This is a genomic window from Bradyrhizobium sp. Rc3b (assembly GCF_900114915.1).
Classification (GTDB): Bacteria; Pseudomonadota; Alphaproteobacteria; order Rhizobiales; family Xanthobacteraceae; genus Bradyrhizobium.
Window position 1 is genome coordinate 513,160 of record NZ_FOUS01000001.1, and the last position, 56,692, is coordinate 569,851.

Consider the following 56,692-nt stretch of genomic DNA (forward strand, 5'->3'; position numbering starts at 1 on the left):
GAGTACATTCCGGAGAACTTCCTGCTCGCCTGCGATGACGGCCAGTGGTCGCTCAAAGGCCTGTTCGACTTCGGGGACGTGCTGGCGGGATGGCGCGATTACGACCTGCTCGGCCCCGGCGCGTTCATGGCGGCGGGCCGGCCGGGGAGGGTGAAGAGCCTGCTGGAAGGCTTCGGCTATGCGAAGCTCGACTACGCGCTCAAACGCCGGCTGATGGCCCTGATGCTGCTGCACCGCGCCAGCGACCTCAACAGCCACATCTGTATTGCGGGCTGGCAGGAGCAGGCGGACGATCTGGTCGAGCTGCAGGAGCTGATCTGGGCGGGGTGAGCGCGGGCCCCACCTCTCTCCATCATTCCGGGGCGCCGCAGAGCGGCGAGCCCGGAATCCATGGTCCTGCGCGTGCTGCCGCCCCGACGGATTCCGGGCTCGATGCTGCGCATCGTCCCGGAATGCCAGCTGTGCTCATTGGGCGGGCGCGGATCAAGTTAAGCTCATGAAATAGGCAAATCTGTATCTTTGTATGCAATTCCGGGAGATCGAGACGAAGGCCGCGGCGCGCCAAAATCGACATTTCCTAAGCGATGTCAGTTCATTAACTTGATCGTAACTGCTCGTTAAGCTCTGGCACAAACCTTGCGAATCCGGTTCCAACCAAAAACGTTGTGTTGGAGCGATTTCATGAAGCGCCGCGATTTCCTCAAGTCCGTTTCCGGATTGGCCGCCGGAGCGGCGCTTCCGGCGATGCCCCAGATGATCTCCTCAGCCTATGCCGACGCCCGTTCGGAGACGCTGCTGATCGTCTCGGAAGGCGGCCCCAACAATCTCGACATCCACGGCGTCGGCACCAACGTGCCCGGCTATGAGGTGTCCTGGAATTGCTACGACCGCCTGATCAGCCACGCGATGAAGAGCGGCCCGGGCGGCGTGCCCTATTACGACCGCGACAAGTTCAAGGGCGAGCTCGCCGAGGAGTTCAGGATCGACGACATGTCGGTCACCTTCAAGCTGAAGAAGAACGCCAAATTCCACGACGGTGCGCCCGTGACCGCCAGGGACGTGAAATGGTCGCTCGACCGCGCCGTCAGCGTCGGCGGCTTCCCGACCTTCCAGATGAGCGCGGGCTCGCTGACCAAGCCGGAGCAGTTCGTCGTGATCGACGACTACACCGTGCGTGTCGACTTCCTGAAAAAGGACAAGCTCACGATCCCCGACCTCGCCGTGATCGTGCCCTGCATCGTCAACTCCGAGCTGGTGAAGAAGAACGCCAGCGAGAAGGACCCCTGGGGTCTCGAGTTCACAAAACAGCAGACCGCGGGCTCCGGCGCCTACAAGGTGACGAAATGGACCGCGGGCACCGAAGTCATCATGGAGCGCAACGAGGATTGGGTCGGCGGCCCCTTGCCGAAGATCAAGCGCGTGATCTGGCGCATGGTGCCGCAGGCCGGAAACCGCCGCGCGCTGCTTGAGCGCGGTGACGCCGACATCTCCTACGAGCTGCCGAACAAGGACTTTCAGGAGATGAAGGCCAACGGCAAGCTCAACGTGGTGTCGCTGCCGTTCTCCAACGGCATTCAGTATATCGGCATGAACGTCACCAAGCCGCCCTTCGACAATCCGAAGGTGCGCCAGGCCGTGGCCTATGCGCTGCCCTATCAGAAGATCATGGACGCGGTGATGTTCGGCCTCGCCAACCCGATGTTCGGCGCACCTGCGGACAAGGCCACCGAAGTCGCCTGGCCGCAGCCGCACAAATACAACACCGACATGGACAAGGCGAAGGCGCTGCTCACCGAGGCCGGCTACGCAGGCGGCTTCGAGACCACGATCTCGTTCGACCTCAATTTTGCCGGCGTCAACGAGCCGCTCTGCGTGCTGGTGCAGGAGAGCCTTGCGCAGATCGGGATCAAGACCACCATCAACAAGGTGCCCGGCGCCAACTGGCGCACCGAATTGAACAAGAAGGAGATGCCGCTCTTCACCAACGTGTTCTCGGGCTGGCTCGATTACCCCGAATACTTCTTCTACTGGTGCTATCACGGCAACAATTCCGTCTTCAACACCATGAGCTACAAGTCGGCGGAGATGGACAGACTGATCGAAGGCGCCCGCACCGCCGCTGCGGCCGGCGATACCGCGACCTACGACAAGGACGTGAAGGGCTTCGTCGATCTCGCCTACACCGACATCCCGCGCATCCCGCTGTACCAGCCCTTCGTCAACGTCGCGATGCAGAAGAACATCAGCGGTTATCAGTATTGGTTCCACCGGCGGCTGGATTACCGCGCGTTGGTGAAGGGGTGAGGCGTGGGTGAGGTGAGCACGGCTCTCTCTTACCCTCTCCCCTTGTGGGAGAGGGTGGCTCGCCGCGTAGCGGCGAGACGGGTGAGGGGTAGCCACGAACGCCGACCTCGCTTGGGGCTACCCCTCACCCCAACCCTCTCCCACAAGGGGAGAGGGGGCGCAGCGGAGTGCGCGGCGCCATCTCATTCCAACATCAGGAGCACCCCATGCTGACCATGATCGGCAAGCGTCTGATGTTCGCGATTCCCTCGCTGATCGGCGTGGTCATCGTCACCTTCCTGCTGACGCGTGCGTTGCCGGGTGATCCCGCCGCTTATTTCGCCGGCCCCGCCGCGACCAAGGAAGCCGTCGAGCAGATCCGCAAGAAGCTCGGTCTCGACAAGCCGCTGATCGAGCAGTTCTTCCGCTACACCAACGATCTTGCCCACGGCGATTTCGGCAACTCGCTGACGACGGGACAGCCGGTCGCCGCCGAAATCCGCAACCGCCTGCCGGCCTCGGCTGAACTCACGCTGCTCGGCCTCATCGTCTCCGTCGTGATTGCAATTCCGCTCGGCGTCCTCGCGGCGACGCGGCCGGGATCGTGGGTCGATCATTTATGCCGCGTCACGACGACAGCCGGCGTCTCGCTGCCGGTGTTCTTCACTGGCCTCGTGCTGGTCTATGTCTTCTATTTCCGGCTCGGCTGGTCGCCGGCGCCGCTCGGGCGTCTCGACGTGTTCACCAGCGCGCCGCCGACGGTGACGGGCTTCTACCTGATCGACACCCTGATCGCGCGCAATCTCGAAGCGTTCCGCTCGGCGCTGAGCCAGCTCATCCTGCCCGCGACCACGCTTGCGATCTTCTCGCTGGCGCCGATCGCACGCATGACGCGCGCCTCGATGCTGGCGGTGCTGGCATCCGAATTCGTCCGCACCGCGCGCGCCAGCGGCCTGTCGCCGTCGACCGTCATCGTCACCTACGCCTTCCGCAACGCGATGCTACCCGTCATCACCACGCTCAGCATGGTGTTCTCGTTCCTGCTCGGCGCCAACGTGCTGGTCGAAAAAGTGTTCGCCTGGCCGGGCATCGGCTCCTATGCGGTGGAAGCGCTAATCTCGTCGGACTTCGCGCCGGTGCAGGGTTTTGTGCTCACCATGGCGGTCATGTACGTGCTGCTCAACCTCGTGATCGACATCTTGTACGGCGTGATCGATCCGCGCGTGCGGTTGGAAGGGTAGACCGTCATGATCTCGCCCAATACGAGCCACGCGAGCGGTCCGCTCCCTCTCCCGCTTGCGGGGGAGGGCTGGGGAGGGGGGTGTCTCCGCGGGCGAGAGCCCCCAAGAGGAGAGAGCCCTCACCCGCGCCTTTGGCGCGACCTCTCCCGCAAGCGGGAGAAGTGAAGCGCGCTCGCCGCTTGGCCGTTCGTCCCCACGCTCAGAAGCTCCAGGAGTAAAGCCATGAGCTCCGTTGCGCCTGCTGTTGAACCCGTCGGTCCCGCGCGCACCTCCGGCCTCGTCGCGGTGCTCGAACAGACCCGCTATGTCCTCAGCGAAAACAAGGTCACGGGCTTTGCCTTCGCATTGCTGATCCTGATCCTCGCCGCCGCGATCGTCGGCCCTTATCTCGTGCCCTACGATCCGCTCGCCTCCGACACCGCCGCGGCGCTGAAGCCGCCGTCGGCCGCGCACTGGTTCGGCACCGACCAGCTCGGCCGCGACATCTTCAGCCGCGTCATCGTCGCAACACGGCTCGATACCTTCATCGCGGTCGCCTCCGTCGTGCTGGTGTTCCTGATGGGCGGCCTCGCCGGCATCGCCGCGGGCTATTTCGGCGGCTGGACCGACCGCATCGTCGGCCGCATCGCCGACACCATCATGGCCTTTCCGCTGTTCGTGCTGGCCATGGGCATCGTCGCAGCGCTCGGCAACACCGTGCAGAACATCATCCTCGCCACCGCCATCGTGAACTTCCCGCTCTACGCCCGCGTCGCGCGCGCCGAAGCGAACGTGCGCCGCAACGCCGGCTTCGTGCAGGCCGCGCGCCTCTCCGGCAACGGCGAATTCCGCATCGTCCTGGTGCACATCCTGCCCAACATCATGCCGATCATGATCGTGCAGATGTCCTTGACCATGGGCTACGCCATCCTCAACGCCGCGGGCCTGTCCTTCATCGGCCTCGGCGTCCGCCCGCCGACCGCCGAATGGGGCATCATGGTCGCCGAGGGCGCCGGCTTCATGGTGTCAGGCGAATGGTGGATCGCGCTGTTCCCCGGCCTCGCGCTGATGATTGCCGTGTTCTGCTTCAATCTCCTCGGCGACGGCCTGCGCGACATCGTCGACCCCCAGCGGAGGACGTGATGATGGTTGGGGGCAGAGAGAAGATCGTGACGCTTGGGAGTGTGGTTGCCACGGCTCTCTCATCCCCTCCCCCCTTGTGGGGGAGGGGAAGGGAGGGGGGTAGCCACGAACTCCGACTTCGCTTGGAGCCACCCCTCTCCCCAACCCTCCCCCACAAGGGGGGAGGGAGCGAGAGGCCGGTGCCTGCCTCACGCGTAAATCTACGTCAAAAATTCCCCAACGAATCCAACCTCTTTCTACTGTGCATGGGGTTGTTTTCGCGTTTTTTGATCGGCAGGCTCGCATGACCGCCCAGCCGCTGCTCGATGTCCAGGACCTCACCGTCGAATTCACCACCCGCCGCGGCATCGTCAAGGCCGTACAGCACGTCAATATTTCCGTCGCCAAGGGCGAGACGCTCGCCATCGTCGGTGAATCAGGCTCCGGCAAGTCGGTGACGTCCTATGCGGTGATGCGCATCCTCGACCGCGCGGGGCGGATCGCCGAGGGCTCGGTGATGTTCTCCGGCATCGACGTCAAGGCCGCGACCGAAGACCAGATGCGCGATCTGCGCGGCCGCGAAGTCTCGATGATCTTCCAGAACCCGCGCGCGGCGCTGAATCCGATCCGAAAAGTCGGCGACCAGATCGAGGACGTCTTGCGCACCCACGTGCAGCAGGCCCAGGTCAAGGATCACGGCGAGAAGGCGATCGAGGCGCTGGAGCAGGTCAAGATCGCGCGCCCGCGCGAGCGCTACCATGCCTATCCATTCGAGCTGTCGGGCGGCATGTGCCAGCGCGTCGTCATCGCGCTCGCGCTCGCCTGCAATCCGCAGCTCCTGATCGCGGACGAGCCGACCACGGGCCTCGACGTCACCACGCAGAAGGCGGTGATGGATCTGATCGTGGAGCTGACCAAGCGCCGCGCGATGTCGACCATCCTGATCACCCACGATCTCGGCCTCGCCGCCGCCTATTGCGACCGCGTCGTGGTGATGGAGAAGGGCCGCGTGGTCGAGACCGCCAAGGCCGCCGACATTTTTGCGAACCCACAACACCCCTACACCAAGAAGCTGATGCGCGCGACGCCGCGGCTGGGTGTGTCGTTGCGTGATCTGCTGCCGGAAGAGGAGGGTGCTTCCTTCGCCTCTCCCCGCGTGCGGGGAGAGGCCGACGCGCACAGCGCGGCGGGTGAGGGGGACTCTCCCAGCACCGTGATCGCGGAAGCAGCCCCTCACCCCAACCCTCTCCCCGTGAAGGACGGGGAGAGGGAGCAGACCAGCGCAAGTGGCAAACCCCTCCTCCTCGTCGAAAAGCTCGTCAAGGAATACCCGCGCCAGGGTGCCACCGCGACGCTCGGAAAGCTGTTCGGCCGCAAGCCGCCGCTGGAGCCGGACGTGTTCCGCGCCGTCGACGGCATCAGCTTTTCGATCGGCCATGGCGAGAGCGTTGGCCTGGTCGGCGAGTCCGGCTGCGGCAAGTCGACCACGTCGATGATGGTGATGCGGCTTCTGGACCAGACCTCCGGCCTGATCCAGTTCGACGGCGAGGACATCGGCGCTATCCAGCCTGCGTCCTTCGCCCGGCTGCCGCAGCGCAGCCGCATCCAGATGGTGTTCCAGGATCCGACCGACAGCCTCAACCCGCGCTTCACCGCAGCGCGCGCCATCGCCGACCCGATCATGCAATTGGGCGACATCAGGGGCCGCGATGCGCTCCGCGCCCGCTGCGAGGAACTGGCGACCATGGTCGGCCTGCCGCACAACCTGCTGGATCGTTTCCCGCATCAATTGTCCGGCGGCCAGAAGGCCCGCGTCGGCATTGCCCGCGCCGTTGCGCTGCATCCAAAACTGGTCATCCTGGATGAGCCGACGGCGGCGCTGGACGTCTCGGTGCAGGCTGTCGTTCTGAACCTGCTTCAGGATCTCAAGGCGCGGCTAGGTATGAGCTATCTGTTCGTCTCGCATGATTTGAACGTAGTGCGCTTGCTGTGCGATCGTGTCATTGTGATGCGGACCGGTCGAATCGTCGAAGAGGGCTCTTCCGAAAAGGTCCTGAGCGATCCGCAGGACGACTACACCAAGGAGCTGCTGACGGCGATCCCGCATCCGCCGTTGCAGGTACACTAGAGCATGATCCGGAAAAGTGCGCGGCGGTTTTCCGAAAAGATCATGCTCAAATAACAACCTAGAGAGATAGTTTGGGAGCGTGATGGCCGAGCCGCTGGACGACTATATCGACGCCGTATCGAAAGCGCTGGCGCTGCCGGTCGAGGAGGCCTGGAGGCCGGCGGTGCGCGCCAACCTCGAAGTCTCGCTGCGGCTCGCCCGCCTGGTCGACGAATTCGCGTTGCCGGACGAGACCGAGCCGGCACCGATTTTCACGGCGTGATGCTGCCATGACCAGTATGCCAGAGATGACGGCCGCCGAAATCGCGAGTGCAGTCGCGGGCCGCAGGATGTCCGCGCTCGATGCCACGGAAGCCGCGCTGTCGCGCATCAAGCAGCACGACGGCATCCTCAATTCCTTCACCGACGTCACCGCCGAGCGCGCCCGCGCGAAAGCGCGTGCCATCGATGCCGACATCGCCGCCGGCAAGGAAGTCGGCCCGCTCGCCGGCGTGCCCTTCGCGGTGAAGAACTTGTTTGACGTCGCCGGACTTTCGACGCGCGCGGGCTCGAAGATCAACCGGGACCTCGCGCCCGCTAAACGCGACGCCACGCTGATCGAGCGCATGGAAGCGGCCGGCGGCGTGCTGGTCGGTGCCCTCAACATGGGCGAATACGCCTACGACTTCACCGGCGAGAACGTCCATGACGGTCCCTCGCGCAATCCGCATGACACCGCGCGAATGACCGGCGGCTCCTCCGGCGGCTCGGGCAGCGCGGTCGGCGGCGCGCTGGTGCCGATCGCGCTCGGCTCGGACACCAACGGCTCGATCCGCGTGCCGTCCTCGTTCTGCGGCATTTTTGGTTTGAAGCCGACCTATGGCCGGCTGTCGCGGGCGCGCTCGTTCCCGTTCGTCGCGAGCCTCGATCATCTCGGCCCGTTCGCGCGCTCGGCCGCCGATCTCGCGCTCGCCTATGACGCGATGCAGGGCCCGGACGCGGAGGACAGCGCCTGCACGACGCGCGGTCTGGAGCCGACGCTGCCGCTGATCGCCAACCCGGTCTCGGATCTGCGCATCGCCATCGCTGGCGGGTATTTCCAGAAGAACGTGTTTCCGGAAGCGGTCGAGGCCGTCAGCCGCGTTGCCAAGGCGCTTGGCGCAACCAAGGTGGTCGACGTTCCCGAAGCCGCGCGCGCCCGCGCGGCAGCCTATGTCATCACCACCACCGAGGGCGCTTCGCTGCATCTCGATCGCCTGCGCAAGCGGCCGAACGATTTCGATCCGGCCGTGCGCGACCGGCTGATCGCGGGCGCGATGGTGCCGGCGCCGATGGTCGATCGGGCGCAAAAATTCCGCCGCTGGTATCGCGCGCAGCTCGCCGAGATCTTCAAGACCGTCGACGTGCTGCTCGCGCCGGCGACGCCCTGCACCGCGCCAAAGCTCGGCCAGGTGAATTTCAACCTAGACGGCGTCGAGCTGCCGGTCCGCGCCAATATCGGCATCCACACCCAGCCGATCTCCTTCATCGGCCTGCCAGTGGTCGCCGTCCCGGTGCCGCTCGAGCCGCTGCCGATCGGCGTGCAGATCATCGCGGCGCCCTGGCGCGAGGACATTGCGCTCCGCGTCGCCTACGCCCTGGAAAAGATGGGCGTCGCCACAGCGCCCGCGCCGAGAGGATTCTGACATGGAGATCGATCTCCCCGAGGTGATCGCGGAAGTCAAAGCCGCGTTCGATCGCTATGAGCAGGCCCTCGTCAGCAACGATGTCGCCGTGCTCGGCGAGCTCTTCCGCAACGATCCCCGCACGCTGCGTTACGGCATCGGCGAGAATCTCTATGGTTATGAGGCGATCAGCGGTTTCCGCGCCGGCCGCTCGCCGGTCGGCCTGAACCGCCGCACCGCAAAGACCGTCATCTCCAGCTACGGCCGCGACACGGCCGTGGCCTCCACTTTGTTCTATCGCGACACCGCGCCCGGCAAGGTCGGCCGGCAGATGCAGACCTGGATTCGCTTCCCGGAGGGCTGGCGCGTCGTCGCTGCCCATGTCAGCATCATCGACGAGCCGAAAGAGACCTGACCGTATGACGCTTGAGGATCTTCCGCAGGGAGCACTGCCGGCCGAGCCGGTGGTGCCGCGCGTCGACCGCGCCTCGCCATCGGTGCTGAAGGTCACGCGCGCAGAGGAGTTGCGGCTGCAACTCGCCGACGAGATCGTGCGCGGCACCCTGGCCCCCGGTGCACCCTTGGACGAGACCGACATCGCGCGCCGCTTCAGCGTCTCGCGCACGCCGGTGCGCGAAGCCTTGCGTCAGCTCGTGGCCAGCGGCCTCGTCGAAGCGCGTGCCCATCGCGGCGCGGTGGTGGCGCAGCCCTCGATCGAGCGTCTGACGAGCATGTTCGAGGCGATGGCCGAGCTCGAGGCGTTGTGCGCCGGCCTCGCCGCCGAGCGCATGTCGGCGGCCGAGCGCAATGGCCTGGAGGCCATCCACGAGGAGCTGCGGGTGCTGAGCTACACCGGCAATCCCGATCGCTTTCACGAGGTCAACGAACGCTTCCACAACGCGATCTATGCCGGTTCCCAGAACGGCTACATCGCCGAGATCACGCTGGCGACGCGGGTGCGCGTGCAGCCGTTCCGCCGCGCCCAGTTCCGCAACCTCGGCCGTCTCGCCAAATCGCAAGCCGAGCACGACCGCGTCGTCGTCGCCATCATGCGCGGCGACAAGCAGGGCGCAGCCGCCGCGATGCGTGCGCATATCGAGCTGGTGCGCGGAGAGTACGAGATGTACGCGGTGTCGGTGTAGCGCCGCGCGATCGGTGCCGTAGGGTGGTCAAAGGCGCAAAGCGCCGTGCCCACGGTTTCTCAGGAAGGTCGGGATCGTGGGCACGCTTCGCTTTGCCCACCCTACGACCTACTTTGTCGCAGCTTCCTTCATATACGCGCGCCATCCCCCATACGCGGTGATGTCGCGCGCGTCGCCCAGCACTTCGGGCTCGACGAGAAACCCTTTCACGCTGCGACCATCGGCAAGGCGCACCGTGCCGATCGCCATCGGCGAGGGAATCGCATTGACGAACTTGCCGAACGCGGACGGCGACAGCGACCAGATCTCCAGCTCGATCGAAGCGCCCTTGCCGGCTTCCACGCGCAGCATGCCGGGCTTCGGCGGCGTGGTCTTGAGCGCGTAGAGCTTGTAGTCGGGCGCGGTTCTTGTCGCCTCGATCAGGTTTGCGTCCAGCGCCTTCAATTCGCCGTTGAGCACCATGCCGGACAGATGCGCACCGACCACGGCGATGGGGATCTCGTCGCCGCTGCTTGCCGGCAGCGGCGCGAGCGGCGCCTGCGCGGTGCCCTTCGCGCCGAGGCTCAGCTTGGTATCGGCATGGAAGACGCGGCCGATGCTCGCGAGCCGCGCGTCATGTCCCGCGGGCGCCAGCAACGTGATGCCGAACGGAATGCCGTCGGCGCGCATCGATGCCGGCACGGCGAGGCCGCAGAGGTCGAGAAGATTGACGAAATTGGTATAAGTGCCGAGCCGGCTGTTGAGCTCGATCGGATTGGCCAGCACCTGCGCGGTCGTATAGGCCGTCGGCGCCGTCGGCAGCACCAGCGCGTCGATATTGGCAACCGTGCGCTCGGCGATCTTGCGCAGGCCCTGCAAGCGATAGAGCGCCGAGAACGTCTCCGCAGCGGTGAGCCGCGCGCCGGCCGCGGTGATCTCGCGCGTCACCGGATGGATCGTATCAGGCGCGGACGCGAGCAGGTCCTTGATCACGATATAACGCTCGGCGACCCACGGGCCCTCATAGAGCAGCCGCGCCGTCTCGTAGAACGGCTCGAGATCGAACTCGACGAGCCTGGCTCCAAGCGCAGTCCAGCGCTTCAGCGCATCGGCGTAGGCGGTTTCCGCCTTCTTGTCGCCGAAGAAGATCAGTTGTCCGTTGCGCGGCACGCCGAGGCGCAAGCCTGCCTGGAACGGCGTGAGCGCGCCCAGTGGCCGGGCGCGCGAGAACGGATCGGCCGGGTCCGGCCCCGCCATCACGGAGAGCGCGAGCGCAGCATCATCCACCGTCAAGGCGAACACCGAGATGCAGTCCAGCGTGCGGCAGGCCGGCACTAGGCCCGCGTTCGAGATCATGCCGAGGCTCGGCTTCAGCCCGACGATGTTGTTGAGCATCGCCGGCACGCGGCCGGAGCCGGCCGTGTCGGTCCCCAGCGACAGCGGCACGAGCCCCGCGCCGACCGCCACAGCGGAGCCCGAACTGGAGCCGCCGGGAATGAGATCGTCGCGGATCGAATTTTTGGGAATGCCGTAAGGCGAGCGCACGCCGACGAGGCCGGTCGCGAACTGGTCGAGATTGGTCTTGCCGATGATGATCGCGCCGGCGGCACGCAGCCGCGCCACCGCAGTCGAGTCATGCGTCGGCGTGGTGGAGAAGGCCGGGCAGGCCGCCGTGGTCGGAAAGCCCAGCGCGTCGATATTGTCCTTTACCGCAACGGGCACGCCGTAGAGTGGCAGGTTGGCGGCGTCCTTCGTAGCAAGCCTCTCGGCCTCGGCGATCGCATCCTTCTCGTCGCGCAGACTGATGAAGATGGCGGGATCGTTGTGATCGCGGATGCGCTGATAGGTCCGCGCGACCGTCTCTGCCGGCGTCAGCGCGCCCGCGCGATGCGCGGCCACAATCGCGGCGATCGTTTCAGGCTGCTCAGCCCCCATTTCAGCCCTCATGGCGACAAAACTCCGGCAACTGCTTCATCCGGAGTGAAGCAAGCGATGTGCCATTGTGTACATTATCCGGGCAGGAATGCTGCTGCGGATATTATCCGTGTGATCAGTGGCTTGGGGGATATTTCGACAGGCGGGCAGGCAGCGATGTCAGCGCCCTGCGATGGGCATCTGCTCAAATCATAGGCAGTCGAGATCAGGTGAAGCCAGCGAGGATCCGCAGCAGCTGCGCCCGGTTTTCCTTGCCGATCTTCTCTTCGACATGCCGCTCGTGCTCGGCCGCCAGCCGCTTGAATTTCGCCAGCGCCGTCTCGCCCTGGGTCGTCAGATGCAGCGCGTGGGAGCGACGATCCGCCTTCGATTTGACCCGCTTCACCAGCTTGCGCTGCTCGAGGCTGTCGAGCAGGTGCACCAGCCGGGCGCGCTCGATGCCGAGGCGCTTTGCCACCGCCATCTGCGACAGGCCCGGATTGGCGCCGATCACCGTCAGCACCGAATATTGCGTCGGCCGGATGTCGACATCGCCGAGCGTCCTGATGAAGTCCTGAAAGATCCAGATCTGGAAGCGCCGCACCGCATAGCCGGCGTGCCCGACCAGTGCGTCGAGGCCGATATCGTCGGCGATATCGCGCGGCGCCGCGCCGTTGCCGGCGCGCTTGCGTGGGGAGCTCTGGGCTGCGGTGGCTGTCAAATCGCGTCTCCTGCCGCACCTGTTGTAGCCTCTCTGTTGCCCGGGCGAAAGATTGTTGTTGACGACAACAATTGTCATGCCCAACATTATGGCCAAAGCAGCCCGGAACGAGGCTGCGGCCGATCCGGGGGCCGGGCGGAGGAGGAAACACATGACAGTCGCGCCACACGGCGACGCTGCAAGCCTGTTCGCAACACCCAGAACCGTCGCCGAGCATCGCGCCGACGGCAGCATCGTGCTGCGCTCGCCCGAACCGTTGCGCGATGGCGCGCGCTGTGTCGGCGACTGGCTGGAGCAATGGGCGCGGCAAACGCCTGACACGATCTTCCTTGCCGAGCGCGGCCACGTCGATGCACCCTGGACCAACGTCACCTATGCGCAGGCGCTGCGCCAGGTGCGTGCGGCGGCGTCCTGGATTCTGGCGCAGGGCCCCAGCGCCGAACGCCCGCTCGCGATCCTCTCCGACAACAGCATCGACCACGCGCTGCTTGCGTTGGCCGCCCAGCATGTCGGCGTGCCCTCGGCCGCGATTTCGCCGGCCTACTCGTTGATGTCGAAAGACTTTGACAAGCTCAAGAGCATGATCGCGCTGCTCGAGCCGGGCGCGATCTATGTCTCCGCCACGAAACCATTTGCGGCAGCGCTGGCGGCGATCAAACCGCTGCACAAGGCGCAGATCATCAGCGGGAACGCTGACGATGTCGATGCGCTCGCGTTCCACACCATCGCCGCGACGCCCGAAACGCCCGACGTCGCAACGGCGTTCGCCGCGGTGACGCCCGATACGATCGCAAAACTCCTGTTCACCTCGGGGTCAACAGGTGCGCCCAAGGCCGTCATCAACACCCAGCGCATGCTGACCTCGAGCCAGCAGGCCAAGGCGCAGACCTGGACCTTCCTCGAACAAAGCCGCGGCGACCTCGTCATCCTCGACTGGCTGCCCTGGAGCCACACTTTCGGCGCCAACCACAATTTCAATCTCGTGCTGCGCAATGGCGGCTCGCTCTATATCGACGGCGGCAAGCCGGCGCCGGGGCTGTTTGCGACGTCGCTCGCCAATCTGAAAAGCGTGATGCCGACGGTCTATTTCAACGTGCCGCGCGGCTTCGACATGCTGATCGCGGCACTGCGCGGCGACGAGGAATTGCGCCGCCGCTTCTTCAGCGAGGTGAAGTTCGCCTTCTATGCGGGCGCGGCACTGCCGCAGAATCTCTGGGATGCGCTCGAAGACCTCTCGATCAAGACCGTCGGCCGCGCGATGCCGATGGTTTCGGCCTGGGGCTCGACCGAGACGTCGCCGCTCGCGGCCGACTGCCATTTCCTCGCGGAGCGCTCCGGCAATATCGGTGTCCCCATTCCCGGCACCGAGTTGAAGCTCGTCCCCTCCGGCGACAAGCTGGAGGTGCGGGTGCGCGGTCCCAACGTCACGCCGGGCTATTGGAAGGCGCCGGAGCTGACGAAGCAGGCCTTTGATGAAGAGGGTTTTTATCTCATCGGCGATGCGGTGAAGCTTGCCGATCACGCGCGGCCGGAGCGCGGACTGTTCTTCGACGGCCGCGTCGCCGAGGATTTCAAGCTCAATTCCGGCACCTGGGTCAGCGTCGGCACACTGCGTGTCGCCGGCATCGCCGCGCTGGCACCGCTGGCGCAGGACATCGTCGTCGCAGGTCATGGCGGCGACGAGGTGCGCTTTCTGGTGTTCCCGAACATCGCGGCCTGCCGTGCCCATGCCGGCTTGGGCGAGACGGCGGATCTGCACGAGGTGCTCGCGCATGACAAGGTCAGGAGCGCGATCGCACACGGCCTGGCGAAACTCAGGCAGCAGGGCCCCAACTCCTCCGGCCACGCCACGCGCGCGCTGCTTCTCGCCGAACCGCCATCGGTCGATGGCGGCGAGATCACCGACAAGGGCTACATCAACCAGCGCGCTGCGCTGACGCGCCGCGCCGATGCCGTGGCGCGGTTGAATGATGATGCGTCGGCGGAGTGGATCGGGCTGTAGCTGGCCGCGTTTCCCCTCTCCCTTGTGGGAGAGGGTGGCTCGCCGCGCAGCGGCGAGACGGGTGAGGGGTTCTCTCCGGGTCTCACACTGCCACGTGTAGTCGCGGAGACAACCCCTCATCCCCGGCGCTTCGCGCCACCTTCTCCCACAAGCAAGGGGAGAAGGAAGCAAGCGAGACCTCTCACCCATAGGCCAGTGACCCTGCCGCAATATATTGCTGATTCTTTTGTTGCCTAAGCAACTAATTTATGCGAACCGTTCCAGAGAGCGACGACGGCGGGAAAACCGCCGCGTCTGATCCTGGAGGAAACGATGCTCGGCCCGAACGGTGCCGTCGGCAAGCGCCGGCGCATGCCTGGACATGACGGAGGACGGTGCCGGAAGCGCGCCCCGTCAGGTCTCGGTGCCGCCGGTGACCGCGCCGAGATTCTCGTGCAGCCGGCGGAGCAGGCCGATCAGCACCTCGCGCTCGTCCTTGTTGAGGCAGGACAACAGTCGCCGCTCGCGTTCGAGCGCGGCGGCGATCACCTTGTCATGGGTGGCGCGGCCCCTCGCCGTCAGGGAAATCGAATGGGTGCGGCCGTCGTTCGGGTCGGTGCGGATCGAGATCAGCCCGCGCTTCTCGAGGCCCGCCAGCGTCCGGCTCACGGGCCCCTTGTCGAAGCCGATGACGTGACAGATGCGCGAGGCCGGAATGCCGGGCTCGATCGCCAGCAGCGACATGACCCGCCATTCCGTGACGTTGACGCCGAACTCGCGCTGATAGAATGCGGTCGCGCTATTCGAGAGCTTGTTGGCGATGAAGGTGACGAAGGCCGGGACGTAGCGCTCGAGATCGAGCGTCGGTCCGGCCTCTGCGGGCGCAGGCTTGTGGCGGGGTCTGGTCGAAGGCGCAGGCATGTCGGCGTTCTGTCTCGCGGTGAGGCCACCGACCTAAAGGCATGCGCCGCGCTTTCACAAGATCAAAATGAGGGAGGTCTCCCATGACCGCATCCGGCAGCCCTGCATCGACAGGCTCTGCGGCCGTCCCGCATCTCGACATCGATCCCTTCGACATGAATTTTTTCGCCGATCCTTATCCGACGCATCAGCGGCTGCGGGAGGCCGGACCGGTGGTCTATCTCGACAAGTGGAACGTCTATGGCGTGGCGCGCTATGCCGAGGTCCATGCGGTACTGAACGATCCCGCGACCTTCTGCTCCAGCCGCGGCGTCGGCCTGTCCGACTTCAAGAAAGAGACGCCGTGGCGGCCGCCGAGCCTGATCCTCGAGGCCGATCCGCCTGCGCACACCCGCACCCGCGCCGTGCTGTCGAAGGTGCTGTCGCCGACCGTGATGAAGCAGGTGCGCGATCGCTTTGCCGCCGCGGCGGAGGAGCGCGTGAACGCACTGCTGGACAAGCGCAGCTTCGATGCGATCACCGATCTCGCCGAGGCCTATCCGCTCTCGATCTTTCCGGATGCGCTGGGCCTGAAGGCGGAGGGGCGCGAGCATCTGATCCCCTACGCGAGCGTCGTGTTCAACGCGTTCGGCCCGCCCAACCAGTTGCGCCAGGAGGCGATCGCGCGCTCGACGCCGCACCAGGCCTATGTTGCCGAGCAATGCCAGCGCGACAACCTCGCGCCCGGCGGCTTCGGTGCTTGTATCCACGCCCGCGTCGACGCCGGCGAGATCACCGCGACCGAGGCACCACTGCTGGTGCGTTCGCTGCTGTCGGCCGGTCTCGACACCACCGTCAACGGCATCGGTGCCGCCGTCTATTGCCTCGCGCGCTTCCCCGACCAGTGGCAGCGCCTGCGCGCTGATCTGACGCTGGCGCGCAACGCCTTCGAGGAGGCCGTGCGGTTCGAAAGCCCGGTGCAGACCTTCTTCCGCACCACCACGCGGGAGGTCGAGCTCTCAGGCGCGACGATCGGCGAGGGCGAGAAAGTGCTGATGTTTCTCGCCGCCGCCAATCGCGATCCCAGACGCTGGGACGAGCCTGATAGTTACGACATCACCCGCCGCACTTCCGGTCATGTCGGCTTCGGCTCGGGCATCCATATGTGCGTCGGCCAGCTCGTCGCCCGCCTCGAAGGTGAGGTGATGCTGACGGCGCTGGCCCGGCGCATCGCGAAGATCGAGATCACGGGCGAGCCGAAGCGCCGCTTCAACAACACGCTGCGCGGGCTCGATAGCCTGCCCGTCACCATCACCCCGGCCTGACCAGGAGCTTTGATGCCCGCCATCACTTTCATCCATCCCGACGGCAAGTCCGAGCGCGTCGAGACCGCGGACGGCGAGAGCGCTATGCAGGCGGCGACTCGACTCGGCCTCGACGGCATTCTGGCCGAGTGCGGCGGCAACGCCATGTGCGCGACCTGCCATGTCTATGTCGACGAGAGCTGGCTCGCGCGTCTGCCCGGCATGGCCGACGATGAGGATGCGCTGCTCGACGGCACTGCGAGCGAGCGGCTGCCCAACAGCCGGCTGTCATGCCAGATCAAGATCACGCCGGGGCTCGACGGGCTCGTGGTGAAGCTGCCGGAGCGGCAGGTCTGAGTCGACGCGCCGGCAACGACCGGCGCGGCAAACCATCAAACAGGGGAGGGAACGATGAAACATCTGAAATGGACGCTTGCGCTGGCCGCAAGCCTGGTGACCGGCGCGGCGAGCGCCGAGATCTCGGACAATGTCGTGCGCGTCGGCGTGCTCAACGACATCTCCGGCATCTTCCAGGACACCAACGGCATGGGCTCGGTGGAAGCCGCGCGCATGGCCGCGGAGGATTTCAACGGCGGTGGCAAGAACATCAAGGTCGAGATCGTCTATGCCGACCACCAGAACAAGGCCGATGTCGGCAACGCCATTGCGCGCAAATGGCTCGACGTCGAGGGCGTCGATGCCATCGTCGACGTACCGAACTCGGCGGTTGGTCTTTCCATCAACACGCTGCTGCGCGACAGCCGCATGACCTTCCTGGCGTCGTCGACCGCAAGCTCGGATCTCACCGGCAAGGCCTGCTCGCCCAACACCATCCAATGGGTCAACGACACCTGGGCCACCGGCAACACCACGGCGGCTGCGATGATGTCGCGCGGCGGCAAGGACTGGTATTTCCTGACCGTCGACTACGCGCTCGGCAAGGGCATCGAGGCGGAGGCGCAGAAATATATCGAGGCGCATGGCGGCAAGGTGACCGGCTCCTCCAAGCACCCGCTCGGCACCTCCGACTTCGCCTCCTTCCTGTTGCAGGCGCAGAGCTCGAAGGCGCAGGTGATCGGCCTCGCCAATGCCGGCGGTGACACCATCAACGCGGTGAAGCAGGCTGCCGAGTTCGGCATCCAGCAGAGCGGCCAGAAGCTTGTCGCCTTCCTGCTCTTCATCAACGACGTTCACGGCATGGGCATCAAGGTCGCCCAGGGCCTGCAGCTCATGGAAGCCTTCTACTGGGACATGAACGATGACACCCGCGCCTTTGCAAAACGCTTCGCCGCGCGGCCTGGCATGAACGGCAAGATGCCGAGCGGCAACCAGGCCGGCGTCTACGCCTCGACGCTGGCTTACCTCAACGCGGTTGCCGCGACCGGCAGCGACAATGCCAAGGACGCCGTGCCCGAGATGAAGAAGTTCAGGGGCAAGGACAAACTGTTCGGCGACACCACCATCCGCCAGGACGGCCGCGTCGTGCATCCGATGTACTTGTTCGAGGTGAAGAAGCCGGAGGAGTCGAAATACCCGTACGATTATTACAAGCTGGTCTCGACGATTCCCGCGGAGCAGGCGTTTCGGCCGCTGGCGGAGGGTGGATGTGAGCTGGTGAAGTGAATTTAGCGAAGGGCACCGCTGCACCCTCTCCCCTTGTGGGCGAGGGTGGCTTCGCAAAGCGAAGCCGGGTGAGGGGTCTCTCTCTTCACGAGCGGTCGTGCGAGTGGACACATACCCCTCATCCGGCGCTTCGCGCCACCTTCTCCCACAAGGGGAGAAGGAAGAAGGCTACACCACCTTGCTTGATCCCTGCGTGATCAATCTCGCCGCGCGCTGGTCCCGCGCGTAGATCCAGAGCCAGCTCAGCGCAACACTGAGGCGGTGGCGCAGGCCGATCAGGAAGTAGATGTGGGCGATGCCCCAGATCCACCATGCGATCGCGCCGCGCAGCTTGAAGCGGCCGAAGTCGATCACTGCGAGGCGCTTGCCGATCTGGGCGAGGCTGCCGGCATGCTTGTAGCGGAACGCGCCCTTCGTCTCGCCTCGCAGCCGCGCCTTGATGGTCTCGGCGACGTGACGGCCCTGCTGCTTCGCAGCCGGCGCGATGCCGGGCACCGGCTTGCCGTCCCAGGCGTTGATGCTGACGGTATCGCCGATCGCAAAGATCTCGGGATGGCCCGGTATCGTCAGGTCGTCTTCCACCTGCACGCGCCCGGCGCGATCGGCTGGCGCGTCCAGCCATTCTGCGGCGGGCGAGGCGCGCACGCCGGCCGCCCAGATTCGGGTCTTGGCCTCGAGCAGCTTGCCGCCGAACACCACGCCCTCGCGATTGATCTCGGTGACGGCCTGTCCCAGCACGACCTCGACGCCGATCTTCTCCAGCGAGGCCTGCGCATAGGCCGAGAGGTCGTCGGCAAAGCCTGCGAGCACGCGGGGCCCCGCCTCGATCAGCACCACGCGCGCCTTGGTCGTGTCGATGTTACGGAAATCGCCGGGCAGCGTGTGGCGCGCCATCTCGGCAATGGTGCCGGCGAGCTCGACGCCGGTCGGGCCGGCGCCGACGATGACGAAGGTCAGCCGCGCGGCGCGCTTGGCTGGATCGGTCTCGCGCTCGGCCCGCTCGAACGCCACCAGGATATGGCGGCGCAGCGTGGTGCCGTCCTCAAGCGTCTTCAAGCCAGGTGCGAACTGCTCCCATTCGTCGTGGCCGAAATAGGCGTGCCGCGCGCCGGTGGCGAGCACCAGCGTGTCGTAAGGCACCTCGCTGCCGTCGTCGATCAGCACGCAGCGCCTTGCCGCATCGACGCCGCTGACGGTCGCGAACAGCGTCGTCACCTCGGGCCTGTCTCGCATCAGGTGGCGGATCGGCCAGGCGATCTCGCTGGTCGCGAGCGAGGCGGTCGCGACCTGGTACAGCAGCGGCTGGAACAGATGATGATTGCGGCGGTCGATCAGCGTGATCTCGACCGGCGCACCCGCAAGCCGGTAGGTCGTCTCCAGCCCGCCGAAGCCGGCGCCGACGATGACGACGCGATGCGGTGTCGTGGTCATGATGTGCCCTCGAATCTCGCTGCTCCACACTCCCATTTAAGTGCGGATCGGACACTGCGGTCCAATAGCTGTCATCAATCGCTGCATAGGCCGGATGTATCGATCGGACGCGAAAAAGCGCCGCAGGGTTGGTCGAAGTGAGTAGAATTATATTTCTTGCCATCGCCGATTGGGGCGAAATATGGTGCAGCAGCGGCCGCTGAGCCATTGGCGGCGCGACAGATTTTGCGTTCAATAGAGACAGGCCCGGGGCGGCGATCACCCCGTTTTCCGGGACCGATAATAAGGAGGGGAGTGGTTATGAGGACGGCATTCTGGCTGGCGGGCGCAGCGGCGCTGGTGCTGGCGAGCCCGGCATTCGCCGGCGACACCATCAAGATCGGTTTCGTTTCGACCTTCAGCGGCCCGACCGCCGTGATTGGCAACGACATGCGCAACTCCTTCGAGCTCGCGCTGGACCACATGGGCCGCAAGATGGACGGCAAGCCGGTCGAGGTCATCTACGAGGATGACGGGCAGAAGCCCGATGTCGGCAAGCAGAAGACCGAGAAGCTGGTGCAGTCGGACAAGGTCGATTTCATCGTCGGCTACATCTGGTCGAACGTGCTGCTGGCCTCGCTGAAGACCGCGGTCGACTCGCAGACCTTCCTGATCTCGGCCAATGCCGGCCCGTCGCAGCTCGCCGGCGAACTCTGTTCGCCTTACGTGTTCTCGACCTCCTGGCAGAACGACCAGACGCCGCAGGCGATGGGCCTCTACATGAACCAGAAAGGCGTCAAGAGCGTGTTCCTGATCGGGCCGAACTACGCGGCCGGCAAGGACATGCTCGCGGGCCTGAAGAACACGTTCAAGGGCGAGATCAAGGGCGAGGAATACACGGTGTGGCCGAGCCAGCTCGATTTCTCCGCCGAGCTCTCCAAGGCGCGCGCCTCGGGCGCGGAGTCGATCTTCGTGTTCTATCCGGGCGCCGCCGGCGTGCAGTTCCTCAATCAATATGCGCAGGCCGGCCTGAAGAGCACGATGCCGCTCTACACCGCCTTCACCGTCGACGAGCTGTCGCTGCCGCTGCAGAAGGAGAACGCGCTCGGCGTTCCCGGCGCGCAGGAATGGGTCAACGACCTCCCGAACGAGCAGAACAAGCGCTTCGTCGCCGACTACCGCAAGAAATATCCCGGCCTGCGCCCGACCTATTACGGCGCGCAATCCTATGACGCCGCCCAGCTCATCAACAGCGCGGTGGTCGCGGTGAAGGGCGACACCAGCAAAAAGGACGCAATGAAGGCCGAGATGGAGAAGGCCAACTTCAAGTCGCTGCGCGGCGCGTTCAAATACGGCAAGAACCACATCCCGGTGCAGAGCTTCTATCTCCAGGACGTCGTGAAGGACGCCGAAGGCCAGCTCTCGCTGAAGACGGTCGCGACCATCGTGGAGAACGACCAGGATCGTTTCCACGACAAGTGCAAGATGAAGTGAGGTGTTAGCCACGCGCGACGTTGCCCCTTCTCCCCTTGTGGGAGAAGGTGGCGCGAAGCGCCGGATGAGGGGTATCTCTCCGCAGATTCCCTGCGAGAGTTGATCGCACGGATAGAGACCCCTCACCCGTCTCGCACAGGGGGAGAGGGGAAGAAGTGCCTACACTCTTGGCATGCTGACGGGCCGCACTTCGCGGGCCTGGGCTGCTAGCCTGATCCCGGCATTCGCCGCGCCGAACCCCTGATAATCCCTGCGCTCGACGATCTCGAAGAAAAACCGCTCGTCGAAAATGTGGGTGTAGACCTGGAAGAACTCGCCGTCGCCCTCGCGGTCGTAGAGGATGTGGTTGGCGCGCAGCTGCGCCATCAGGTCGGGTGCGAGGTCGTATTTGGCCTCGATGTCGTCGTAGTAGTTGGCGGGGATATCCAGGAAATCGGCGCCGCGCTTGCGCATCTCCGCGACCGTCGCAAAAATGTCCCGGCACGAGAACGCGACGTGCTGCACGCCCGAGCCGAAGAACTCCGAGATGAAACGTGCCGGCAACGTCCGGTTGGCGGAGGAGCCGTTGAGCACGAAGCACAGGCTCTGGTCGGCGTTGATGATGGCCTGGCTCTGCACGAGGCCTCGGGGATCGGCGATCTCCATCTGCGGCAGGCGCTTGAGGTCGAGGATGCCGGTGTAGAACAACAGCCAGGACAGCATCTCGTCATAGGGCATCGACTGCGCGATGTGATCGACCGCGAGCAGCGCGTCCGCGCCTTCGTCGCTCGCAACAGGCTCGAAATCCGTGTCCCAGTTCTTGCCGGCCTGGTCCAGGAAATACAGCAGGCTGCCGCCAACGCCGTGGATCGCCGGGATTTCGAGTTCGCCCGGTCCGACCGGCTGGTAGAAGGTGCGCGCCTTCAGCATCTCGGCGCGCTGCATGGCAAGGCCGGCATTGTCGACATCGAGCGCAATCGCGCAGACGCCGGGCCCGTGCGTCACATAGTGCGAATGCGCGAAGCCGTCAGTCTCGCTGTTGATGACGAGCTCGACCTTGCCCTGCGACCAGCGCTCCACCGCCTTGCTGCGATGCGCGCCGGTCTTGCGGAAGCCGAGTTGCGCAAACAGGCGGCCGAGCTCGCCCGCCTTGGTCTCGTTGACGGCGAACTCGACGAAGCCGGTGCCGCGGCTCTTCGCTTTCGGCGCCAGCGGCTCGGCGGCGAATCTCGGCCAATCCGGCGCAAGCTGGTCTTCCAGCAAGATCAGCGAGCGCAGGCCGTCGAGCGCGGTCTGCGCGGCCGAGCCGGCGCGGAACTGGTCGTTGAAGATCTCCAGCGACAGCGGCCCGGCATAGCCGGTTGCTGCGATCGCCGCCATGAACTCGCCGACCGGCAGATCGCCCTGGCCGGGGAAGGAGCGGAAGTGCCGGCTCCACGACAGGATATCGAGATCGAGCTTCGGCGCGTCGGCAAGCTGGACCAGAAAAATCTTGTCGCCGGGGATCGAGGCCATCGCACGGGTCGGAAAGCCCGGTGCCAGGGCATGAAAGCTGTCGAGGATGACGCCAATCGCGGGATGATCGGCGCGGCGCACGATTTCCCAGGCGTCGCGATAGTCGTTGACATGGCGTCCCCAGGCCAAGGCCTCGTAGCCGACGCGCAAGCCGCGCTTGGCGGCGCGCTCGCCGAGCTCACGAAAATCGTCCGCAGCACGATCAATGCCGCCGAGCGAGGCGGGCGAGACGTTGGAGCAGATCAGCAGCAAATCGGTGCCGAGCTCCTGCATCAGATCGAACTTGCGTTCGGCGCGGGCAAAGTTGCGCGCGCGCTGGGGCTCGGGCATGCCTTCGAAATCGCGGAACGGCTGGAACGCGCAGATCTTCAGGTTGAGATCGCGGCAGAGCTTTGCGATGTCGCGCGGGCCGGCGCCGAACGACAGCAGATCGTTCTCGAAGATCTCGACCCCATCGAACCCGGCGGATGCGATGGCGCGGAGCTTCTCGTCGAGGGCGCCTGAGAGGGAGACGGTTGCGATCGAGCGCTTGTTCATGTTGCCTGCTCCATGATCCGCCCCGGTGAGATTTTTTGGCCCGTGCGTGCCGCTTCGCTGACGGCTTCGACGACGGCGAGTGTCGCTGTCGCATCCTGGACCGGAATCAGAGGCTGTTCGCGGCCTGCGATCACCGCCAGGAAATGCCGGAGCTGTTCAACGAGTGGATCGTAAGCGGAGAGTGCGACGGGCTCGCGAACCAGCGGTGCGTGCCAGCCGGGATTCTGTGGATAGGACCACAGCTCCATATTCGGCACCGACAGCGAGCCGCCCGTGCCGGCGAGGATGTAGCAGCGCTGATCCTGCTTCGGATACGCGGCGTTCTCGCCCGAGGTCAGCTCCCAGCTCCACGGTGCGGGCGTCGCGTCGGAGACCGTCATGGTTCCGAGCGCGCCATTGGCGAAGCGCAGCAGCAGCGCGGCCGTGTCCTCGACGGCAAAGCCGCGCACCATGTTCGACGTCAGCGCCTGCACCTCGGCGATCTCGCCGCAGATGAAGCGGAGATTGTCGATGTCGTGGATCAGGTTGATCAGCAGCGGCCCGCCGCCGTGCTCGCGCCGCCAGGCAATCTCGAAGTAATCGTCGGGCTTCTTCAGCAGCCACAGCCCGGCCACGGCGGTGAGCTGGCCGAGCTTGCCGGCCACGACGGCCTCGCGGGCGGCCTTGATGATGGGATTGTGGCGGCGATGGTGGCCGACCAGCATCGGCACGCCGCTGCGCTTGGCTGCCTCGCAGAGACGACGTGCCGCCGCGACGCTGTCGGTCACCGGCTTCTCGATCAGCGCGGGCACGCCCGCCTCCACGCAGTCGAGCGCCAGCTGAAGATGCAGCGCGTTGGGCGAGGCGATGATCAGGCCATCGGGCTTTTCCTGCTCCAGCAATGCGCGGTGATCGGCGTACCAGGGCGCGTTGCGTGCTTGCGCAAATTCCCTGGCCGCAGGCGAGGGGTCGGCAATGCCGGCCAGCACGCAATCCCCGGAGGACTGGATTAGTTCAATGTGGCGGCGGCCGATCAGGCCGGCGCCGGCGACGGCGATGCGCATACGCCCGCTCATGCCGCGCTCTCCTCCATGGCACCGCCGAGGAAGAGCTGGCCGATGCGCGGATCGTTCAGGATGCGCTTGGCGTCGTCGACCATGCGGGTCTGACCGAGCTCGAGCACGATGCCGATGTCGGATATCTCCAGCGCCGAGCGCGCGTTCTGCTCGATCATCAGGATGGTGACACCACGGTCGCGCAGGCTCTTGAGGATGTCGAAGGTCTGCTGCACCATCAGCGGCGACAGGCCGATCGAGGGTTCGTCGATCAGCACCAGTTTTGGCTCGAGCAGCAGCGAGCGGGCAATCTCGAGCTGCTTCTGCTCGCCGCCTGATAGCGTGGACGCCTGCTGCGTCGATTTGCGGCGCAAGGCGGGGAATAGATCGAGGGCCGCCTCGATCCGCCTGGGCAGGTCGAGGCCTTTGCCTGCGGCGACGCCGCCGAGCTCGATATTGTGGCGCACCGACAGCTCGGGGAAGATGTTGCGGCCCTGCGGCACGTAGCAGATGCCGGCATTGAGCAGCGCGCGTTGGCTCAAATTGGTGACGTCGCGGCCGGCAAAGCTGATCTTGCCCTCGCGCAGCTTCAACAAGCCGAAGATCGCCTTGAACACGGTGGATTTGCCGGCGCCGTTCGGGCCGATGATCGTGGTGATGGTCGCCTGCGGCACGGCGAAATTCGTGCCGTTCAGGATCGTCATCTTGCCGTAGCCGCCGACGAGATTGTGAACCGAGAGGATTGGCTCGCTCATGATCGGCTCCTCAATGTCCGAGATAGGCTTCGATCACGGCGGGGTTCTTGCGGACCTCGTCGGGCCGTCCCATCGCCAGCACCTTGCCTTCCGCCATCATCATCACGCGCGAGCACAGCGACATCACGAACTCCATGTTGTGCTCGATCACGACGAAGGTGGCGTTCTTCTCGCGGTTGATCGCGACCAGGCGGTCCTTCAGGTCCGCCAGCATCGACGGGTTGACGCCGCCGGCGGGCTCGTCGAGCAGCACCAGGCGCGGGCCGCCCATGAAGGCCATGGCGGCGTCGAGCAGTTTTTGCTGGCCGTAGGACAATCCGCCGGCCGGCTCGTCGGCGAGATGATCGAGCTTGAAGAAGCCGATCATCTGGTTGGCAGTCTCGGTCAACCCGGCATCGGAGCGGCCGACCAGGCGCGAGGCCATGTTGCCCTGGTGCTCCTGGCCCGCGAGGATCAGGTTCTCGCGCACCGAGAGCTTTGGAAACACCTGCAGCAGCTGGAAGGTGCGGCTGACCCCTAACTTGTTGAGCTCGGACGGGCGGAGGCCCGTGACGAGCTTGCCGTCGAGCCTGACCTCACCGCCCGACGGCGTGAGCTGGCCGAGGATGCAGTTGAACAGCGTGGACTTGCCGCAGCCGTTCGGACCGATCAGGCCGAGGATCTCGCCCTCGCGGACGTCGAAGGAGACACCGTCGACGGCGCTGATACCGCCAAAGTTCTTCTTGATATCGGTGACTTCGAGGACCGCACTCATTGCACCGTCTCCAGGCGGGATTTTGCGACGGCGCGCAGCGCGGAGGCCGCCTTGGTCCGGCGTTCGGCGAGATAGCGGTCGAGGATTCCCAGAATGCCGGTCGGCGACCAGATCAGCAGCAGCATCACCGCGACCGCGTAGAGCATCAGATAATAGCCTTCGGTGAAGCGCAGCCATTCCGGCAGCAGCACCGCGATCATCGCGCCGAGGAAGGGACCGAAATAGAAGCCCGCGCCGCCGACGATCACCATCATCAGGAGATCGAGCGAGAGCGACAGGTTGAAGGGCACGGGGTCGATATATTGCGTCAGCGGCGCATAGAGCGCGCCGGCGACGCCGCCGAGCGCCGAGCCGATCGCGAACGCCATCAGCGTGTAGCGCCTTGTGTCGATGCCGAGCGATTGCGCGCGCAGCGGATTCTCGCGCAGCGCCATGAAGGCGCGGCCCCAGGGCGAGCGGATCAGCCACCACACCGCCAGCGACACGATCGCGAGCGAGCCGAGGCAGACATAGTAGAACGGCAGCGGCTTGTTGGTCGCGAAACTGAAGATATGCGGACGCGGGATGTTGGAGATGCCGTAGATGCCGCCGGTGAGCCAGCTCTCGTTGCGGAACACGAGGAAGGCGAGGGTGGAGAAGGCCAGGGTGACGAAGGCGAGGTAGTGATGCTGCACGCGCAGCGCGGGATAGCCGAGCACCCAGCCGACTGCGAAGCTGAGCACGATCGCAACCAGGATCGCCGCCGGCAGCGGCCAGCCATGCGTGGTCATGATCGCCGCCGCATAGGCGCCGATGCCGACGAAGGCGCCCTGCGCCAGCGAGACCTGGCCGGCATAGCCGAGCGTGAGGTTCAGCCCCATCGCGGCGATGGTCATCACCGCCCATTGGCTCAGGATGAACAGGCCGTAGCGGTTGAAGTTCATGGGAACGATGATCAGGCCGGCGATGACAATGAGGCCGAGCGCGATCTTCAGGGGCTTGGCAAAGCTGCTCATACCGTGCGCTCCTCGGCGCGACCCAGCAGTCCTTGCGGCCGGAACAGGATGACGACGATCAGGAAGATCATCGGCACGGCGGCGCGGTACTGCGTCGAGACATAGGCGGCCGCGAGATTGTCGAGCACGCCGATCAAAAGGCCGCCGGCGATCGCGCCGCGGACCTGGTTGAAGCCGCCGACGATCGCCGCGATGAAAGCCGCCTGTCCCAGCACCTCGCCGGAGGAGAATTTTGCGAGGTAAATCGGTGTGATCAAAAGCGACGCCAGCGCGACCAGGAAGGCGTTGATCAGGAACGTCAGAAGGATCATCCGTTCCACGGGAACGCCGATGATGCGCGCGACCGTCGGGTTCTGCGCCGCCGCCTGCATCTGGTGGCCGAGCGAGGTGCGGTTGAGAAGGGCGGTCAAGCCGAACACGGCAACGATGGCAACGGCCAGGACGCCGATGCTTTGCAGCGAGACCGCGTGTCCGAGGATGGAGATGTCACCGGTCGGCACGATCGAGGGAAAGGGCGAGGCCTCGGCGCTGAAGAACTGCTTGACGGCTTCCTTGAGGCCGATCGCGAGCGCCATGGTCGCGATCGCCAGCGGCAGCACGCCATGGCGCATCATCGGATCGACCAGCAGCATCTTGAAAGCAAGGCCCAGCAGGATCATCGACAGCAGGATGCCGAGGATGATCGCGAGCCAGAACGGCGCGCCGGCATGCATCGCCGCCAGCATCAGGAACGCCGGCAGCATCACGAACTCGCCTTGCGCGAAATTGATGGTCTGCGAAGTCTGCCACAGCAGCGTGAAGCCGACCGCCACCAGCGCATAGATCGCGCCGGTGGCCAGTCCCGCGACCAGAAGATCGAATAGGTTGGACATGTTCCCCTCCTTCCTCTCCCTCTCCCCGCTTGCGGGGAGGGGGTCGGGGTGAGGGGGAGTCTCCGCGAGGTCGCTGATGGTTGGACTCGCGGAGGCTCCCCCTCACCCGGATCGCATCTTCGATGCGATCCGACCTCTCCCCGCAAGCGGGGAGAGGTGAAAGATCGCGCGCCTCACTTCACCTTGGGCAGCACCTGCTTCACCACCTGCTTGCCTTCGACCACCTCGACCAGGAAGCTCTGGCGGTCGATGTCACCGGTGTCGCTGAAGGTGACGTCCATCAGGATGCCCGGCTGGTCCGCGGCCTTGATGGTGAGGCCGTGCAGCGTCTCGGCAAACTTCTTCGGGTCGACCTTGCCCATCTTCTCGGTGGTGGCTTTCACCATGTAGACCGCGAGATAGCCCTTCAGGCCGTTATGGTCAGGGACATAATTGTACTTCTTGGAGAACTTCTCGCGGAACGCCTTGATCAGATCGACCGGTGCATCGGTGGTGAGGCCGACATGGCCGCGTGCGCCGTTGGCGGCGTCGCCGGCGAGCTCGATCACCTTCTGGCCGATCAGCGTGGTCTCGCCCATCAGTGGCGCGGTGACGCCCTGGCGCTTCAGCTCCTTCAGGATGCGCGCGCTCTCTTCCTCGTTCAGGTAGACGAACACGGCATCCGGATTGGCGGCCTTGATCTTGCCGACGTCGGCGGCGAAATCGGCCTGGCCCGCCTCGGTCGAGAGGTCGGCGACCACCTTGGAGCCGAGCCGGTCGAGCTCCTTGACGACGACGTCGCGTCCGCCGCGGCCGAAGTCGTTGTTGACCCAGACCACCGCGACCGTCTTCGCCTTCATCTCGTCGTGGATGTATTTCGCGACCTTCGGCATCGAGGATTGCTGGCCGAACGAGGTGCGGAACAGGAATTTGTTTCCTGCCTGCGTCAACTCGGCGGCCTCACCACCCATGATCTGCGCGATGCCCGCTTCGGCGGCGAGCGGCGCGGTGACCTTGACCGAGCCGGAATAGCCGGGTCCGAGCAGCACATAGGGCTCGGCGTCGAGCGCCTTCTGCACCTGGGCGCGGGCGACGCCGGGATTGGATTGCGAGTCGGCATGGCTGACTTCCAGCTTGCGGCCGAGCACGCCGCCCTTGGCGTTGATCTCCTCGATCGCGAGATCGATGCCATTCTTCCAGTTGGTGCCGACGGTGGCGCCGCCGCCCGAGAGCTCGGCGACGTTGGCGAGCTTGATGGCCTGGGCGTGGACGCTGGTTGCAGTCGCGATGGCAAGCAGGGCGCCTGCCAGCAGGGTCGATTTCATGGTTTCTCCTCCCATTTTTCGTCGAGATTGTCCGCGGCCTTGTGTCGGCCGCTTCGGTTACGCAGCGTGATAGGCCGAGCTTCGTGCCGCCATCACCTCGTCGAATGCCTGTCCCATGATCTCGGTCGATGGGGCAAGGCCCGTGAACAGTTCGAAGGCGTCGGCCGCCTGATAGATCGCGAGCTCCCGCCCGGTCATGATCCGCGCGCCCTTGGCTTGCGCCGCTGCCAGCAGCGGCGTGATCAACGGGGAGTACACGGCGTCGGCGACCCACAGGTTTTCGCGCAGCAGCGAGGCTGGGACCGGGATGTCCCGGTTCGGCAGCATGCCGACCGGCGTGCCGTTGACGAGGCCGGTTGCGCCACGAAGCGCGTCTTCCACGCTCGTAGCCACCCGCGCGCCGCCGTGCCTGGCCAGCAGCGCGGCGAGTTTTTCGGCGCGTGCCGGCTCGCTGTCGAAGATTCGGAGGTTCGTCACTTTCAGGCTCGCCAGCGCAAAGGCAATCGCCTTGCCGACGCCGCCGGTGCCGATCACGGCCACCGCATTTCCGGAAGACGCCAGCAGCGGCGCGACGGCGCGGGCAAAGCCGGTCGTGTCGGTGTTGTGGCCGATCAGCCGGCCGTCTCTCACGACGACGGTGTTGACCGCCGCCATGGTCGCCGCAGCCGGTGCCAGCTCGTCGAGCAGTGGCACCACGGCCTCCTTGTAGGGGTAGGTGACGTTGACGCCGGCAAAGCCGAGCCGCCGCACGCCCTCGAGCATCATGCGAAGCCCGGCCGCATCGGCGCCGGCGACCTCGATGAGCTGGTAGTGGCCGCACAGGCCAAGCGCTTCGGCGGCGCGCTCATGCATGGCGGGGGACGCGGAATGCGCGATCGGCGCGCCGATCAGGCCGGTGAGGAGCTTCTTGCTGGCGGCGTATCCGCGCTTGGACATGGTTCGCTATCGTCTCGTTGGGCCCGTTCGGTCCCGGCCATTAGCGGGGAAATCTCCGCAAGTCCAAGGGAGTTCCAGCTGCGACGATAGTCTTTCCCCCGCCTAACACAATTACCCTTTTATCCGACAAACCTAACATGATGTTATTTCTTCCGTCCGCGCGCACCGGCGGCCTTGCCGTTGCCGCGGGATGGCTCGACCGCCCGCATCTCCGCGCGCAGCGACTCGATGAAAGACTCGGCATGGAGCGACAGCGGCGCGCCGCGCTTGACCGCGATGTAAGTGTCGAACCGCGTCGGCTCGGTGATCTTCAGAAGCTCGATCCCGGGATAGCCGCCATGGGCCACGGTGAACTGGTCGATGATGGCGATGCCGAGGCCCGCCTTCACCAGCGCGCAGACCGTGGTGCCGAAGCGCGCGCGGATGGTGATGTTGTAGGCGAGACGGTTGCGGGCAAAGATCTCGGCCATGATCCGCCCGTAGGGATCGTTGGGATCGATGCCGATCAGCGGATAGCGGGTGATCTCGGCGGCCGAGACCTGCTTGCGGCCGGCGAGCTCGTGCCCCGGCGGCACGATGCAGTACAGCTCGCCCGAGGCCAGCGGCATGAAGTCGAGCCCGGAATGCTCCAGCCGGTAGCTCATCGCCACGCATTCGCCGCGGCCGAGCATGAGATAGTCGATGGCCTCCTCGAGCTTGAGGATGTTGATGTCGATGCCGAGATCGGGATAGCGGCGCCGGACGCGCTCGATCGCGCGGGGCACCATCACCTGCGAGATGCTCGGCACCGAGCCGATGCGCAGCTCGGACAGGCCGCCACGGCCGATCTTGGAGATGATCTCGGAGAGATCGTCGACCTTCTTGTAGACGCCGTTGATCTGCTCGAAGATGTTCTCGGCTTCCGGCGTCGGGAAGTACCGCCCATTCTGGCGCTGGAAGAAGCGGATGCCGAGCGAGCGCTCGGTGTATTTGACGAGGCGGCTGATCCCGGGCGCCGAGACGTTGAGCAGCTTCGCCGCACCGCCGATGGTGCCCGTCACCATCACGGCACGGATCACTTCAACCTGGCGCAGCGTCATCATGCTCGTGAAATGTCCTTGGCATCCGAAAGATGATCATGGCGGCAATCATCTCACGAGAGCTGCGCTGTCATCCAGCGGCAAGTGTGGGTGGATGTGGATGGCGGAGGGGAGCTTTCCCCCTCTCCCCTGGGGGAGAGGGTGGCTCGCCGCGAAAGCGGCGAGACGGGCGAGGGGTCTCTCTCAGCGAGTCGGGTGGGCAAAAGCGCACTTGCGCCGTGCCCACGTCGTCTCACCAAATAGGCAGGACGTGGGCACGCTTCCGCCGTCGCTCTTCGAGCTATGGCGGACAAGTCGCTTTGCCCACCCTACGATACTGCACTTGTCGATAGAGACCCTCATCCGGCGCCATAGCCGAAGTTTCGCTTCGGCGTCCACTTAGAACGGCGGCCGAAGGCCGCCTATGCCACGTTCTCCCACAACAAGGGGAGAAGGGAAACTCAAGTTCGCTGTCGGATTGTTTTCGACTAAAATCAGCGCGTTCGAACAGAAGGGCGGCGGCGCTCGAATTGGTTCGTCGGCGCTGCGGTTGTGTCTCAGCTCGCCGGGCCCTCGGGCAATACGCTCTCGGCCAGCTCCTCGCGCTCGCCTTCCAGCACCGCGCGCGCGAACTCGATGATCTTCTGCTTGTTTGCGGTTTCGCGGACGGCGAAAAACACGCGGTTCAATTCCAGGCCGAGCACGCTGTTGAGGGCAATGTCCTCGTCTTCCATCGTGGTGTTCCCGCTTCGGTCGCCTCAGGTGTATCGTGAGGGCAATTCTGCCACAAGTAGTTTAAATCTTCAGAGCAGATGAGCACCGGGAAACTACGGCCGCAGCGAATTGAGGCAGTCCCCAAATACGTGCTATACGAGGCGGTGTGGGGCAGGAAACGCACCGATGTCCGCCGTAGATTATGGCCGGGAGGCGCTCGACTTCATTGAAGGCCTGGGGACCTATCGCAAGGTGCCCGATGCCATGAATGCGCTCGAGACGGCGTTCGGTCGCTTCGGCTTCGAAACCATCATCGTGACGGGATTGCCCAATCCCGACCAGCGGTTTGCGCAGATGGTGCTTGCCAAGCGCTGGCCGGCGGGCTGGTTCAGCCTCTACACCCAGAACAATTACGACCGCTTCGATCCGGTGGTGCGGCTGTGTCGGCAATCGGTCAATCCGTTCGAATGGTCGGAAGCGCCCTATGACGCCGAACTCGAGCCGAACGCGGCCGAGGTGATGAACCGCGCCACCGATTTTCGCATGTCGCGGGGCTTCATCGTGCCGATCCACGGGCTCACCGGCTATGAAGCGGCGGTGTCGCTTGGCGGCGTTCATCTCGACCTCAATCCGCGCAGCAAGCCGGCACTGCATCTGATGGCGATGTATGGCTTCGACCACATACGCCGTCTGCTCGAGCCGACGCCTTATCCCTCGACGCGCCTCACCCCGCGCGAGCGCGAGGTGATCTCCTGGGCCTCGCAGGGCAAGTCGGCCTGGGAGATCGGTGAGATCTTGCACATCACGCAGCGCACGGCGGAAGAGCATCTTGCAACTGCCGCGCGCAAGCTCGGTGCCGTCAACCGCACGCATGCGGTAGCGCTGGCGATTCGGAACAAAATCATCAATCCGTAAGCGCCGTACTGGGAAATTTCCCAATATCGAATCCGGCTCTTTTCGCAGACTCTGCCCCCATTGAGGATGATTGGGGGTTTTCATGATTCACGCAATTTCTGCGGTAAATCGTCACCTTTATGAAGACGTGATCGAGCAGCATTTCCGATTGCGCCACGATATCTTCGTCGAGGAGCGGCGCTGGGAGACGCTGCGCAGGCCGGATTGCCGCGAGATCGATTCCTATGACGACGAGGATACCGTCTATCTGCTTGCGTTGGAGGGACGGCGCGTCATCGGTGGCCACCGGCTCTACCCGACGACCAAGCCCTCGATGATGAGCGAGGTGTTCCCGCATCTGGCGTCGGTGCGCGGCTGCCCCGCGGATCCGCTGGTCTGGGAATGGTCGCGCTACTTCGTCGTGCGTGATCGCCGCGACGGCGCGCTCAACCTGCAACTGATGGCGGCGGTGCAGGAGTTCTGCCTCAATCAGGGGATCGCGCAGGTCAGCGCGATCATGGAGACCTGGTGGCTGCCGCGCTTCCACGAGGCCGGTTTCATGGTGACCCCGCTTGGCCTGCCGGCTCTGGTGGAGGATGCATGGACCATGGCGGCGACCATCGACATTCGTCGCGAGACACTCGATGCCCTGCACGATCGTATCGGCATGACCTCGGTCGTGCGCCAGGACGGCCCGCGTCTGGACGCCGTCGCCCGTGCCAACCTCTGCGGCGCTGCTGCCGCGCAACGAAAGAGCGCCTGAGATGTCGAACATGATGCGGGACAGCCAGATCATGGCGCAGATCAGGGACGAGAATCTCGGCTACATGTCCGACATGGCGCTCGAGCTGGCGCAGATGGCGGAAGACACCGGATTGGCGACGCTCGCCTATCTGTTCCGGATGGCGGCGCTGGAGGCCTCGACGGCCAACAGCGTGCTCGCTGAACCGGACGATCTTCCCCAGCAGATGACGTCGCACTAGACGTAATCCTTCCTTGCATTCCGACGAAGTCGCACCCTCTCGCCGGCCACCGGCGAGGGGGTCATCGTTTGGGTGCGGCAGGTTGCCCCAGCCTGCACGGCAGCCTTCTTGCAGGAGCGTCTCGACCGCATGCACCCGCATGCAACAAAGTGCATGTTTGGTGTCGAATCGCTCTTGCCTCTGAACGATACTGCCATTACCCATTTTTCCGCCTTGAACAGGCAGGGGGAGCTCTTTCACTGATGGCGACCGTGTTCGAACATCGGCGCGACACCGCGTGCGCCTGAAAGAGTCTTGATGCTGCTCGTCGTCGAACAGTTCCTGAACGGATTGCAGTTCGGCCTGCTGCTGTTCCTGCTCGCCGCCGGCCTGACGCTGGTGTTCGGGATCATGGATCTCGTCAACCTCGCGCACGGCTCGCTCTACATGATGGGCGCCTATTTCGCCGCGACTTTCGCCGCGTGGACCGGCAGCTTCCTGCTCGGGGCGCTGTTGGCGCTGGGGGCTACGCTGGTGCTCGGCATCGTGCTCGAGATGAGCGCGCTGCGGCATCTCTACGGCCGCGACCATCTCGACCATGTGCTGGCGACCTTCGGCCTGATCCTGTTCTTCAATGAAGCCGTGCGGCTGATCTGGGGCCCGGCCGGCCTTGCGCTGCCGCTGCCGGCCTGGCTCACCGTGCCGGTGCCGATCCTGCCCGGTATTCATTATCCCGCCTATCGGCTCGCCATCATCATCGTGGCGCTGCTGGTGGCGCTGCTGCTCTATCTCGGCGTGATGCGCACCCGCATCGGCATGCTGATCCGCGCCGGCGCCTCCAACCGCGAGATGATCGGCGCGCTCGGCATCAACATCAAGCTGCTCTACACGCTGGTGTTCGGCTTGGGTGCCGCGCTCGCCGGCCTTGCCGGCCTGATGCAGGCGCCGATCCTCACCGTGCAGATTGGCATGGGCGAGAACATCCTGATCCTCGCCTTCGTCATCATCGTGATCGGCGGCATCGGCTCGATCCGTGGCGCGTTCCTCGCCGCGATCTTCGTCGGCATGATCGACACGCTCGGCCGCGCCTTCCTGCCCAATTTGCTGCGGCAGGTGTTGAGCGGCGCCGCTGCCTCCACCGCCGCACCCGCGCTGTCCTCCATGCTGATCTATCTCCTCATGGCGATCGTGCTGGTGGTGCGGCCGGAGGGGCTGTTTCCGGCCAACCGTCGATGAAGTCTTTCACTGTGAGCAAGGCCGTCACGGCCCTGGTGCTGGCGGGCCTCGTGCTGCTGCCGCTCTATTCGCAGCTCTCCGGCAACATCTTCATCCTGACGCTGTTCACCCGCATCATCATCCTGGCGCTGGCGGCGGCGAGCCTCAACCTCATCATGGGTTTTGGCGGCATGATGAGCTTTGGCCACGCCGCCTATCTCGGCATCGGCGGCTACGCCGTCGGCATGCTCGCCCAGGAAGGCGTCGGTTCCGGCTTCATCCAGTTTCCGGTCGCGCTCGCGGCGTCCGCAATGTACGCACTGGTGATCGGCGCGCTCTCTTTGCGCACCCGCGGCGTCTATTTCATCATGATCACGCTCGCTTTCGCGCAGATGGCCTATTACGTCGCCTCGGGGCTGGCGCGCTACGGCGGCGATGACGGCCTCACCGTCTACAAGCGCAGCGACTTCTCCGGGCTGATCGACCTGTCCAACCGCACGCAGTTCTATTATCTCTGCCTCGCCTGCCTCCTCGGCGTCGTCTTCCTGATCTGGCGCATCGTCAATTCGCGCTTCGGCCTCGTCGTGCAGGGGCTGCGCTCCAACGAGCAGCGCATGCAGGCGATCGGCTTCCCGGCAAAGCGCTACCAGCTGGTCTGCTTCGTCATTTCAGGCACCATGTGCGGCCTCGCCGGCGCTCTGCTCGCCAACAACACCGACTTCGTCAGCCCGGCCGTGATGTACTGGACGCGCTCCGGCGACCTCATGGTGATGGTGATCCTGGGCGGCATGGGCACGCTGTTCGGCCCGATCATGGGCGCGGTGGTGTTCCTGCTGCTGGAGGAATTCCTGTCGCAGATCACCGAATATTGGGCGCTGATCATGGGCCCGCTGCTGCTGCTGATCGTGCTGTTCGGCCGTGGCGGCATCATGGGCATGCTGGGGAGAGCCGGCCGTGGCTGAACCCTTGCTTCGCGTCGAAAAGCTGGTGCGCCGCTTCGGCGGCATCGTTGCGACGGATAATGTCTCGCTCGACGTCGCCGCGGGCGAGCTGCACGCCATCATCGGCCCGAACGGCGCCGGCAAGACCACGCTGATCAGCCAGCTCACCGGACATCTCGAGCCGCATTCCGGCAGCGTCTCGCTGGCGGGGCGCGACATCACCTATCTGCCGGCCTATCGCCGCTGCGCGCTGGGCCTTGCGCGTTCGTTCCAGATCACCTCGCTGCTGCTCGACTTCACCGCCGCCGACAACGTCGCGCTGGCGGCGCAAGCCCATGCCGGCACCTCGTTCCGCTTCTTTGCCAATGCGCGCAAGGAGCGATCCCTGCGCGATGCCGCCCACGCCGCGCTCGATCGCGTCGGCCTGTTGCATCGCGCCGACGTCGTGGTGAACCGGCTCAGCCATGGCGAGCGGCGCGAGCTCGAGCTCGCGGTGGCGCTTGCGAGCAAGCCGAAGCTGCTGCTGCTCGACGAGCCGATGGCGGGCTTAGGTGTCACCGAATCCCAGCGCATGGTGAAGCTGCTCCAGGAGCTGCGCAAGGAAGTCTCGATCGTGCTGGTCGAGCACGACATGCCGGCGGTGTTCGCGCTTGCCGACCGCATCACGGTGCTGGTCTATGGCCGCGTCATCGCCTCGGGCGATCCGGCCGCGATCCGGGCCAACGAGGACGTCAAGCGCGCCTATCTCGGCGACCAGCACGTGGTGACGCATCATGGCTGACACGCTGCTCGAGGTCGACGGCATCGAGACCTGCTACGGCCTCTCCCAGGTGCTGTTCGGCCTGTCGCTGTCGATCAAGCCGGGCGAGATGGTCTCGCTGATGGGCCGCAACGGCATGGGCAAGACCACGACCATCCGCTCCATCATGGGCCTGACGCCGGCGCGCGCCGGCAGCATTCGTTTCGCGGGCGCCGAGGTCAGGCAGCTTCCCTCCTACAGGATCGCAAAGCTCGGCGTCGGCCTGGTCCCCGAGGGACGCCAGATCTTCCCGAACCTCACCGTGCGTGAAAACCTGGTCGCGGCCGCCGCCGACCGCTTCGGCAGCCCCAATCCCTGGACGCTGGCCGCGATCTACGTGTTGTTTCCGCGCCTCGCCGAACGCGCCGCCAACATGGGCAACCAGCTCTCCGGCGGCGAGCAGCAGATGCTCGCGATCGGCCGCGCGCTGATGACCAATCCAAAACTCCTGATCCTGGACGAAGCGACCGAAGGCCTCGCGCCGCTGATCCGCGAGGAAATCTGGAACTGCCTGTCGCTGCTCAAGAGCCGCGGACAGTCGATCCTGGTCGTCGACAAGAACGTCGACCATCTCGCTCGCATCTGCGACCGCCACACCATCATCGAGCGCGGCAAGACGGTGTGGAGCGGCACGTCCGATCAGCTGATGGCGGAACCGGATCTCCAGCACAAATATCTCGGCATCTGACGCGCGTTCCTGCCGACCGCGTGCGACGCGCAAGATTCTCTTCGAGCAAATCCAGTTTCGAATCCCTCCAAACCGCGCGCAGAGCTCTTGAGCGCGCCGCCGCCAGCGGTCAAAGAAGCCGCGGCGTAAGCGGATTCGATGCGGGACTTCTACGATCAAATTGTCGGACGGCCTCAAGACGACATCGGTTCCGCACAGCCGGGCGCTTCGACAGCGCAATGGCTGGATTTTCCGGGCTGCGTGTTTGTCAGAGGCGAGTTTCGAGCCGATGCCGGCGGCTCTGCGAGCGCAGCCCCGGGCCTGTTCATCTCGGTCTCCGTTGATGGTGGCGCAGGCCGCGGCATTCTGACGCGCAGCACCGGTTGCGAAGGGCAGATGACGGCAATTGCCGTGCGCGAACCCTGCGCATCGGAACGCGCGGTTCATTCCGGCGAGCGTTCCGCGATCGGCCTGGCGTTTCCCCAAACCTCGATCGATGGACTTGGACTCGGCGATGAGTTTCGGGCGCTGTTTGCGAACGACGTCTCAGGCGCAGCGATCGTCTCGCTGAGGGCATCTGCGCGCATACAGGCGGTCGCGGCAGAAATGTTTTCGCCGCCGGTCACCGGCAGCGCGGCGCAATTGCTGCTGTCGGCGCATGCCGCCGAGATCGTGGTCCACGCCCTGTTCGGCGAGCGCGGCCGGATTGCCGCCGATCCCACCACCGATCTGCAGTGGACGCGGTTGCGATCGGTGAAGCAGCGGATGGACGCCGATCTCGCCTATCCCTGGAGCATCGACGAACTGGCGCGGAACGCGGGGCTGAGCCGCAGGTCCTTCAACCAGAAATTCCGCATGGCATATGGCCAGAGCGCGATCGACTATCTCAGGGCTCAGCGGCTCGATGCCGCACGTGCCTTTTTGATTCATCAGCGCTTGTCCGTCACCGAAGCGGCCTATCGGGTCGGCTACGCCCATCCGGCAAATTTCGCGACGGCTTTCCGCAGGCGCTTCGGCCATTCACCGAGCCGCTATCAGTAAACTCGAAAGCCTCCACGTGTGATCAAAGGTGATTTGCGCGCGCGCAAAGGCGGCCGCCGCTTTGATCTGGTTACACCCGGGTTGTTGAACATGGAACTCGGGGAAGACGATGAGGCGGAACGACGGGCAGACGCTCGGCTGGGAACGGATGGTGAGAACTGGTCTGGGAGCGGCCGGTTTGGGAATGGTCCTGCAAGCGACTCCCTCGGCCGCACAGGTCTCCGGAACCAATTCGCCTTCGACGGCGGGCACATTGCCGCCGGTCACGGTGGAGGCACCGAGCCAGGCGCGTCCGCGTGCCCAATCTGTCCAGCGCGCCTCACAATCGCAGCGTGGCCGCGTCGCGACGCCGCGCAATGCCGGGTCCGGACAAGCCAGAAACGTGGACACGCGCGAGGCGGGAAGCGGCCGCGCCAATCCGTCGAGCGAGAACAGCTATGTCGCAAGCAGCAGCTCGGCGGGCACCAAGACGAACACGCCATTGCTCGAGACGCCGCAGTCGATCTCGGTCGTGACCCGCAAGGAGCTCAACGATCGCGCCGTGCAGACGCTGACGGAGGCGGTTGGCTATGAACCGGGCGTCCGCATCGATGCTTCAGGCTACGATCCGCGCTTCGACGCCATCTCGATCCGCGGCTTCGACATCACCTATAACGGCATCTATCTCGACGGCCTGCGCCTCGTCGGCGCCGGTCTCGGCGTGTTCAAGACCGAGCCTTACGGCGTAGACAGCATCACCGTGGTGCGCGGGCCGAGCTCGGCCCTCTACGGCCTCGGCTCGCCCGGCGGATTGATCGACCTGCAAAGCAAACTGCCGACCAGCCAGCCGTTCCACGAGGTGCAGACGGTGTTCGGCGACCGCGAGCGCGTGCAGGGCAATTTCGATTTCTCGGGTCCGGTCGATCCCAACGGTCAATTTTCCTATCGATTGACCGGCGTCGTGCGCGACGCCGACGTGTTCGTGCCAGGCGGCAAGGACAATCGTGTCTATGTCGCTCCCGCCGTCACCTGGAAGCCGGACCAATCGACGACCCTCACCATTCTCGGCGCCTACCAGAAATCGAAGACGCCGGGCTCGATGTTCACCTATTCCACGGGCACCGGTACCACGACGGACATCTTCACCGGCAGTCCGTCCTACAATTCGCTCGACCAGGAGCAGGGACGCGTCGGCTATTTGTTCGAGCATGCGTTCAACAACGCCGTGACCGTTCGGCAGAAATTCCGCTATGTCGATGTCGATGCGGTCACGCGCTATGTCGGCTTTCTCGGCGCTCCCGTCGGCAATGTCGTCTCGCGCTATACCGGCTACGTCCACGACACGCTGCAATCGGCCATCATGGACAACCAGGTCGAGGCAAAGCTCTCGACCGGCCCGGTGCAGCACACGCTCCTGGTCGGCACCGATTACACGGCGTCGAAATTCAACGACAAGCAGGGCTTCGGCTTCGGCGTCTCCGACCTCAATCTTGCCGCCCCGGTCTACGCGCCGGAATCCATTCCCGATCCCGCGATCTCGTCCTCGACGCAGCAGCGGCAGACCCAGTCCGGCGTTTATATTCAGGACCAGGCCAAGCTCGACCGCTGGATCCTGACGCTGAGCGGCCGCAGCGACTGGGTTCGCACCACGGGCGAGGATCAGTTCGCGCTGACCCGCCAGCAGCAGTCCGAACAGGCCTATAGCGGGCGCGCCGGGCTGACCTATGTGTTCGACTCCGGAGTTGCGCCTTATGTCGCCTATTCAACCTCGTTCTTTCCCAATCTCGGCGTCGATCCCACCGGCGCCTTCTTCAAGCCCACCACCGGCAAGCAGACCGAGATCGGCGTCAAATATCAGCCGCTGGGGACGAGGAGCTTCATCACTGCCGCGGTGTTCGACCTGACCCAGAGCGGGGGCCTCGTCACGACCGGGACCGGCGTCACGGTCCAGCGCGGCGAGATTCAAAGCCGCGGCTTCGAATTGCAGGCGCTGGCGAGCCTCGGCGGTGGTTTCGACATCACCTCGTCCTACACCTATCTCGACATGGTCACCAAGCAGGCCGGCGACAGCGCGCAGATCGGCAAGTTTCCGTCGGGCAATCCTCCGCACACCGCGACGCTGTGGGGCAACTATGCCCTGCCGCTGGCCGGCCCGTTTGCCGGGCTGAGCATCGGTGGCGGCGTGCGTTACATGTCCTGGAGCTATGGTGACGATCTGAACACGTTCAAGAACAGCTCGGTGACCCTGATTGATGCTGCGCTGAAATATGATTTTGGCCAGGCGGCGAAGGAGCTAAAGGGCCTGCAGTTCCAGGTCAACGCCAAGAACCTGTTCAATCTGCACTACACGACGTGCCAGGTCGGGTACTGCTATCGCGGCGCACCGCTGACCGTCATCGCAACGCTCGGCTATCGCTGGTGAGCGGGATCACCAATAGATCCCGTGACGGTGCAACTCGCGCACGATTCGGGCCTCGGTGGGCGACTGGTGCCGCTTCGGCTTGGTCGTTCCGGCCGTGCTTGCCGGCGGCGGTGATGGCGTGGCTGATGCCTTCGTGGCCGCCGGTGCCGTCGCTGAGGTTGGTGCGGTGGTCGCAGTCTGGACGTTTGCCGGCTGCGACGGCGCCTGGGCGGTTTGCGGCGAGACCGCTGCCGCCGTGGCGGGCTGCTCAGTCGCCTGCTGGCTTGAATTGCTGGCTGCCAGGCTGAGGCTCCGCGACCCACCCGCATAGGCCTGGCTTGTGAGCAGAGACACCGTTGCGATCAGGATCAGCTTGCGCATGGAAACGCTCCTAATCTGGTCAATCCGTCTTACCTATCGCGCATCCATTGAGTTTCAGCGCGCCAGACGATGCACACCGATGTTGATCAAGGTTGTCCGGCAGGACAGACGGTAGATCAGACTGAATAATTGTTCCCACATGATCGAACTCCACTGTTGATCACATGCGGGAATCCTAGCGCAGGATTCTTTCCGTGGGTTTTCGCGGGGATGGAAAATGGCTTCGTCCGGCAGCGATGCGATGTCGTCGGAACCGGCGCGACGAAGCCGCTTCACACGGCCGTGAGCCGTACTCGCCTTGAGAGGAATCCCCAGGACAGGATGTCAAAACACCTCGAAATATTCGCGGTGCTCCCAGTCGGTCACTTCGGACAGGAAGCGGTCGATCTCGGCGCTCTTGATGTGGGTGTAATAGTCGACGAACTCCGGCCCGAACTTCTCGCGGAAGAACGGATCGTCCTTCAGCGCGCTGACCGCATCGCGCAGTGATTTCGGCAGCAGCGGCGCCTTGGTCTCGTAGGGCGTGTCGGCGGAGGGACCGGGATCGAGCTTGCGGTCGACGCCGTCGAGGCCCGAGAGGATCTGCGAGGCCATGTAGAGATAGGGATTGGCGGCGGGCTCGCCGATGCGGTTCTCCAGGCGCGTTGCGACATCATTGGCGCCGCCGAGCACGCGGATCATCACGCCGCGATTGTCGCGGCCCCAGATCGCACGGTCCGGCGCCAGCGAGTAGGAACGGTAGCGCTTGTAGCCGTTGATGGTCGGGGTGGTGAACACCGTCGAGGCGCGGGCGTGATCGAGCAGGCCGGCGAGGTATGAGCGGCCGAAGGCGCTGAGCGGCTCGCCGCCGTCTTTCACCATGAACAGATTCTCGCCGCTGGCGCGCGAGACGATCGACTGGTGCAGATGCCAGCCGCTCGCGAACACGTTCGGCAGTTTCGGCCGGCACATGAAGGTGGCGTGATAGCCGTGCCGCCGCGCGATCTGCTTCACGGCGCTCCGAAACAGCACCATGTTGTCGGCGGGCTCGATCCCCTTCCGCGGCGCGAAGGTGAACTCGCACTGGCTCGGCCCGAACTCGACCTCGACCGAGCGCAAGGGCAGTCCGAGCGCGACGATGTCGCGGCGCAGGATCTCCAGCACCGGCTCCATCTGATCGAAGCGCTGCTCGGTGAGATATTGATAGCCGTGGCTGAGCAGGCTCACTGATGGTGGCGTGCCCGGCTGGCCGGCGTCCTCGGGGCGCATATGCGGGTCGTCGAGCTTGAAGATGTGGAATTCGACTTCAAGACCGGCGACGAAATCGTGTCCGCGCGTGCCGAGTTCGTCCAGCGCGCGCTTGTAGAGCCCGCGCGTCGCGAACGGCACCGGGCGGCCGTCATTGAAGTAGAGGTCGCACAGCACCCAGCCCGTGGTCGGCGCCCACGGCAAGACGCGAAACGTCGTGGGGTCGGCGACCATCAGCACGTCGGCCGCGCCTTCCATCTCCTTCATGCCGAAGCCGCCGCCCGCGGTGAACACCGGGAATACCGTGCGGTGCGAGGTGTCCTTGGCCAGCATGGTGGTGGTGATGGAGCAGCCGCTCTCCAGCGAGGCGATCGCCTCGGAGGCGATGATGGTCTTGCCGCGCAAGATTCCGTGCTGGTCGGGGAAGGCGAGGCGGATGACCTCGAGATTCTTGTCCTCGACGATGCGGCGCATGCGCGTCGCCGCGTCCCTCTGCTCATCCGACCACAGCGCATGACGCGCGACGAAAGTCACTGTGCTACTCCCTCAACTGCCGTAGGCTGGGCAAAGCGAAGCGTGCCCACGCAGTCTATCATCTGAACGCAAGTGCGGTGGGCACGGCGCTTTGCGCCTTTGCCCACCCTACGGGAGCGGCGCACGAACGTCACTCCGCCGCCGTCAGCCGGTGCACGTTGTCCGCGATCTCCTTCGGCACCGGTGCGGCCCAAGGTGCGCCGCGGCGGCGCTTGACGTCGACCTCCATCCAGTAGAGCTCCCACCCCTGGGTCGGCCCGATGCCGTCCATGGTGGCCGGTCCCTGGATGCTGCGTGCTCTGCTCTCGTCGAGAAACAGCATCGGCTTCTCGCCGCCGGAGACCTTCTCGATCTCCTGTCGCAGCAGGCGGCGATATTGCACGATCGCCTTGTCGCTCGAGCCGAGATGCTCCTTGGTGCGATCCTGAATCGCGCCCATCGATTCCACCGCCCATTGGTCGTGGACGTTGATGTCGGTGCCCATGCCGGTATAGGTCGCGGTCTGCTGCTCGTGCGGATCGAAACCGTAATCGTTGCTACGGTTCTTGCGCGAGACGTAGTCGGGCAGCTCATAGAGCTCGAGCCGCTGGTCGCGCATCTTCTGCTTGTCGACCGGATTCGAATAGCTGGTGAAGATCGCGTACCAGTAGCAGTTTTCGTCGTCGACCGGCACGTGCCACTGCGTGATTGTCATCTCGGTGCTCATGGGGATGACGAAGCCGTGCGGGAACAGCTGGTTGGTGACGCGCACATGGGTGCGCTCCTCGTCGATCTCGCGCAGCGCGATCAGCCGCAGGCCATATTCGGTGTGCTCGACATTGATGATCGGGCGGTCGTATTCGCGCAGGATTTTCGTCATCGGCAGGTCAGACCCGGCAGATGCGCCGCGGAACTGCTTGCCGTAGGCGGTCGAGGTGTCCTCGTCCTCGAAGAAGCGATGCAGGTAGGAGGCGTGCGCGGGATCGATGCCGACTTCGAGCGCCTGCAGCCAGTTGCAGGCCATGTGGCCCTTGAACGCAAAGGTGTGGGTATCAGGGGCGACGAAACAGTCGAGCTCCGGAAAAGCCGGCGGCTCACCCTCGCCGAGATAGGCCCAGAGGATGCCGCTCTTCTTCACCACGGGATAGGAGCGCTGGCGGATGTTCTGGCAGAGCTTTGAGTCCTTCGGCTCTGCCGGCGTCTCGATGCACTGGCCGGTCGCGTCGAACAGCCAGCCATGGAAGGCGCAGCGCAGGCCGCCGTGCTCGAGCCGTCCGAACGCGAGGTCGGCGCCGCGATGGGCGCAGTGGCGGTCGATCAGGCCGTAGCGTCCGGTCTCGTCGCGAAACAGCACCAGGTTCTCGCCGAGCAGCTTGATGGGACGGATCGGCCGCTCGCCCTCCAGCTCATCCACCAGCGCCGCCGGCTGCCAATAGCTCCGCATCAGCTTTCCGCAGGGGTCCTTCGGACCGGTGCGGGTGATCAGGTCGTTCTGCTCCTGGCTCATCATGGCAGTAGCATCCCTTTGTGGAGTGGCGTTTGTTCGCCTATTGAACGAATGGGCGAATTATGACATGCCTTGGGGCAGCAGCAAGCACTATTTTGCAGGATTGTCCCGGACATGCCCAAGCTGAAGCGCAGTGAGAGCGACGAGCGCGCGACGGATTTTGTCGAGGCGCTCGATCGTGGCCTGCGCCTGCTGCAATGCTTCGGCACGACGGCAGGCCCGATGACGCTGAGCGATCTCGCCCGCGCCGCGGACCTGCCGCGCGCGACCGCCCGGCGCATGCTGTTCACGCTGCAGCGCGGCGGTTTTGTCAGCGGCGATGGCAAGCTGTTCTCGCTCACGCCGCACGTGCTGACGCTGGCGGCATCTTACTTGCGTTCCAATCAGCTCGTTGCGGTGCTCCAACCCGTGCTCGATCGCGTTGCGACCGCGGCGAACGAAATCTCCTCGCTCGCGGTGCTCGACGGTGATGACGTCGTGTTCATTGCCCGAGGCAGCCCGGCGCGCGTTTTCTCGGGCGGGTTGGAGATCGGCTATCGGCTGCCTTCGTTCTGCACCTCGGTCGGCCGCGCCATGCTCGGCCAGCTCGACGATGCCGACCTTGCCGCACGCCTGAAGGCGATGATGCGCGGGGCGCTGACGCCGCAGACGCAGACCGACCCGAAGGCGCTGCTCGCGCGCATCGCCGCCGATCGCACGCAAGGCTATTCACTGGTCGACCGCGAGGCCGAGCCGCATTTCCGCTCGATCTCGGTTCCGGTGCGCCGCTACGACGACGTGATCGTCGCCGCCATCAACATGGGAGCCCATGTCGACCGCGTGCCGGCGCAGGAATTGATCGACCGGTTCCTGCCGCTGTTGCGGGAAGGCGCGGACTCCGTGCGTTCGCAACTGCTCTAGCTGTAGTCCGGGCGAGCGTCGCGATACCCCGGGAAGCATCGCAAGGCCCCGGATGTCGCTTCGCTGATCCGGGCTACAGGACTATAATGCCCGCAACGCAAGAACCCAGGGAGCACGCCATGCAACACACCATGGTTCCCAGTGATCGCGTCGAACACGTCGCCGTCTATGGGTGTGACGGCACGAAGCTCGGCACGATCGAGCGATTGATGCTCGACAAGGTCAGTGGAACGGTCGCTTACGCGGTGGTCAAGACCGGCAGGCTGCTCGGGACACATCATCATTATCCCGTGCAGTGGAGCGCGTTGAAATATGATCCGGGACGCCAGGCCTTCCAGGCCGACCTGACGCCGGAGCAATTGAGTAGCGGTCCCTGCGAATTCGATGGCGATGAGTTCGACTGGGGCGATCGCTCGCGGCCGTACCAGCATCCGAACTACTGGTCGATCTAGCCAGCAAGACGGCCCGGCCGCCCGCATTCCCGGCGCGGACGCGGCTGGGCTCGAGCCGCGGCCGCCGAGCAGTCGCTGACGTGAGTCCACCTATCCGGCGAGCGGCTGTTCGCCGACTTTGGGCCAATAGGTGCCAAAGCTCCAGAGGCCGCCCTCCGGATCGCGCGCGGCGAAATCGCGGCTGCCATAATCGGTCGTGTAGGGCTCCATCTCGATCTCTGCACCAGCGGCTTTCACCTTCGCATAGAGCGCGTCGGGATCATCAACGGCCATGTAGACGGCATCCGTCCGCCGGCCGCCGATGTCGCCCACAACTTTGGCGTAGGCATCGTCGCGATGCGCGCCCAGCATGAGGATCGACGATCCGAACGCCAGCTCGGCGTGAACGACCGTGCCCTCGTTGCGGTACACCACGCGTTCGGCGAAGCCGAGAACGTTCTTCAGCCAGGCGATCATCGCCTCCGCATCCCTGCAGCGCATGGTGTGGTAGAGGCGCGGCGCTTCATAGCCGTTCGGCTGGTTCATGAAACTCTCCAGGTTCGGTACGAGACGTTCGATGCAAGTGCTTGCAAGCTTGCTGCAGAGCTGACCCTAGTTCGGATCACGGCGGCTGGCTTGAACAAATGGGACTTGACCGTCTCGGGCCGTCTGGCCGCTGTTTGGCGCTAGCCCCCGCCGTCGCGCATCAGGCGGGGATCGACGACGTCGAGCCGCGCGGCCCATCCGGTCGGCGTCTCGCCGCTGAAGATCCGGAAATCGCGCGCGAGATGCGCCTGGTCGGCATAGCCGGCGTCCGCGGCAATGGCCGCCCAGCCGCCCGTGCCGTCCGTCCGGGCCAGCGCGCAGGCTCGATGAAAGCGCAGCATCTGGGCCAGCGTCTTGGGCGCAACGCCGATCTCGTTGTGGAAGCGGCGCGTGAGATGCTTGCGGCTCCAGCCGATGTCGGAGGCGATGTCGGCGATCCTGACCGCGCCCGCGCCTCGCCAGAGCATCTCCAGGGCGAAAGCCACCGCAGGCGAGGGCTCGTGCACGGCGCGGCGACGCACGAAGTCTTCCACGATCTCGAATCGCCGCTGCCAGCCGACCGCCTCGGCCACCCTGGCGCGGAGGTTCTCGCCATCCCGTCCCAGAATGTCGTCGAGGCCGACCATGCGCGCGGTCAGGTCGGGCACGGCGCCTCCGAAGAAGCGATACGCCCCGAGCGGCGTGAAATCGACCTGAACGCATTCGGCGCGGCCGTCGGATTCGATCACGACCGGTCCGGGAAACAGACCCGCCGCGAAGCTCGGCTGCGCGTCGGCACGATCCGGTTGGTGTCCGAGCGCAATGCGGAAGGGCGTTCCCAAATTCACCAGCAGCGGCAGCGCGAGCGGCGCGGCGTGCCGGAAGGCGGAAAGGCCGAGGCCGCGCTCGCGATAGAACGAGATGCTCGAGATCAGCCGCGCAAGGCGCGGCGAGGCCGGTCGACGGATGACATCGGCAGGTGCGTCCATCGTGTGCTACCGCTCCGCCGCTTCGCGCTCCATGTCGCGGCCCGACAGATCCTCGCCCTGCATGTTGGCGTAGTCGCGCGCCATTTCGCGCATCAGGAATTTTGCGGGCACGTCGTGATAGGTGCCGCGGTCGTTGACATATTGCATGTAGGCGCGCCCCTCGCCGTCGAACGGATGCAGCAGCGCGTCGGTATGGCCGTCGAAATCGAGCGGGGCTACGCCGACCTTGGCGCACAGCATGTCGTTGAAGGTCGGCGTCGCCTTGCGCCAGGCGCCATCGACATGCACCTCGGTAAAGCCGTGCCAGGTGAAGATGTCGGTGCCCATGCTCGCGCGCAGCTTCTCTGTGGTGAGATGGTTCTTCACGTCCGCAAAGCCGACCCGTGCGGGAATGCCGTGGACGCGGCAGGCGGCGGCATAGAGCGCGGCCTTGCCGACGCAATAGCCCTGGCCCGCGGCGAGAACGCTCGAAGCACGAAACGTCTCGGCGACGCGCATGCTGACGTAAGGATTATAGCGGATGCCATCGCGCACCGCCTTGTAGAGCACGCTCGCTTTTTCGCGCGCGCTCGCATCCGCGCGCACGGCGTCGGCCGCAAATTGCTGCACGGCCGGATGATCGCTGTCGATGTACTCGCCGGGATCGGTGTAGAGGCGGCGGATGGTATCGGGAAGGATGTCCGGTCATGTCAGGAGCTTAGCAGGCGATCGCCGCGGAACTCAAATCACGCGATGCGGGTCCATGATACGCCTTCGAATTGCGTCGAGGCGCTGCCGCCCTCTCACTGCCGGTTACGCATCCAGTCGGCGAGGCCCGATATCGCCTTGTCGAGCTCCAGCCGCGCCGCCGTGTCGGTCACCGTCTCCTCCATCGCGCCGCGCATGCAGAGCATCCACGCATCGCGCTCGGCATCGCCGATGGCAAAGCCGATGTGGCGCTGGCGCAGCCGCGGATGGCCCTTCTCGGGGGTATAGAGGCGCGGGCCGCCGGTCCATTCGGTGAGATAGCGCTTCAGCACATCCCTGATCAGGCCTAGGTCGTCCGCATGCATCGCGCGGATGATCTTCGCCTCCGGCAGCGCGTCCATGCGGTCGTAGAAGCGATCGACCAGGGCGTCGATCGTCGCACTGCCGCCGATCCGCTCAAACATGGAGGTGGTGACGTCGGTGGAGGTCATTAGTGGGTCTCAATGCCTATTGATGGGCGTTAATATAGTGTTGCTAACGGTCGCGCAAAATCCTCCGCTGTCGTCCCTGCGAACGCAGGGACCCATAACCCCAGGGAGCAGTTTGGCGAAGGCTGGCCGTTTGGGATTAGCAGCCCGGATCAATCGATAGATCACGCGGTATGGGTCCCTGCGTTCGCAGGGACGACAGCAGAGCGTTTCGATGCAGCTCGCCTACAGCGCCACACTGCGCAGGCCGAAGCTGCGGGCCTCGTTCTGCAGCACCGGACGCACCGCATCGATCAGCCGTGCGGCCGCCGCATCGACGGAGAGACCTGCCGTGTCCACCACTGCCGTCGCGCGCGAGTACAGCGGCTCGCGGCTGAGCAGGATGTTGCGCAGCTCCGCCATGGCGGAGCGGTCGTCGGCCATCGGGCGCAGGTCGCCCTGGCGACGGACGCGGGCCATGTGCTCCTCGGGCTCGGCCTTCAGCCAGATCGTGTAGAACGAGGTCAGGATCTGGTCGAACGTCAAAGGCTCGGACACGATGCCGCCGCCGGTCGCCAGCACCATCAGCTCGTTGCGCGCTAGCAGCTGCTGCAGCGCCGCCTGCTCCATGCGGCGAAAACCTTCCTGGCCGTACAGCGCGATGATCTCGGCGACCGAGAGACCGTTCTGCTGCTCGACCTCCTTGTTGAGCTCGACGAAGCTCCAGCCGACTTTCTTCGCCAGCATGCGCCCGAGCGTCGACTTGCCGGCGCCGCGCAGGCCGATCAGCGCGATGCCGCAGAACGGAGCGCGTCGCGGCGCCGAGGCGCTGCCCCCAGTGAGCAGATCTTTTGCCTGCGCGATCTGCGCAGGCGTGGCCTTGCGCAGCAGGTCACGAAACATCTGCCAGTCCGGTGTCGGATCGGCGCTGGGAAGCAGATCTTCGAGATGCGCGCCCATCGCGTCCGAGACGCGGCGCAAGAGCACGATGGAGACATTGCCCTTGCCGCTTTCGAGCTGCGCGATGTAGCGCTCCGAAATCCCCGATACCTTGGCGAGCACTTTGCGCGACATGCCGCGCAACGCGCGCATGGTGCGCACGCGCTGGCCGAGCTGTTCGAGAAAGCGGGATTCGGCGTCGGGACTGTCGGTCATGAGCCTTCTTTAAGGGATGTCTTTTTTGAAGGGTGTCCTGCGGCGCATTTTAATGAAACATAATGCCTGCTAGCATTGACAGCAAGCCGCCGCGGTGTCTTTCTATGAATTATAATTCTAAATCCGGGGGAGAAGTCCAGTGAGCGAGGGATCCTATAACGCGGTGACCTGGCTGCTCGACCGTAACGTCGAGGAGGGCCGCGGCAACAAGCTGGCCTTCGACGACACCGTCTCGCGGCTCACCTATGGCGAGCTTCAGCGCGAGAGCCGACGCACCGCCAACATGCTGCGCCGGCTCGGCGTCCGCCGCGAGGAGCGCGTGGCGATGATCATGCTGGATACGGTCGACTTTCCGGTCGTGTTCCTGGGCGCGATCCGCGCCGGGATCGTGCCGGTGCCGCTGAACACGCTGCTGACCGCGGACCAATACGCCTACATCCTCGCCGACTGCCGCGCGCGTGTGCTGTTCGTCTCCGAGGCGCTCTACCCTGTCATCAAGGACGTGGTCGGCCGCATGCCCGATCTCGAGCATGTCGTGGTCTCCGGCGCCAAGCAGAACGGGCACAAGCAGCTCGCTGAAGAGCTTGCGGGCGAGAGCGATCAGTTCACCACCGCCGCGACGCATCCTGACGAGCCCGCGTTCTGGCTCTATTCGTCCGGCTCGACCGGCATGCCCAAGGGCGTGCGCCATATCCATTCGAATTTGCAGGCGACCGCCGACACCTACGCAAAACAGGTGCTCGGCATCCGCGAGAGCGACGTGTGTCTTTCCGCCGCAAAGCTGTTCTTTGCCTATGGCCTCGGCAATGCGCTGACCTTCCCGATGTCGGTCGGCGCCAGCGTGATCCTCAACAGCGAGCGCCCGACGCCGGCGCGGATGTTCGATCTGATGAATCGCTACAGGCCGTCGATCTTCTACGGCGTGCCGACCTTGTTCGCGGCCATGCTCAACGACGAGACCATGAAGGCCGAGCGTGGCGGCGGCGCCTTGCGCATCTGCACCTCGGCCGGCGAGGCGCTGCCGGAATCCGTCGGCACCAGCTGGAAGGCGCGCTTCGGCGTCGACATCCTCGACGGCGTAGGCTCGACCGAGCTGTTGCACATTTTTCTCTCGAACGCGCCCGGCGACATCAAATACGGCTCCTCCGGCAAGCCGGTGCCGGGCTATGCGGTGCGGCTGGTCAACGAGGCCGGGCAAGACGTTGCCGACGGCGAGGTCGGTGAGCTCCTGGTCGATGCACCCTCGGCCGGCGAAGGCTACTGGAATCAGCGCCACAAGAGCCGCCGGACCTTTGAGGGACCGTGGACCCGCACCGGCGACAAATATGTTCGCGATGCAGATGGCCGCTACACCTTCTGCGGCCGCGCCGACGACATGTTCAAGGTCTCCGGCATCTGGGTCTCGCCGTTCGAGGTCGAGAGCGCGCTGATCACCCATCCGGCCGTGCTGGAGGCCGCCGTCGTGCCCGAGGCCGATCCGGAAGGATTGCTCAAGCCGAAGGCCTTCGTCGTGCTGCGCCCCGGCGCGACGACGAGCGATCTTCAGGAAATGCTGAAGGAGCACGTCAAGCAGAAGATCGGCCCGTGGAAATATCCGCGCTGGATCGACGTGGTGGAGTCCTTGCCGAAGACGGCGACGGGCAAGATCCAGCGGTTCAAGCTGCGGGAAGGGGCGAATTGATGGTGCGAACTGCACTTGCTTACCCTCCCCTGGAGGGGGAGGGTCGGCACGCGATCGAGCGCAGCGAGATGCGTGACGGGGTGGGGTGATCTCTCCACGCGGGCACTGCATCTGCGGAGAGACTGTCACTCCACCCCGATTCACATCTCGCTACGCTCGCTGTGAATCGACCCTCCCCCTCCAGGGGAGGGTAGGCATCTCGGCCTTGGCTAGGAATGGGACTTCGACCATGACCAACCTCACCCCCACCGGCTTCCTCAGCATCGGCGGCGCCAGCCTCGAATACAAATGGCTCGCGCCTGCATCGGCCGACGCCCCCACCATCGTCATGCTGCATGAAGGGCTCGGCTCGGTTGGGCTCTGGGGCGATTTTCCCGAGAAACTGCAGCAGGCCACCGGTGCCGGCATCTTCGCCTATTCGCGCGCAGGCTACGGCCATTCGAGCCCGGTGACATTGCCGCGGCCGCTCGACTACATGCAGCGCGAGGCGCTCGACGTGCTGCCGAAGCTGCTCGACGCGATCGGCTTCAAGCGCGGCCTGCTGCTCGGCCATTCCGACGGCGGCTCGATCGCGACGATCTATGCCGGCGCGCATCAGGATCACCGCCTGAGCGGCCTCGTGCTGATCGCGCCGCACTTCATCGTCGAGGACATCTCGGTGAAATCGATCGCGGAGATCAAGACCAGCTTCGAAACCACCGACCTCAAGGCCAAGCTGGCGCGCTGGCACAAGGATGTCGACAACGCCTTCTACGGCTGGAACGGCGCCTGGCTCGATCCGAAATTCCGCGATTGGGACATCTCGGAATATCTGGCCTATATCCGCGTTCCCATGATGGTCCTGCAAGGTGCAGGCGACCAATATGGGACATTGCGTCAGGTCGAAATTGCGCAGGAAGAGTGTTATTGTCCGATAGATTTTAAAGTCATTTCAGACGCGGGCCATTCCCCGCATCGTGAAGCGCCGGGGGCGACGCTTGACGCGATTGAGCAATTTGCAAAAGCGGCCCTGCGCGACGATCAGGGACTCCAGGGACGCGCCGCATGACCATGCGGAGGCACATCGATGAATGTGCCTTCACATGCGACCGGCCAATTGCCATGGCCGCAATGGGCCTATGTGCCGGGCGAGACCGGCGCCATCGAGGCCGATGACGAAACGCTTCGCTTGGCCAAGGCGCTGGTGCCCTCGGCCTTTCGCGGCTACGTGCCGGCCCGCCATCCGGCGCTGCGCTACGGCCTCGCGCTCAACGATCGCGGCTATTTTTGGGAAGCGCAGGAGGTGCTGGAGACGGTGTGGGCCGCAGCCCCGCAGAGCGGCCGCGAACGCATCCTGCTGCGCGCCTGCATCCACATCGCCAATGCCAATTTGCGCCTGCGCATGCAGAAGGCGCATTCGGCCGCGCGCCTGTTCGGCGACGCTCTGACCGAGCTGCGCGCGTTGAGCGCACGCAAGGTCGCCAGCGGCGGCGACGGTTTCGTCGAGAGCTTTCCGGTCGCGGCCCTGGTGGCGCTGCTCCAGGCCAAGATCGGCCGCCCGCAGCTCGCAAAGGGCGACTGGATCGCGCTTGGCGCGATCGTGCGGTCCTGGCCGACTGCATGAAACAAAGTGCATGAGCCGGCAGTTAAGGGCTAGACGCATCCAAAAAGATGCACTATTGTGCATCTAACGCTAAACCAAAACGAGCTCAAGGGTGGCCCATGGCCGGGGAAGATCGGCGCCTCGCAGGCGGCGCGACATTCATCGATTTCCAGACCGAACCGTCCCGCTACAAGCACTGGAAGCTCGCGGTCGAGGGTGACGTCGCGACGCTGACCATGGACGTCGACGAGAATGGCGGCCTGTTCGAGGGCTACCTGCTCAAGCTCAATTCCTACGATCTCGGCGTCGACATCGAGCTGGCGGATGCGGTCCAGCGGCTGCGCTTCGAGCATCCGGAAGTGAAGGTCGTGCTGATGCGCTCGGCCAAGAACCGCGTGTTCTGCGCCGGCGCCAACATCCGCATGCTCGCGGGCTCGACCCATGCCCACAAGGTCAACTTCTGCAAGTTCACCAACGAGACCCGTAACGGCATGGAAGATTCCTCCGAGAATTCCGGCCAGCGTTTCATCACGGTGGTGAACGGCTCCGCCGCCGGTGGCGGCTATGAGCTGGCGCTCGCGACCGACCACATCATCCTCGCCGACGACGGCTCGTCGGCGGTCGCGCTGCCCGAGGTGCCGCTGCTGGCGGTGCTGCCGGGCACCGGCGGTCTCACCCGCGTCGTCGACAAGCGCAAGGTGCGCCGCGATCATGCCGATTTCTTCTGCACCATCGAGGAAGGCGTCAAGGGCAAGCGCGCCGTGCAATGGCGCCTCGTCGACGAGATCGCGCCGAACTCGAAGTTAGAGGCCAAGATCGCCGAGCGTGCCAAGGAGTTCGCGGCCGCCTCGAAGCGCAAGGGCAGCGGCAAGGGCATCGCGCTGACGCAGCTCAAGCGCCTCATCGACGAGACCAGCATCCGTTACGGCTTCGTCACGGTCGATATCGACCGCACGGCCCGCATCGCCACCATCTCCATCAAGGCGCCGGAAACCGCGCCGCCCGCCGACATCGACGGCATGATGGCGCAAGGCGCCTCGTTCTGGCCGTTGCAAGTGGCGCGCGAGCTCGACGACGCCATCCTTCACCTGCGCATCAACGAGCTCGAGATCGCCATGCTGGTGTTCAAGAGCCATGGTGATCGCGCCCATGTGCTCGCGCACGACGCGTTCCTCGAAGCCAACAAGGCGCATTGGCTGGTCAACGAAATCCGCCATTACTGGAAGCGCGTGCTGAAGCGCATCGACGTCACCTCGCGCACGCTGGTGACGCTGGTCGAGCCCGGCTCCTGCTTTGCCGGCACGCTCGCCGAGCTCGTCTTCGCCGCCGACCGCTCCTACATGCTGATCGGCACGCGCCAGGGCGACAACCGCCCGCCGCCGTCGATCGAGCTCTCCGCCATGAATTTCGGCCCGTATCCGATGAGCCACGGCCTGACGCGGCTGGAGTCGCGCTTCCAGGCTGATCCGTCGGATGTGGAGCGCGCCGAAGCCACGATGGGCACCGCGCTCGACGCCGAGCAGGCCGAGGAGCTCGGCCTCGTCACCTTCGCGCTCGACGACATCGACTGGGACGACGAGGTCCGCGTGTTCCTGGAGGAGCGCGCCAGCTTCTCGCCGGACAGCCTCACCGGCATGGAAGCAAGCCTGCGCTTCGTCGGCCCGGAGACGATGGAATCGAAAATCTTCTCGCGCCTGACTGCGTGGCAGAACTGGATCTTCCAGCGCCCCAACGCGGTCGGCGAAGAAGGCGCGCTGCGCCGCTACGGCAGCGGCCAGAAGCCGAAATTCGATATGACGCGAGTCTAGCGAGTAGGGAGTGGCGAATGGCGAATAGGAGTTTCCATTCGCTACTCGCCATTCGCCATTCGCCCCTTTAACGAGCTAGTCCCCCACGGGAGGTCCACATGAACATGAACATCATGAACGTCGACTACTCGACCAAGATTCCGAACAACGTCAATCTCGCCGAAGACCGCCAGGTGCTCAAAGCACTCGAGGGCTGGCATCCCGGTTACATGGATTGGTGGAGCGACATGGGGCCGGAAGGCTTCCAGGAATCGCTGGTGTATCTGCGCACCGCCTATTCGGTCGATCCGCGCGGCTGGGCCAAGTTCGACTACGTCCGCATGCCCGACTATCGCTGGGGCATTCTGCTTGCGCCGCAGGAAGAGAACCGCGTCGTGCCGTTCGGCGAGCATTATGGCGAGCCGGCCTGGCAGGAAGTCCCGGGCGAGCATCGCGCCATGCTGCGCCGCCTGATCGTGATCCAGGGCGACACCGAGCCGGCCTCGGTCGAGCAGCAGCGCCATCTCGGCAAGACCGCGCCCTCGCTCTACGACATGCGCAACCTGTTCCAGGTCAACGTCGAGGAAGGCCGCCACCTCTGGGCGATGGTCTACCTGCTGCAGAAATATTTCGGCCGCGACGGCCGTGAGGAAGCAGATGATTTGCTGCGCCGCCGCTCCGGCGATGCCGATGCGCCGCGCATGCTCGGCGCCTTCAACGAGGCGACGCCGGACTGGCTGTCCTTCTTCATGTTCACCTATTTCACCGACCGTGACGGCAAGATGCAGCTGCACTCGCTCGCGCAGTCCGGCTTCGATCCGCTGTCGCGCACCTGCCGCTTCATGCTCACGGAAGAAGCGCACCACATGTTCGTCGGCGAGACCGGCATCACCCGCGTCGTGCAGCGCACCTGCGATGCGATGCGCGAGGCCGGCATCACCGATCCGACCGATATCGCAAAAGTCCGCGCGCTCGGCGTGATCGACTTGCCGACCATCCAGAAGAAGCTGAACCTGCACTACACGCTGTCGCTCGATCTGTTCGGCTCGGAGGTCTCGACCAACGCAGCCAACGCCTTCAATGCCGGCATCAAGGGCCGCTATCACGAGACCCAGATCGAGGACGATCACCAGCTCAAGAACGCCACCTATCCGGTGCTGAAGTTCATCAACGGCGAGATCAAGCTGGTCGACGAGCCGGCGCTGACCGCGCTCAACATGCGCCTGCGCGACGATTACAGCCAGGATTGCGTCAAGGGCATGCTGCGCTGGAACAAGGTGATCTCGACCGCGGGCTACGACTTCAAGCTGACCCTGCCCAACGTCGCCTTCCACCGCCACATCGGCGAGTTCAAGGACGTGCATGCGACGCCCGACGGCCTCCTGATCGACGATGCCACCTGGGCGAAGCGCAAGGACGAATGGCTGCCGTCGACCGCCGACGGCGACTTCATCACCTCCCTGATGCAGCCCGTCACCGAGAGCGGCAAGTTCGCATCGTGGATCTCGCCGCCGAAGGTCGGCATCGACAACAAGCCCGGCGATTTCGAGTACGTGAAGATCGAGTCGTAGGCGTCAGGGCCGCCGCCGGCGCAACACAAATGGTGTCATCACCCGCGAAAGCGGGTGATCCAGTATTCCAGAGGCGTCAGAGATAAATCGAGAGGCCGCGGCGTACTGGATGCCCCGGTCAAGCCGGGGCATGACCGCGGAGGGTGAGGTGAGGGCGAACTACCATTCGCCCCCTCAGCTATCCCATCCGCTCCCCTTGATCCCCGGGTTGGCATAGACGATGCCGCCGTCCACCGCGATGGTCGCGCCCACCACGTAATCGCCCGCGCGCGAGGCCAGATAGATTGCGGCGCCCGCCATGTCCTCGTCGGTGCCGATGCGCCCCGCAGGCACGCGCGTTGCGACTTCGTCGCCATGGTCGCGCGCGGCGCGGTTCATGTCGGACTGGAACGGGCCCGGCGCAATCGCCGTGACCACGACGTGGTCGGAGATCAGCTTCACCGCCATGCGCCGGGTCAAATGGATCAGCCCGGCCTTGCTCGCGGCGTAGGAATAGGTCTCCATCGGGTTGACGAAGATGCCGTCGATCGAGGCGATGTTGATCACCTTCGCCGGCCGCTCCGCGCTTGCGGCTGCGCGCAGCGGGCCGGCCAGCGCCTTGGTCAGGAAGAACGGCGCCTTGACGTTGAGGTTCATCACCTTGTCCCAGCCGCTCTCCGGGAATTCGTCGAACTCCGCGCCCCAGGCGGCACCGGCATTGTTGACGAGGATATCGAGCTTCGGCTCGCGCTTCTTGAACTCGGTTGCCAGCAGCTCGGCGCCGGCGAGCGTCGAGATGTCGATCGGCAGCGCGATGCACTCGCCGGCATATTGCGCGGTGAGCGCCTTGGCGGTCTCCTCGCACGGTCCCGCCTTGCGCGCGGTGATGTAGACCTTTGCGGCGCCGGCGCTGAGAAATCCCGCCGCGATCATTTTGCCGATGCCGCGCGAGCCGCCGGTCACCAGTGCGACGCGGCCTTTGAGCGAGAACAGATCGTTGAACATGGTGCCTCCTCCCTTGGTTGGCGATGTTTTGGGCGGGGAGGGGTGGGGAGTCAAGAAAGGCGCTGGATGCGACAGGAGTGTGGCGCGAG

The 56,692-nt window shown here is 65.0% G+C and carries 53 protein-coding genes (1 of these 53 cut by a window edge); 30 read left to right on the forward strand and 23 right to left on the reverse strand.

Translation table 11 applies throughout. From position 1 onward, the window contains the following. The 9 genes from BM190_RS02335 to BM190_RS02375 all read left to right on the forward strand — a co-directional run. Window positions 1-330, forward strand: the 3' portion of a protein-coding gene (locus BM190_RS02335) for an aminoglycoside phosphotransferase family protein (protein ID WP_092251967.1). It extends 630 nt beyond the left edge of the window; the window shows 330 of its 960 coding nt (coding positions 631-960); its start codon lies off the left edge, out of view; its stop codon occupies window positions 328-330. A gap of 351 nt (window positions 331-681) precedes the next feature. After that, entirely contained in the window at window positions 682-2,304 is a 1,623-nt protein-coding gene (locus BM190_RS02340) for an ABC transporter substrate-binding protein (protein WP_092251657.1), read from the forward strand. Between the two features lie 206 nt (window positions 2,305-2,510). Next, window positions 2,511-3,524, forward strand: coding sequence for an ABC transporter permease (locus BM190_RS02345; RefSeq protein ID WP_092251658.1), 1,014 nt, complete (start codon window positions 2,511-2,513; stop codon window positions 3,522-3,524). Between the two features lie 222 nt (window positions 3,525-3,746). After that, on the forward strand, window positions 3,747-4,646 hold the full coding sequence (locus tag BM190_RS02350; protein WP_092251659.1) for an ABC transporter permease: 900 nt from the start codon (window positions 3,747-3,749) through the stop codon (window positions 4,644-4,646). Between the two features lie 283 nt (window positions 4,647-4,929). Beyond that, window positions 4,930-6,753, forward strand: coding sequence for a dipeptide ABC transporter ATP-binding protein (locus BM190_RS02355; RefSeq protein ID WP_092251660.1), 1,824 nt, complete (start codon window positions 4,930-4,932; stop codon window positions 6,751-6,753). A gap of 82 nt (window positions 6,754-6,835) precedes the next feature. Continuing rightward, window positions 6,836-7,015, forward strand: a complete 180-nt coding sequence (locus BM190_RS02360; RefSeq protein ID WP_018316853.1) for a DUF4089 domain-containing protein — start codon at window positions 6,836-6,838, stop codon at window positions 7,013-7,015. 7 nt (window positions 7,016-7,022) lie between these two features. Then, the gene (locus BM190_RS02365) at window positions 7,023-8,417 is read left to right on the forward strand and encodes an AtzE family amidohydrolase (protein ID WP_177236861.1); all 1,395 of its coding nucleotides are present in this window, start codon (window positions 7,023-7,025) and stop codon (window positions 8,415-8,417) included. A gap of 1 nt (window position 8,418) precedes the next feature. Beyond that, on the forward strand, window positions 8,419-8,811 hold the full coding sequence (gene hpxZ / locus BM190_RS02370; protein ID WP_018316855.1) for an oxalurate catabolism protein HpxZ: 393 nt from the start codon (window positions 8,419-8,421) through the stop codon (window positions 8,809-8,811). A 4-nt stretch (window positions 8,812-8,815) separates the two neighbouring features. Further along, window positions 8,816-9,538: a GntR family transcriptional regulator gene (locus tag BM190_RS02375; RefSeq protein WP_177236862.1), complete on the forward strand. Its 723-nt coding sequence runs from the start codon at window positions 8,816-8,818 to the stop codon at window positions 9,536-9,538. A gap of 108 nt (window positions 9,539-9,646) precedes the next feature. Here the strand turns inward: BM190_RS02375 and atzF are convergent, their stop codons facing one another. Both atzF and BM190_RS02385 read right to left on the reverse strand, forming a co-directional pair. Further along, window positions 9,647-11,452: an allophanate hydrolase gene (gene atzF / locus BM190_RS02380; RefSeq protein ID WP_092251662.1), complete on the reverse strand. Its 1,806-nt coding sequence runs from the start codon at window positions 11,450-11,452 to the stop codon at window positions 9,647-9,649. Between the two features lie 205 nt (window positions 11,453-11,657). Next, on the reverse strand, window positions 11,658-12,152 hold the full coding sequence (locus BM190_RS02385; RefSeq protein WP_092251971.1) for a MarR family winged helix-turn-helix transcriptional regulator: 495 nt from the start codon (window positions 12,150-12,152) through the stop codon (window positions 11,658-11,660). A gap of 151 nt (window positions 12,153-12,303) precedes the next feature. Here BM190_RS02385 and BM190_RS02390 point away from each other — a divergent pair, with 151 nt between their 5' ends. Continuing rightward, a complete protein-coding gene (locus tag BM190_RS02390) occupies window positions 12,304-14,154 on the forward strand; it encodes a feruloyl-CoA synthase (protein WP_092251663.1) in 1,851 nt (616 codons plus the stop codon). A 393-nt stretch (window positions 14,155-14,547) separates the two neighbouring features. On the opposite strand, the gene BM190_RS02395 is transcribed toward BM190_RS02390, so the two are convergent. Continuing rightward, window positions 14,548-15,054, reverse strand: a complete 507-nt coding sequence (locus BM190_RS02395) for a MarR family winged helix-turn-helix transcriptional regulator (protein ID WP_018316859.1) — start codon at window positions 15,052-15,054, stop codon at window positions 14,548-14,550. Window positions 15,055-15,137: 83 nt separating this feature from the next. Here BM190_RS02395 and BM190_RS02400 point away from each other — a divergent pair, with 83 nt between their 5' ends. Genes BM190_RS02400 through BM190_RS02410 form a run of 3 tightly spaced genes read left to right on the forward strand, consistent with a single transcriptional unit; the run spans window position 15,138 to window position 17,960 of the window. Beyond that, entirely contained in the window at window positions 15,138-16,358 is a 1,221-nt protein-coding gene (locus BM190_RS02400; RefSeq protein ID WP_092251664.1) for a cytochrome P450, read from the forward strand. Between the two features lie 12 nt (window positions 16,359-16,370). Then, the gene (locus tag BM190_RS02405; protein WP_092251665.1) at window positions 16,371-16,694 is read left to right on the forward strand and encodes a 2Fe-2S iron-sulfur cluster-binding protein; all 324 of its coding nucleotides are present in this window, start codon (window positions 16,371-16,373) and stop codon (window positions 16,692-16,694) included. 54 nt (window positions 16,695-16,748) lie between these two features. After that, the gene (locus tag BM190_RS02410) at window positions 16,749-17,960 is read left to right on the forward strand and encodes an ABC transporter substrate-binding protein (RefSeq protein ID WP_018316862.1); all 1,212 of its coding nucleotides are present in this window, start codon (window positions 16,749-16,751) and stop codon (window positions 17,958-17,960) included. Window positions 17,961-18,128: 168 nt separating this feature from the next. Here BM190_RS02410 and BM190_RS02415 read toward each other — a convergent pair whose 3' ends face one another. Beyond that, window positions 18,129-19,391, reverse strand: a complete 1,263-nt coding sequence (locus BM190_RS02415) for an NAD(P)/FAD-dependent oxidoreductase (RefSeq protein ID WP_177236863.1) — start codon at window positions 19,389-19,391, stop codon at window positions 18,129-18,131. Window positions 19,392-19,691: 300 nt separating this feature from the next. Between BM190_RS02415 and BM190_RS02420 the strand changes: the two genes are divergently transcribed. Then, complete coding sequence (locus BM190_RS02420; protein ID WP_026201746.1) at window positions 19,692-20,864, forward strand: ABC transporter substrate-binding protein; 1,173 nt, start codon at window positions 19,692-19,694, stop codon at window positions 20,862-20,864. Window positions 20,865-21,023: 159 nt separating this feature from the next. On the opposite strand, the gene BM190_RS02425 is transcribed toward BM190_RS02420, so the two are convergent. The 10 genes from BM190_RS02425 to BM190_RS02470 all read right to left on the reverse strand — a co-directional run bounded on the left by BM190_RS02425 (window position 21,024) and on the right by BM190_RS02470 (window position 31,337). Further along, the gene (locus BM190_RS02425) at window positions 21,024-22,895 is read right to left on the reverse strand and encodes a bifunctional sugar phosphate isomerase/epimerase/4-hydroxyphenylpyruvate dioxygenase family protein (RefSeq protein WP_092251667.1); all 1,872 of its coding nucleotides are present in this window, start codon (window positions 22,893-22,895) and stop codon (window positions 21,024-21,026) included. Next, on the reverse strand, window positions 22,892-23,950 hold the full coding sequence (locus BM190_RS02430) for a Gfo/Idh/MocA family protein (protein ID WP_092251668.1): 1,059 nt from the start codon (window positions 23,948-23,950) through the stop codon (window positions 22,892-22,894). The genes BM190_RS02425 and BM190_RS02430 overlap by 4 nt, the downstream gene beginning before the upstream one ends. Next, window positions 23,947-24,684 (reverse strand): ABC transporter ATP-binding protein, encoded by a 738-nt coding sequence (locus BM190_RS02435; protein ID WP_092251669.1) that lies wholly within the window; start codon window positions 24,682-24,684, stop codon window positions 23,947-23,949. Before BM190_RS02435 ends, BM190_RS02430 begins: the two co-directional genes overlap by 4 nt. A gap of 10 nt (window positions 24,685-24,694) precedes the next feature. Then, window positions 24,695-25,438, reverse strand: coding sequence for an ABC transporter ATP-binding protein (locus BM190_RS02440; protein WP_092251670.1), 744 nt, complete (start codon window positions 25,436-25,438; stop codon window positions 24,695-24,697). Next, window positions 25,435-26,433, reverse strand: coding sequence for a branched-chain amino acid ABC transporter permease (locus BM190_RS02445; protein WP_092251671.1), 999 nt, complete (start codon window positions 26,431-26,433; stop codon window positions 25,435-25,437). The genes BM190_RS02440 and BM190_RS02445 overlap by 4 nt, the downstream gene beginning before the upstream one ends. After that, the gene (locus BM190_RS02450) at window positions 26,430-27,305 is read right to left on the reverse strand and encodes a branched-chain amino acid ABC transporter permease (protein ID WP_018316870.1); all 876 of its coding nucleotides are present in this window, start codon (window positions 27,303-27,305) and stop codon (window positions 26,430-26,432) included. Before BM190_RS02450 ends, BM190_RS02445 begins: the two co-directional genes overlap by 4 nt. 173 nt (window positions 27,306-27,478) lie before the next feature. Next, complete coding sequence (locus BM190_RS02455) at window positions 27,479-28,609, reverse strand: ABC transporter substrate-binding protein (protein ID WP_092251672.1); 1,131 nt, start codon at window positions 28,607-28,609, stop codon at window positions 27,479-27,481. Between the two features lie 57 nt (window positions 28,610-28,666). Beyond that, entirely contained in the window at window positions 28,667-29,545 is an 879-nt protein-coding gene (locus BM190_RS02460) for a shikimate dehydrogenase (RefSeq protein ID WP_092251673.1), read from the reverse strand. Window positions 29,546-29,688: 143 nt separating this feature from the next. Next, window positions 29,689-30,627, reverse strand: a complete 939-nt coding sequence (locus BM190_RS02465) for a LysR family transcriptional regulator (protein ID WP_018316873.1) — start codon at window positions 30,625-30,627, stop codon at window positions 29,689-29,691. A gap of 533 nt (window positions 30,628-31,160) precedes the next feature. Continuing rightward, window positions 31,161-31,337 (reverse strand): hypothetical protein, encoded by a 177-nt coding sequence (locus tag BM190_RS02470; RefSeq protein WP_092251674.1) that lies wholly within the window; start codon window positions 31,335-31,337, stop codon window positions 31,161-31,163. Between the two features lie 166 nt (window positions 31,338-31,503). On the opposite strand from BM190_RS02470, the gene BM190_RS02475 reads away from it, so the two are divergent. The 9 genes from BM190_RS02475 to BM190_RS02515 all read left to right on the forward strand — a co-directional run bounded on the left by BM190_RS02475 (window position 31,504) and on the right by BM190_RS02515 (window position 40,237). Then, window positions 31,504-32,232 carry a helix-turn-helix transcriptional regulator gene (locus tag BM190_RS02475; protein WP_092251675.1) on the forward strand — a complete coding sequence of 243 codons (729 nt, stop codon included), beginning with the start codon at window positions 31,504-31,506 and terminating at the stop codon, window positions 32,230-32,232. A gap of 82 nt (window positions 32,233-32,314) precedes the next feature. Then, a complete protein-coding gene (locus tag BM190_RS02480; protein WP_177236864.1) occupies window positions 32,315-32,974 on the forward strand; it encodes an acyl-homoserine-lactone synthase in 660 nt (219 codons plus the stop codon). A 1-nt stretch (window position 32,975) separates the two neighbouring features. Continuing rightward, window positions 32,976-33,194: a hypothetical protein gene (locus tag BM190_RS02485; protein ID WP_018316877.1), complete on the forward strand. Its 219-nt coding sequence runs from the start codon at window positions 32,976-32,978 to the stop codon at window positions 33,192-33,194. A 297-nt stretch (window positions 33,195-33,491) separates the two neighbouring features. Next, the gene (locus tag BM190_RS02490) at window positions 33,492-34,409 is read left to right on the forward strand and encodes a branched-chain amino acid ABC transporter permease (protein WP_092251677.1); all 918 of its coding nucleotides are present in this window, start codon (window positions 33,492-33,494) and stop codon (window positions 34,407-34,409) included. Then, window positions 34,406-35,350, forward strand: a complete 945-nt coding sequence (locus tag BM190_RS02495) for a branched-chain amino acid ABC transporter permease (RefSeq protein ID WP_092251678.1) — start codon at window positions 34,406-34,408, stop codon at window positions 35,348-35,350. Before BM190_RS02490 ends, BM190_RS02495 begins: the two co-directional genes overlap by 4 nt. Continuing rightward, window positions 35,343-36,110 (forward strand): ABC transporter ATP-binding protein, encoded by a 768-nt coding sequence (locus BM190_RS02500; RefSeq protein WP_018316880.1) that lies wholly within the window; start codon window positions 35,343-35,345, stop codon window positions 36,108-36,110. Before BM190_RS02495 ends, BM190_RS02500 begins: the two co-directional genes overlap by 8 nt. Then, complete coding sequence (locus BM190_RS02505) at window positions 36,103-36,816, forward strand: ABC transporter ATP-binding protein (protein ID WP_092251679.1); 714 nt, start codon at window positions 36,103-36,105, stop codon at window positions 36,814-36,816. The genes BM190_RS02500 and BM190_RS02505 overlap by 8 nt, the downstream gene beginning before the upstream one ends. A 240-nt stretch (window positions 36,817-37,056) precedes the next feature. Next, the gene (locus BM190_RS02510) at window positions 37,057-37,836 is read left to right on the forward strand and encodes a helix-turn-helix transcriptional regulator (RefSeq protein ID WP_244550569.1); all 780 of its coding nucleotides are present in this window, start codon (window positions 37,057-37,059) and stop codon (window positions 37,834-37,836) included. Between the two features lie 382 nt (window positions 37,837-38,218). After that, complete coding sequence (locus BM190_RS02515; protein WP_244550570.1) at window positions 38,219-40,237, forward strand: TonB-dependent siderophore receptor; 2,019 nt, start codon at window positions 38,219-38,221, stop codon at window positions 40,235-40,237. 6 nt (window positions 40,238-40,243) lie between these two features. On the opposite strand, the gene BM190_RS02520 is transcribed toward BM190_RS02515, so the two are convergent. The 3 genes from BM190_RS02520 to BM190_RS02530 all read right to left on the reverse strand — a co-directional run bounded on the left by BM190_RS02520 (window position 40,244) and on the right by BM190_RS02530 (window position 43,847). Then, on the reverse strand, window positions 40,244-40,597 hold the full coding sequence (locus tag BM190_RS02520; RefSeq protein WP_092251682.1) for a hypothetical protein: 354 nt from the start codon (window positions 40,595-40,597) through the stop codon (window positions 40,244-40,246). A gap of 324 nt (window positions 40,598-40,921) precedes the next feature. Next, window positions 40,922-42,358, reverse strand: coding sequence for a glutamine synthetase family protein (locus BM190_RS02525; protein WP_092251683.1), 1,437 nt, complete (start codon window positions 42,356-42,358; stop codon window positions 40,922-40,924). 130 nt (window positions 42,359-42,488) lie between these two features. Next, entirely contained in the window at window positions 42,489-43,847 is a 1,359-nt protein-coding gene (locus BM190_RS02530; RefSeq protein WP_092251684.1) for an aromatic ring-hydroxylating dioxygenase subunit alpha, read from the reverse strand. A gap of 111 nt (window positions 43,848-43,958) precedes the next feature. On the opposite strand from BM190_RS02530, the gene BM190_RS02535 reads away from it, so the two are divergent. Together BM190_RS02535 and BM190_RS02540 are read left to right on the forward strand one after the other, a co-directional pair. Beyond that, entirely contained in the window at window positions 43,959-44,744 is a 786-nt protein-coding gene (locus tag BM190_RS02535) for an IclR family transcriptional regulator domain-containing protein (protein WP_092251685.1), read from the forward strand. A 119-nt stretch (window positions 44,745-44,863) separates the two neighbouring features. Then, window positions 44,864-45,196 (forward strand): PRC-barrel domain-containing protein, encoded by a 333-nt coding sequence (locus tag BM190_RS02540; protein ID WP_018316888.1) that lies wholly within the window; start codon window positions 44,864-44,866, stop codon window positions 45,194-45,196. Window positions 45,197-45,286: 90 nt separating this feature from the next. On the opposite strand, the gene BM190_RS02545 is transcribed toward BM190_RS02540, so the two are convergent. From BM190_RS02545 to BM190_RS02565, 5 genes are all read right to left on the reverse strand, one after another. Then, entirely contained in the window at window positions 45,287-45,721 is a 435-nt protein-coding gene (locus BM190_RS02545) for a VOC family protein (RefSeq protein WP_092251686.1), read from the reverse strand. A 140-nt stretch (window positions 45,722-45,861) separates the two neighbouring features. Then, the gene (locus BM190_RS02550; protein WP_092251687.1) at window positions 45,862-46,689 is read right to left on the reverse strand and encodes a helix-turn-helix domain-containing protein; all 828 of its coding nucleotides are present in this window, start codon (window positions 46,687-46,689) and stop codon (window positions 45,862-45,864) included. Window positions 46,690-46,695: 6 nt separating this feature from the next. Further along, window positions 46,696-47,298: a transglutaminase-like domain-containing protein gene (locus BM190_RS02555; protein ID WP_244550571.1), complete on the reverse strand. Its 603-nt coding sequence runs from the start codon at window positions 47,296-47,298 to the stop codon at window positions 46,696-46,698. Between the two features lie 173 nt (window positions 47,299-47,471). Further along, the gene (locus BM190_RS02560) at window positions 47,472-47,867 is read right to left on the reverse strand and encodes a group II truncated hemoglobin (RefSeq protein ID WP_092251689.1); all 396 of its coding nucleotides are present in this window, start codon (window positions 47,865-47,867) and stop codon (window positions 47,472-47,474) included. 222 nt (window positions 47,868-48,089) lie between these two features. Then, complete coding sequence (locus BM190_RS02565) at window positions 48,090-48,998, reverse strand: helix-turn-helix transcriptional regulator (protein ID WP_092251690.1); 909 nt, start codon at window positions 48,996-48,998, stop codon at window positions 48,090-48,092. A gap of 139 nt (window positions 48,999-49,137) precedes the next feature. Here BM190_RS02565 and BM190_RS02570 point away from each other — a divergent pair, with 139 nt between their 5' ends. The 5 genes from BM190_RS02570 to boxB all read left to right on the forward strand — a co-directional run bounded on the left by BM190_RS02570 (window position 49,138) and on the right by boxB (window position 55,619). Beyond that, window positions 49,138-50,679 carry a benzoate-CoA ligase family protein gene (locus tag BM190_RS02570; protein WP_092251691.1) on the forward strand — a complete coding sequence of 514 codons (1,542 nt, stop codon included), beginning with the start codon at window positions 49,138-49,140 and terminating at the stop codon, window positions 50,677-50,679. 229 nt (window positions 50,680-50,908) lie between these two features. After that, a complete protein-coding gene (locus tag BM190_RS02575) occupies window positions 50,909-51,727 on the forward strand; it encodes an alpha/beta fold hydrolase (protein ID WP_092251692.1) in 819 nt (272 codons plus the stop codon). Between the two features lie 18 nt (window positions 51,728-51,745). Beyond that, window positions 51,746-52,282: a DUF309 domain-containing protein gene (locus tag BM190_RS02580; RefSeq protein WP_092251693.1), complete on the forward strand. Its 537-nt coding sequence runs from the start codon at window positions 51,746-51,748 to the stop codon at window positions 52,280-52,282. Between the two features lie 98 nt (window positions 52,283-52,380). After that, a complete protein-coding gene (boxC, locus tag BM190_RS02585) occupies window positions 52,381-54,069 on the forward strand; it encodes a 2,3-epoxybenzoyl-CoA dihydrolase (RefSeq protein ID WP_092251694.1) in 1,689 nt (562 codons plus the stop codon). 98 nt (window positions 54,070-54,167) lie between these two features. Next, window positions 54,168-55,619 (forward strand): benzoyl-CoA 2,3-epoxidase subunit BoxB, encoded by a 1,452-nt coding sequence (boxB, locus tag BM190_RS02590; RefSeq protein WP_018316898.1) that lies wholly within the window; start codon window positions 54,168-54,170, stop codon window positions 55,617-55,619. Window positions 55,620-55,793: 174 nt separating this feature from the next. Here boxB and BM190_RS02595 read toward each other — a convergent pair whose 3' ends face one another. Beyond that, on the reverse strand, window positions 55,794-56,603 hold the full coding sequence (locus BM190_RS02595) for an SDR family oxidoreductase (protein ID WP_092251695.1): 810 nt from the start codon (window positions 56,601-56,603) through the stop codon (window positions 55,794-55,796). Window positions 56,604-56,692: the final 89 nt, after the last annotated feature.

Bases quoted from the DNA above. Each gene is read 5' to 3' on its own strand.
- BM190_RS02340 (WP_092251657.1), top strand. From the start codon at position 682: ATGAAGCGCCGCGATTTCCTCAAGTCCGTTTCCGGATTGGCCGCCGGA.
- BM190_RS02345 (WP_092251658.1), top strand. From the start codon at position 2,511: ATGCTGACCATGATCGGCAAGCGTCTGATGTTCGCGATTCCCTCGCTG.
- BM190_RS02350 (WP_092251659.1), top strand. From the start codon at position 3,747: ATGAGCTCCGTTGCGCCTGCTGTTGAACCCGTCGGTCCCGCGCGCACC.
- BM190_RS02355 (WP_092251660.1), top strand. From the start codon at position 4,930: ATGACCGCCCAGCCGCTGCTCGATGTCCAGGACCTCACCGTCGAATTC.
- BM190_RS02360 (WP_018316853.1), top strand. From the start codon at position 6,836: ATGGCCGAGCCGCTGGACGACTATATCGACGCCGTATCGAAAGCGCTG.
- BM190_RS02365 (WP_177236861.1), top strand. From the start codon at position 7,023: ATGACCAGTATGCCAGAGATGACGGCCGCCGAAATCGCGAGTGCAGTC.
- hpxZ (WP_018316855.1), top strand. From the start codon at position 8,419: ATGGAGATCGATCTCCCCGAGGTGATCGCGGAAGTCAAAGCCGCGTTC.
- BM190_RS02375 (WP_177236862.1), top strand. From the start codon at position 8,816: ATGACGCTTGAGGATCTTCCGCAGGGAGCACTGCCGGCCGAGCCGGTG.
- atzF (WP_092251662.1), bottom strand. From the start codon at position 11,452: ATGGGGGCTGAGCAGCCTGAAACGATCGCCGCGATTGTGGCCGCGCAT.
- BM190_RS02390 (WP_092251663.1), top strand. From the start codon at position 12,304: ATGACAGTCGCGCCACACGGCGACGCTGCAAGCCTGTTCGCAACACCC.
- BM190_RS02395 (WP_018316859.1), bottom strand. From the start codon at position 15,054: ATGCCTGCGCCTTCGACCAGACCCCGCCACAAGCCTGCGCCCGCAGAG.
- BM190_RS02400 (WP_092251664.1), top strand. From the start codon at position 15,138: ATGACCGCATCCGGCAGCCCTGCATCGACAGGCTCTGCGGCCGTCCCG.
- BM190_RS02405 (WP_092251665.1), top strand. From the start codon at position 16,371: ATGCCCGCCATCACTTTCATCCATCCCGACGGCAAGTCCGAGCGCGTC.
- BM190_RS02410 (WP_018316862.1), top strand. From the start codon at position 16,749: ATGAAACATCTGAAATGGACGCTTGCGCTGGCCGCAAGCCTGGTGACC.
- BM190_RS02415 (WP_177236863.1), bottom strand. From the start codon at position 19,391: ATGACCACGACACCGCATCGCGTCGTCATCGTCGGCGCCGGCTTCGGC.
- BM190_RS02420 (WP_026201746.1), top strand. From the start codon at position 19,692: ATGAGGACGGCATTCTGGCTGGCGGGCGCAGCGGCGCTGGTGCTGGCG.
- BM190_RS02425 (WP_092251667.1), bottom strand. From the start codon at position 22,895: ATGAACAAGCGCTCGATCGCAACCGTCTCCCTCTCAGGCGCCCTCGAC.
- BM190_RS02430 (WP_092251668.1), bottom strand. From the start codon at position 23,950: ATGAGCGGGCGTATGCGCATCGCCGTCGCCGGCGCCGGCCTGATCGGC.
- BM190_RS02435 (WP_092251669.1), bottom strand. From the start codon at position 24,684: ATGAGCGAGCCAATCCTCTCGGTTCACAATCTCGTCGGCGGCTACGGC.
- BM190_RS02440 (WP_092251670.1), bottom strand. From the start codon at position 25,438: ATGAGTGCGGTCCTCGAAGTCACCGATATCAAGAAGAACTTTGGCGGT.
- BM190_RS02445 (WP_092251671.1), bottom strand. From the start codon at position 26,433: ATGAGCAGCTTTGCCAAGCCCCTGAAGATCGCGCTCGGCCTCATTGTC.
- BM190_RS02450 (WP_018316870.1), bottom strand. From the start codon at position 27,305: ATGTCCAACCTATTCGATCTTCTGGTCGCGGGACTGGCCACCGGCGCG.
- BM190_RS02455 (WP_092251672.1), bottom strand. From the start codon at position 28,609: ATGAAATCGACCCTGCTGGCAGGCGCCCTGCTTGCCATCGCGACTGCA.
- BM190_RS02460 (WP_092251673.1), bottom strand. From the start codon at position 29,545: ATGTCCAAGCGCGGATACGCCGCCAGCAAGAAGCTCCTCACCGGCCTG.
- BM190_RS02465 (WP_018316873.1), bottom strand. From the start codon at position 30,627: ATGATGACGCTGCGCCAGGTTGAAGTGATCCGTGCCGTGATGGTGACG.
- BM190_RS02470 (WP_092251674.1), bottom strand. From the start codon at position 31,337: ATGGAAGACGAGGACATTGCCCTCAACAGCGTGCTCGGCCTGGAATTG.
- BM190_RS02475 (WP_092251675.1), top strand. From the start codon at position 31,504: ATGTCCGCCGTAGATTATGGCCGGGAGGCGCTCGACTTCATTGAAGGC.
- BM190_RS02480 (WP_177236864.1), top strand. From the start codon at position 32,315: ATGATTCACGCAATTTCTGCGGTAAATCGTCACCTTTATGAAGACGTG.
- BM190_RS02485 (WP_018316877.1), top strand. From the start codon at position 32,976: ATGTCGAACATGATGCGGGACAGCCAGATCATGGCGCAGATCAGGGAC.
- BM190_RS02490 (WP_092251677.1), top strand. From the start codon at position 33,492: ATGCTGCTCGTCGTCGAACAGTTCCTGAACGGATTGCAGTTCGGCCTG.
- BM190_RS02495 (WP_092251678.1), top strand. From the start codon at position 34,406: ATGAAGTCTTTCACTGTGAGCAAGGCCGTCACGGCCCTGGTGCTGGCG.
- BM190_RS02505 (WP_092251679.1), top strand. From the start codon at position 36,103: ATGGCTGACACGCTGCTCGAGGTCGACGGCATCGAGACCTGCTACGGC.
- BM190_RS02520 (WP_092251682.1), bottom strand. From the start codon at position 40,597: ATGCGCAAGCTGATCCTGATCGCAACGGTGTCTCTGCTCACAAGCCAG.
- BM190_RS02530 (WP_092251684.1), bottom strand. From the start codon at position 43,847: ATGATGAGCCAGGAGCAGAACGACCTGATCACCCGCACCGGTCCGAAG.
- BM190_RS02535 (WP_092251685.1), top strand. From the start codon at position 43,959: ATGCCCAAGCTGAAGCGCAGTGAGAGCGACGAGCGCGCGACGGATTTT.
- BM190_RS02540 (WP_018316888.1), top strand. From the start codon at position 44,864: ATGCAACACACCATGGTTCCCAGTGATCGCGTCGAACACGTCGCCGTC.
- BM190_RS02545 (WP_092251686.1), bottom strand. From the start codon at position 45,721: ATGAACCAGCCGAACGGCTATGAAGCGCCGCGCCTCTACCACACCATG.
- BM190_RS02550 (WP_092251687.1), bottom strand. From the start codon at position 46,689: ATGGACGCACCTGCCGATGTCATCCGTCGACCGGCCTCGCCGCGCCTT.
- BM190_RS02560 (WP_092251689.1), bottom strand. From the start codon at position 47,867: ATGACCTCCACCGACGTCACCACCTCCATGTTTGAGCGGATCGGCGGC.
- BM190_RS02565 (WP_092251690.1), bottom strand. From the start codon at position 48,998: ATGACCGACAGTCCCGACGCCGAATCCCGCTTTCTCGAACAGCTCGGC.
- BM190_RS02575 (WP_092251692.1), top strand. From the start codon at position 50,909: ATGACCAACCTCACCCCCACCGGCTTCCTCAGCATCGGCGGCGCCAGC.
- BM190_RS02580 (WP_092251693.1), top strand. From the start codon at position 51,746: ATGAATGTGCCTTCACATGCGACCGGCCAATTGCCATGGCCGCAATGG.
- boxC (WP_092251694.1), top strand. From the start codon at position 52,381: ATGGCCGGGGAAGATCGGCGCCTCGCAGGCGGCGCGACATTCATCGAT.
- boxB (WP_018316898.1), top strand. From the start codon at position 54,168: ATGAACATGAACATCATGAACGTCGACTACTCGACCAAGATTCCGAAC.
- BM190_RS02595 (WP_092251695.1), bottom strand. From the start codon at position 56,603: ATGTTCAACGATCTGTTCTCGCTCAAAGGCCGCGTCGCACTGGTGACC.